The organism is Candidatus Blastococcus massiliensis AP3, assembly GCF_000582785.1.
Taxonomy (GTDB): Bacteria; Actinomycetota; Actinomycetes; order Mycobacteriales; family Geodermatophilaceae; genus Blastococcus; species Blastococcus massiliensis.
In genome coordinates, this window is the sequence record NZ_HG931174.1 from 701,903 (window position 1) to 759,573 (window position 57,671).

Consider the following 57,671-nt stretch of genomic DNA (forward strand, 5'->3'; position numbering starts at 1 on the left):
GCCCTGCGGTCCGGCGGCACCCTGGCCGGGCGCGCCCTCGGCGACGCCGGGGACGCCGCCGCCCAGCAGGCGATCGGCGCCGTGCTCGCCGCCGAGCGCCCCGACGACGCCGTCCTGAGCGAGGAGGCCGCCGACGACCACCGCCGGCTCTCCGCCCGGCGGGTGTGGATCGTCGACCCGCTCGACGGCACCCGCGAGTACGGCGAGGACGGCCGGTCCGACTGGGCGGTGCACGTGGCGCTCTGGGTCGACGGCGACCTGGCGACGGCCGCGGTGGCGCTGCCGGCGCTGGACGAGGTGCTGCTCACCGAGCCCGCGCCGATGGTCCCGGCGGCCCACGGCGGTCCGGTGCGGATCGCGGTCAGCCGCACCCGGCCACCGGCCGCCGCGGAGGCCGTCGCGGCGGCGCTCGGCGGCGAGCTCGTGCCGATGGGCTCGGCCGGCTACAAGGCGCTGGCCGTGGTGCGCGGCGAGGTCGACGCCTACGTGCACGCCGGCGGGATGTACCAGTGGGACTCCGCGGCGCCGGTCGCGGTCGCCCGTGCCGCCGGCCTGGCCACCAGCCGGCTGGACGGCGCGCCGCTGGTCTACAACGCCGAGGCCCTCGCCCTGCCCGACCTGGTCGTCTGCCGGCCGGAGCTGGCCCCGCGGATCCTGGCCGCGGTGCGCGCCGCCGGATAGCGGACACTGGAGGGAATCCGCACCGATCCGATCGGGTTGGTGCTGGCGACGCACTGTGCCCCCGACCCCCGGAGCCCCGCCTCGTGACCACGCCCGACTACCGGCTGAGCCAGCTGGAGACGCTGGAGGCCGAGTCCATCCACGTGATCCGCGAGGTCGTCGCGGAACTCGAGCGGCCGGTGCTGCTCTTCTCCGGCGGCAAGGACTCCATCGTGATGCTGGAGCTGGCGCGCAAGGCGTTCGCGCCCGCCCGCATCCCCTTCCCGGTCATGCACGTGGACACCGGGCTGAACTTCCCCGACGTGCTCGAGTTCCGCGACAAGCGGGTCGCCGAGCTGGGCGTGGAACTCGTCGTCGCCTCCGTGCCCGACGCGATCACCGCGGGCACGGTGAAGGAGGAGCCCAACGGCTCCCGCAACCGCATCCAGACCCCCGTGCTGCTCGACGCCGTCGAGGAGCACGGCTTCACCGCCCTGTTCGGCGGCGCGCGGCGGGACGAGGACAAGGCGCGGGCCAAGGAGCGGATGTTCTCCTTCCGCGACGAGTTCGGTCAGTGGGACCCGAAGAACCAGCGCCCCGAGCTCTGGGACCTCTACAACGGCCGCATCCACCTGGGCGAGTCGATCCGCGTCTTCCCGCTGTCGAACTGGACCGAGCTCGACATCTGGCAGTACATCCTCAGCGAGGAGATCGCGATCCCGCCGCTGTACCTCGCCCAGGAGCGGGAGGTCGTCGAGCGCCAGGGGATGCTGTACGCGGTCAACGAGTTCATCCGGCCGCGCGACGGCGAGCAGGTGCGCCGGGAGACCGTCCGCTACCGCACCGTCGGGGACGCCAACCTCACCGCCGCGGTGCCCTCGACCGCGACGACGGTCGAGGAGGTCATCGCCGAGATCGCCGTGACCCGGATGACCGAGCGCGGCGCCACCCGCGGCGACGACAAGGTCAGCGACGCCGCCATGGAGGACCGCAAGAAGGAGGGCTACTTCTGATGGCCCTCCCGACGACCGCGCCGGCGCCACAGCAGCAGCGCCACGCGCACGACGACGGCCAGCAGCAGCAGTCCGGTGGTCCAGCCGACGCGTTCGGCCACGACCGGGGACGACGTGCCGAGCACGCCGGTCACCCAGGCGCCGGCCGCGTAGCCCACGACGTAGCCGAGGACGACGACCAGCAGCGCCGGCGTCGCCACCGCGAACACGAACATGCGCCTGCCTCCCGGGATCTGCGCCCCAGGGTGCGCCGCTCCGCCGTCCGCTGCCAGGAGACCGACCGATGACCGCCACCGAGCAGACTCCCCCCGCCCAGCCCGGCGTCGAGCCGCCCGTGGACGTCCACTCGGCCGCCGCCGAGCAGGCTGCGGAGATCGCCCTCGCCCGCAAGGACATCCTGCGGATCGCGACCGCCGGCTCGGTCGACGACGGCAAGAGCACGCTGATCGGCCGGTTGCTGTACGACAGCAAGGCCGTCTTCGAGGACCAGTACGAGGCGGTCGAGCGGGCCAGCAAGGGCGACTACGTCGACCTCGCGCTGCTCACCGACGGCCTGCGCGCCGAGCGCGAGCAGGGCATCACCATCGACGTCGCCTACCGGTACTTCAGCACGCCGCGGCGCACGTTCATCCTGGCCGACACCCCGGGCCACGTGCAGTACACCCGGAACATGGTCACCGGCGCCTCGACGGCGGACCTGGCGATCGTCCTGGTGGACGCGCGCAAGGGCATGCTCGAGCAGAGCCGGCGACACGCCTTCCTCGCCTCGCTGCTGCGCGTGCCGCACCTGGTGGTGGCGGTCAACAAGATGGACCTCGTCGACTGGTCGGAGGCCGCCTACGAGGCGATCCGCGACGAGTTCACCGCCTTCGCCGCGAAGCTGAACATCCCGGACCTGACCGTCGTCCCCATCTCGGCGCTGAACGGCGACAACGTCGTGACGCGCTCGGAGCGCACGCCCTGGTACCAGGGGCCCTCGCTGCTGCACCACCTCGAGCACGTGCACGTGGCCAGCGACCGCAACCTCGTCGACGCCCGCTTCCCCGTGCAGTACGTGATCCGGCCTCAATCCGACGCCCACCACGACTACCGCGGCTACGCCGGGACCGTCGCCAGCGGAGTCCTGCGCACCGGCGACGAGGTGCAGGTGCTGCCCAGCGGCCTGACGTCCACGATCGCCGGGATCGACGGGCCGCGGGGCCCGGTGGACGAGGCGTTCGCGCCGATGGCGGTCACCCTGCGGCTGGCCGACGACCTCGACGTCTCCCGCGGGGACCTGGTCTGCCGGCCGTCCAACGCCCCGCACGCCACGCAGGACCTCGACGCACTGGTCTGCTGGATGACCGACGAGCCGCTGCGCCCGCGCCAGCGGATCGCGGTGAAGCACACCACCCGGACCGTCCGCGGCATGGTCAAGGAGCTGCAGTACCGGCTCGACGTCAACACGCTGCACCGCGACCCGGAAGCCGGCGAGCTCGGGCTCAACGACATCGGCCGGGTGAAGCTGCGGACGACGCAGCCGCTGTTCGTCGACGACTACGCCCGCAACCGCGTCACCGGCCGGTTCATCCTGGTGGACGAGGCGACCAACGCCACCGTGGGCGCCGGGATGCTCGTCGCCCCCTAGACGCAGCCGGTCCCGGCCACCCGCACGGGGTGGCCGGGACCGGTCAGCTCGTCCTCAGGCCTTGTCGGTTGGCGCCGGGGCCGAACCCGGGTCGCCGTCCCAGTCCTTGCCCGCCACGTCGGCGTGCTCGGAGGCGCTGTCGGTCTGCCCGGCGACCGTCTCGACCATCTCCTCGTCGGAGACGCCCTCGCCCGCGGCCTGCGTGTTGTCCGGCTCGCTCATCGCCGTCCTCCCTCTCGATCGTCTTCCCCCGGCCCGTCCCCGATCGAGAGCCCCGGCAAACCAGCTGCTGCCTCACACGGCGGGCGACAGGTCGAACCAGACCCGCTTCCCGCCCTGGCGTTCCTCGCATCCCCAGCGGTCCGCGATCGCCTGCACCATCTGGAGGCCCCGTCCCCGGGTCCGGTCGCGCGACAGCTCCTGGACGACCGGCACGACCGACGAGCCGTCGACGACGGCGATCCGCAGCCAGGAGCCGGCCAGCGTCACCTCCAGGGTGAACGACGCGTCCCCACCCACGTGGTCGACGACGTTCGCCACGAGCTCGGTCACCAGCAGCGCGGCGTCCGCCACGTCGTGCGGAGCGCACCAGGCCCGCATCAGGTCGGTCACCACGTGCCGCGCCACGCGCACGGAGGCCGCGTTCGGCGGGAGGTCGACGCAGGCGCTGAGGCTGGACATGGGGAGTGCCCGATCTGCCGAGACGAGTCGTGGCCGGCCGGCCGACGGCGGCGGGGCTCGAAGGCCTCGCACCATTCCGTTGCGAGCGACTATTCCTCACCCGAACGGTTGACGCAACCCCCGTTGCATGTCATACCCGTTGCGTGTCACACCCGTTGCATGCAATAGGGGTTTCAGAAGAGTAGGGTGCAACTCAGCAAAGGTCCGAGGGCTGGAGGGTCGTCGTGGCAGACCGTGCCGCTCAGGCGCTGGAGCACCTCGTCACCGCCATCGACGAGTCCGTCGCCGAACTGCAGCGCGCCCGCGCGCGGGCGGTCACCCTGCTGGACGAGCGGGCCACCGGACGCGCCTGGTACGACGTGGTGAACGGGGAGGCGCGCCCGCTGGTGGTGGAGAGCGTGTCGAGCGTGCTCTCCACGCTGGCCGGTGCCGGCCACGAGTGGCGACGGGAGCAGGCACTGGCCCTGCAGGCGGAGTCGGTGAGCATCAACCGCATCGCCGCGATGTTCGGCGTCACCCGGCAGCGCATCTCGGCCCTGCTGCGGGACGGCGACGACCCGACCGAGCGCGAGGCCTGAGCCGCGCGATCGGACGACCGTGATCAGCTGAGCGCGTCGATGGCCTTGTAGACCCGCTGCTCGGAGACCGGCCGGGGGGTTCCGACCGTCTGGGCGAACAGGCTGACCCGCAGCTCCTCGATCATCCAGCGCACGCGGGCGACCGGGTCGTCCGGTCCCCCGGTCGACGGGACCTGGGTGCGCAACTGCTCGTACTCCGCGGTGACCGCGGCCACCTGGGCCGTCCAGAGCTCGTCGCGGACGGCGTTGGCGGGCAGCTTCTCCAGCCGGTGGGCCATCGCGCGGAGGTACCGCACCAGGTCGGGCAGCCGCCGCCGGCCGGCCGTGGCGACGAACCCGCGGTGCAGGAGACCGGTCATCTGCCGGCGCAGGTCGGCGATCGCGGCCTCGGGCACCCGCCGCCCCGGCGCGGCCCCGATGGCCACGGCCACCTCGCGCGCCTGCGTGAGGACCGCCTCCACCTTCTGGACGGCGTCGACGGTGAGGGGGTGCAGCTCCCGCTTCGCCGTCGCCACCAGCGCGTCGAAGGACGCCTCGTCCCGCGGCGGCCCGCCCGCGGCGGCGATCAGCTCGTCGGCGGCGGCATCGACGCAGTCGTCGACCAGGGCCGGGATCTCGCCGTCGGGGTTGAACTGCAGCGCCAGCCGGGTCCGCGGTGAGAGCCCCTTGACCACCTGCCTGGCCGGCGAGCCGGCGACGAGCACCAGCAGCCGCCGCGCCCCCCGCCGGCTCAGCCGGGCGGCCTCCGTCTCGGTGGGGACGACGCGGACTCCGACCGTCCCGCCCTCGTCGACCAGCGCCGGGTACGCCGTCACGAGGTGCTCGCCGCGGCGGACCTCCACCGTGCGCGGCAGCGTGCCGACGTCCCAGCTGGTCAGCCGGGTGCGCTCGACGTCGGCCGCCGCGGCGGCCAGGGTCGCCCGCGCCTGCGGGGCGACCGTGGCCTTGAGCGCCACGAGGTCCTTGCCGGTGGCCAGGGGGCGCTGCTGGTCGTCCACCACCCGGAAGGTGGCCCGCAGGTGGTCGGGCACCTGGGCGGGCTGCCAGGCGTCCGGCGGGACGACGACGCCGGCGGCCCTGCGCAGCTCCCGCTCCAGCGCCGGCAGCAGGGCCTCCCCCGGATCGATCCGCGGCAGCACCTCGCGCACCCGGTCCGGGATCGGGACCAGCGCCCGGCGCACCTGCTTGGGCAGGGTGCGCAGCAGCGCCGTCACCAGTTCCTCGCGCAGGCCCGGGACGGTGAAGGCGAGCGATTCCCCCGAGGTCCGCTCGACGACCGTGTCCAGCACCCCGAGCGGGACGTCGACGGTCACCCCGTCCTCCGCCGCCCCAGGAGCGAAGGCGTAGGACAGCGGCAGGGTCAGGCCCTGGGTGAGGCTCACCTCGTCCGGGTAGTCCTCCACCCGCACCTGCCCCGCCGCCCGGGCGTTGGTGAGCATCTCGGGCGTGAAGGTGAGCAGGTCGGGCTGGTCGTGCCGGGCGCCCTTCCACCAGCGGTCGAAGTGCCGGGTGGAGACGACGTCGGCGGGGATCCGGGCGTCGTAGAGCTCGAACAACGTCTCGTCGTCGACGGCGATGTCCCGCCGCCGGGCCCGCTCCTCGAGTGCGGCCACCTGCTCGATGGCCCGCTGGTTGTCCGCCCAGAACCGGTGGTGCGTCGTCCACTCCCCCTGCACGAGCGCGTGCCGGATGAACAGCTCGCGGGAGATCTCCGGGTCGATCGATCCGTACTGCACCCGGCGGCCGACGACGATGGGCAGCCCGTAGAGGGTGACCCGCTCGGTGGCGACGACGGAGCCGCGCTTGGCGTCCCAGCGCGGCTCGGAGTACTGCCGCTTCACCAGGTGGTCGGCCAGCTTCTCGACCGTCTCGGGGTCGATGCGGGCGACCGTGCGGGCGAACAGCCGGCTGGTCTCGACGAGCTCGGCGGCCACCACCCAGCGCGGGGGCTTCTTCGCCAGCGGCGTCCCCGGCGCGATGACGAACGACGTGCCCCGCGTCCCCTGGTACTCCCGTGACGGCCGTCCCCGCGCGGGGACTTTCGGCGCCGAAAGTCCCCGCGGGGGCTCTTTCTGGAGGCCGACGTGGGAGAGGAGGCCGGCCAGGAGCGCGGTGTGGATGCCGCGCTCGTCGGGCTCGGGCGCCGGGTCGTTCAGGGTCATGCCCAGGCGCCGGACCGTGCCGCGCAGCTGGCCGTGCAGGTCCTGCCACTCGCGGATCCGCAGGTAGTGCAGGAACTCCCGCTTGACCGTCCGCCGGAACTGGTTGCCGCTGAGCGCGTCGGCCTGCTCGCCGAGGTAGCGCCAGAGGTTGAGCAGCGCGAGGAAGTCGGAGTTCTCGTCGGCGAACCGGCGGTGCATCTCGTCGGCGGCCTGCTGGTGCTCGGTCGGCCGCTCGCGGGGGTCCTGGATGGTCAGGCCGGCGGCGATGACGAGGACCTCCTCCAGCACGCCGCGGCGGTCGGCCTCGACCACCATCCGCGCCATGCGGGGGTCCAGCGGCAGCGCGGCCAGCGAGCGGCCGGTCGGTGTCAGCGCACCCTTCTCGTCGAGGGCGTGCAGCTCCTCGAGCAGGGCCAGGCCGTCGGCGACGGCGCGGCGGTCCGGCGGGTCGACGAACGGGAACTCCTCGACGTCGCCCAGGTCCAGCGCGGCCATCTGCAGCAGCACCGAGGCCAGGTTCGTGCGCAGGATCTCGGGGTCGGTGAACTCCGGCCGGCTCTCGAAGTCGGCCTCGGTGTACAGCCGGATCGCGATGCCGGGGCCCAGCCGCCCGCAGCGCCCCGACCGCTGGCGCGCCGAGGCCTGGCTGACCGGCTCGATCGGCAGCCGCTGCACCTTGGTGCGATGGCTGTACCGCGAGATGCGGGCGGTCCCCGGGTCGATCACGTACCGGATGCCGGGCACCGTCAGCGACGTCTCGGCGACGTTGGTGGCCAGCACGATCCGCCGCCCGGTGTGCGGCGAAAAGACCTTGTGCTGGTCGGCGGCCGAGAGTCGCGAGTAGAGCGGCACGACCTCGGTGTTCGGCAGGGCCCGCTCCGCCAGCGCGTCCTGGGTGTCCCGGATCTCCCGCTCGCCGGCGAGGAACACCAGGATGTCCCCGGGCCCTTCGGCGACCAGCTCGTCGACGGCGTCGAGGACCGCGCTGACCTGGTCGCGATCGGGATCGGCGTCCTCGTCGTCCGGGTCGACGACGGGCCGGTAGCGCACCTCCACCGGGTACGTCCGGCCGCTGACCTCCACCACCGGCGCGCCGGAGAAGTGGGCCGCCACCCGCTCGACGTCGATGGTCGCCGAGGTGATGACCAGCTTGAGGTCCGGCCGCCGCGGCAGGATCTGGGCCAGGTAGCCCAGCAGGAAGTCGATGTTGAGGCTCCGCTCGTGGGCCTCGTCGAGGATGATCGTGTCGTACTGGCGCAGCAGCCGGTCGCGCTGGATCTCGGCCAGCAGGACGCCGTCGGTCATGAGCTTGACCAGCGTGGAGTCGCTCACCTGGTCGTTGAAGCGCATCTTGTAGCCGACGGCCTCGCCCAGCGGTGTGCCGAGTTCCTCCGCGATCCTCTCGGCCACGCTGCGCGCGGCGATCCGGCGTGGCTGGGTGTGCCCGATCCGCCCGCGCACGCCCCGGCCGAGCTCGAGCGCGATCTTCGGCAGCTGCGTCGTCTTGCCCGAGCCGGTCTCGCCGGCCACGACGACGACCTGGGCGTCGCGCAGGGCCGCGGCGATGTCGTCGCGGCGCCCGCTCACCGGGAGGTCCTCGGGATAGGAGATCGCCGGCACGGCGGCTCGGCGGCGGGCGATCCGCTCCTCCGCGGCGACGACGTCGGCCACAACGCGCTCCCGCTGGCGCTCCCGCGCGGCGGGGTCCTGCGTCTTCCGCAGCCCGTCGAGCCGGCGCCGCAGCCGGTGCTCGTCCTCGAGCGTGAGGCCGGCGAGGCGCGCGCGGAGGTCGTCCTGGGGAGAACTCACCGGCTGCTCGCGTTCCTCTCGGCCTGGTCGGGGTACCGGCGGCTCCGCGCCGGCCGTCCCAGGATCCCACTGCCGGCCGCGAGCGACCGCGACGTCGCCGACATCACTGTCGGTGCGGGCCGACACCATGTGCTTGCACTTACCAACCGGTCGTACGCTTTCTCGATCCGGAGCAGCTGGCCCCCGCCGCCTCCGCGCCTTCCCCAGGAGATCTCCGATGAGCTCGACCAGCGCGCCCGGCCGTGCAGCCCGCCGCCGCGACGCCGCGGCACCCGATGCCGACGGCACGTTCACCCACCGGCAGATCGTCACGATCCTCGTCGGCCTGATGGTCGCGATGTTCCTGGCCGCGCTGGACCAGACCGTGGTGTCCACCGCGATCCGCACCATCGCCGACGACCTGCAGGGCTACGACCTGCAGGCCTGGGCGACGACGGCGTTCCTCATCACCTCGACGATCGCCACCCCGCTGTACGGGAAGCTCTCCGACATCTACGGCCGGCGGCCCTTCTACCTGTTCGCGATCGGCGTCTTCGTCGTCGGCTCGATCCTGTGCGGCATGGCCGACACGATGTACCAGCTCGCCGCCTTCCGCGCGGTGCAGGGCGTCGGCGCCGGCGGGCTGATGTCGCTGGCCCTGGCGATCATCGGTGACATCGTGCCGCCGCGGGAGCGCTCGCGGTACCAGGGCTACTTCATGGCCGTCTTCGGCTCCTCCAGCGTGCTCGGGCCGGTCGTCGGCGGCTTCTTCGCGGGCCAGGGCTCGATCCTCGGCATCGAGGGCTGGCGCTGGATCTTCTACATCAACGTGCCGCTGGGCGCGCTGGCCTTCGCCGCCGTCTGGCGGGTGCTGCACCTCCCTCACGAGCGCCGCGAGCACCGCATCGACTGGCCGGGCGCGGTGACCCTGGTCGCCTTCCTGGTCCCGCTGCTCGTCGTGGCCGAGCAGGGCCGTGTCTGGGGCTGGTCCTCCGGCCGGGCGGTGCTCTGCTACGCCATCGGGGCGGCGGGCTTCGTGCTGTTCGTCGCGGCCGAGCGGGCCTACCGGGACGACGCCCTGCTGCCCCTGCGGCTGTTCCGCAACCGGACCTTCACCGTCAGCGGCATCGGTTCGATCGTCATGGGCGCCGGCATGTTCGGCGGTCTGCTGCTGCTGCCGCAGTACCTGCAGATCGTGCACGGCTCCAGCGCCACCGTCGCCGGCCTGCAGATGATCCCGCTGGTCCTGGGCATCATGACCGGCGGCATCTTCTCGGGCATCGCGATCTCCCGGACCGGCCGGTACAAGCTGTTCCCGCTCGTCGGCGTCGCACTGATGGTCGTGGCGCTGCTCTCGCTGTCGGTCGTCGTCGAGGCCGACACGTCGGTGTGGGCGCTGGCGCCCTTCATGGTCATGCTCGGCCTGGGCCTGGGCTTCAACTTCCAGCCGGTCATCGTCGCCGTCCAGAACGCCGTCTCCCCGCGGGAGATGGGAGTGGCGACCTCGTCGGTGACCTTCTTCCGCCAGATGGGCGGCACCATCGGGACGGCGGCGTTCCTGTCGTTGCTGTTCACCCGCATGCCGCAGGAGATCGGGGACCGGATCGGCGAGGCCGCCGCAGGGAACCCCGAGGCCGCGGCGCAGGCGCAGCAGCTGGGCCGGGCCGGCCTGGACGAGATCACCTCCGACACGACCCGGATTCTCGACTTCCCGCTGCTGGTCGACCCGTTCCGCGAGGGCTTCACCGCCTCGATCGACCTGGTGTTCCTCATCGCGGCAGGGGTCGTCGCGATCGGGTTCTTCGTGTTCCTGTTCCTGCCGCAGCTACCCCTGAGCAACAAGTCGGGCATCCAGGCACGTCAGGACGACGCGGCGGGCCTGGGGCCCGGCGATCCGGAGGACGCCGGCGAGCAGGCGACCCAGGCCGCGGGTGCCGCCGCGCCGACGTCGGTCGCCCCGCCGGTGGGCCGCCCCGGCGACTCGCCCTCCTGAGCCCGGCCCGCCCTCCGCCCGGACCGGGGCCGCCGTCACGTCAGCGGTTCGTCGTCCCCCTGGGCATCGTCGACGGCGGAGCCGGCCTCCAGCGCCGCGGCGACGGCCTCGAACTCGACGAGGGCGGCGGTGAGGTCCTCGACGATCTCGCGGGCGATGACCTCGGGCGACGGCAGGTCGTCGAGGTCCTCGAGCGAGGAGTCGCGCAGCCACGTGATGTCGAGGTTCGCCTTGTCCCGTGCGATGAGCTCGTCGTAGGAGAACGAGCGAAACCGCTCGGCCTCCTTCCGCTCGGAGCGCGGCTGGCCAGGCTTGTACGCCGCCACGAAGTCATCGAGGTGGGCGCGGCGAAGCGGGTTCTGCTTGAGCGTGAAGTGCGAGTTGGTCCGCAGGTCGTAGACCCACAGGCGCTCGGTCCATGGCCGCTCACCAGCGGGCTTCTTGTCGAAGAAGAGCACGTTCGCCTTGACACCCTGTGCGTAGAAGATGCCGGTCGGCAGCCGAAGCATGGTGTGCAGGTCGAAGTCCTGGAGGAGGCGGCGGCGCAGCTTCTCTCCGGCCCCTCCTTCGAAGAGCACGTTGTCGGGCAGGACGACTGCGGCGCGGCCGTTGATGTCCATGATCGACGCGATGTGCTGCAGGAAGTTCAACTGCTTGTTGGACGTCGTGACGACGAAGTCCTGCCGCTCGATCTCCCGGTCCTCGCGTGCCTCACGTCCGTCGGCACCGACCATGGTGAGCGAGGACTTGCGCCCGAACGGCGGGTTGGAGAGCACGACGGACCACCGCCGCGCGGGCAGGTGGATCAGCGCGTCGCGCACGTCGATCGGGCTGTCGCCGGTGGGCCTGCCCATTCCGTGCAGGATCAGGTTCATCGCGGCCAGGCGGGCGGTTCCGTCGTGGATCTCCACACCGTGCGCGAACCGGTCCCGCAGGTGCTCCCGCTGGGTAGGGGTGAGTTGCTCGGCGTGCTCGGCGGCATGCCGGTGCGCTTCGAGCAGGAAGCCGCCGGTGCCGGACGCTGGGTCGATGACGGTGTCGTCGACGGTGGGCTGGACGCAGTCGACCATCGCGGCGATGAGTGGCCGTGGGGTGAAGTACTGGCCCGCGCCGGACTTGATGTCCTCGGCGCCCTTGGAGAGCAGCTCCTCGTAGGCGTCGCCCTTGACGTCGGTGCCCATCGCCGACCAGCTCTCGCGGTCGATGAGGTCGACGACGAGCCGCTTGAGCTTGGCGGGGTCCTGGATGCGGTTCTGCGCCTTCCGGAAGATCGTGCCGAGGACGCCGGGACGCCGGCCGAGCTCCTCGAGGATGTGGCGGTAGGTGATCTCGAGCTCGTCGCCGTCGGCGTCGAGCAGTCGTTGCCACGAGAGGTGCGAGGGCACGATCCGCTCGGGGTTGAGCGGCCGGTTCTCGCGCTCGTGAGCCATCTTGAGGAAGAGCAGGTAGGTGAGCTGCTCGGTGTACTCGATGGTGCCGACGCCGTCGTCGCGGAGCACGTTGCAGTACGACCACAGCTTGTCGACCAGCCGCCGGGTGTCCGTCACCGTCGCATCATCCCTCGTCCGTCCGCAACGCCGAGGGAGGCAGCCCTCGTGCAGATCCGTGCGAAGGCGTGCCGCGCCGGCGGCGCGGCCGCGAGGCCGCGCCGAGGCGCGTCGTGGGGTGGATCAGAGTCGGTGTGAATCAGAACGGTGGTGGATCACTCGCTGAGTCGTAGGGCGGTGGTTCAGGGTCGGGTTGTCGCAGGCCCGGCGGCCGGGTGGTACGGGTGATCCCGGACGGGCTGGTGACATGCAGGGTGCCGTCCTGGTCCATGCGGAAGGTCCAGCCGCGGGCGAAGGTCTTCAACCGATGGTGGGACCGGCACAGGCAGCAGAGGTTCGAGCAAGTCGTGCCGCCGCCCTGGCCGTGCGGTGCCACATGGTCCAGGTCGGACCAGCCGACCCGTTGCCCGCAGTTGGGGGTCCGGCACCGCCGGTCGCGGGTCTTGACGAACCGCTGCTGAGCGACGGTGGGCTCGTAGCCGTCGGTGGCCGGCGGCGGCTCAAGCACCGGGCACCCGCACCCGGTTTCGGTGTCTGAACCGTCATCCGGGTGGTCGGGACAGCCCCGCTTCGCCAGACGCGCCAGCTCGGCAGCGGTCACGGTGGCCAGCAGTCGCCCGTGGTCGTCGGTGAGCGCGAACGTCAGCGACCCGCCTTCCGGCGTGGTCAGACCCAGCGCGGCGACCCGGCGGAGCAGCCGCCGAAGGTGCGCGGCGGTGATCGCGAACCCGTTGACCTCCCCGCCCCCGGCCGAGGAGCCCTCCAGCCCCTCCAGCGCGGCGGTGACGGCCAGCTTCACCGTCACCCCCGACAGACCGGAATCGGCTGGCCGCAGAATGAGCATCGCGTGAATCGCGGTGCGGATCTGCCCGATCGGCCGCGGATCACCGTCGGCCTTGGCCATCTGCGCCAGTTGGTTGATCACGTCGACACAAGCCGCAGCGTCCTCGGCGGTCATGTCCGCGGCCAGGGTGGCCATGCCGTCCCCGGCGTCGTGCACCCGCACGTCAGCGGACTGCTTCGCCTCCTCGTGGCGCTGGTCGATCGCGGTGGCGTCCAGCTCGGCCAGCACCTCCAACGCCCGCCTGCGCAGCGCGGACGGCGACAGATCGACTGCTTCGGGCAGCACCACCGACTCCACTCCTCGGGCGAGGTCCGAGGAGACGTACTGCAGCGCGTCGGCCAGCACCCCCGCCCGGCGGTCGTCGATCTCCCCGCGCCGCAGCGCGGCGAACGTGGCCGGCAGGTTGTCCCGCCAGGTGTAGGCCCGCCGGGCCCGGAACGCCGCTGTGCCTCGGCCCAGGTTGATCGCATGCGCCAACTCGTCCGGGAAGAACTCACTCACCCCGGCGAACTCCGGGTCGGTCTTCCGCCAGGTGCGGCTGCGGGTACCCGGAGTGCCCGGCTGCGGATCATCGACGTCGGGCCGCAGCTCGGCCAGTCGCAGGATCAGCTCCGCCTCCCGGGCGGTCTCCCGCGCCCGGTGGCGCTGGATCCGCCCCAGCTCGGCTGCGACCTCCTCATCGTCCAACCACGACACGGGCAGCCGCGGATCCGGCTCCGGCTGGGTCCGCACCCAGTCGAACAGGAAGCCCTCCACCATGGAGGTGCCCGCCATCCGCTGCATGGACCGAACGTACGTTTGGGGTCTGACACTTTTCGGGCTGCTGACCTGGAGGTCTCTCCTCGATCACGTCCGTGGCATGTCTGTCGAACGTCGCACCTTTGAAGGGCGGCGCTTTCAAAGCGACTCGAAGAAGTCCTCATCGAGTTGGTGCAGGGTCACCGTGGTCTCGGCCTGGACGCCGACGCCGTGCCGCAGCATCAACTCCGCCAGACGGAGCCCGTCGATGAGCTCGATGCGCGCATTGACCCGCTCGGCCTCGGCTCGCGCTCCGGAGGAGAAGCTGCTGGTGGTGATGAACACGCCGCGGTCGCCCTGCGCACCCATGAGGGCCCCGACGAAGCCCTGGATCGCAGGACGCTGGACGGACTGGTCCGGCGCATACCGCTTTGCCTGCACGTAGATGCGGTCCAGACCCAACGGGTCCTGGCTGATGATCCCGTCGATACCGGCATCACCGCTGCGGCCGGAGTGGACGACGCCGCCAGACCGGCCGTAGCCCATCCGCTCCAGCAGCCGGACGACGAGCCGCTCGAACTCCGAGGGCGACAATGCGAGGGCCCGCTTCAGCAGCTCCCCTTCTACGGCCGCCCGGTTCTCGGTGACCGCCTGCGCCAGCAGGTCTTCGGGAGAAGCCGCCTCGGCATCGGGCTCCGCTTCCAGCGGCCGACCGCCGGATGTGTCCCGACGAGTGCTCCGCGACCTGAACTCGCGGTAGGACTCGAAGCCGTTGAGCACCTTCATGTCGACGCGGTCAGGGTGAGCTGCGAGGACTTCGCGTCCCACGTCCGTGATGGCCACAAGCCCACGAGCCGGCCGCGAGAGAAGCCCTGCCTGGAACAAGTGGGTGATCGACCAGCCGATCCGATTGACCACCTGGCGCTGCCGCCCACTCGGCAGCATGGCTTGCTGCTCCTCGACGGTCAGCTCGAAGCGATCGCTCAACGACTCCACCAGGTCGCGGGTCCGGCGGGTGGCTCCGTCGCTCAGTTCCTCCAGGAGAGGCCGCATCAGTGTCTGGAAGTCTGGGATCACGAAACCGAACCCGCCATCGCCAACTTCTCGACCTGGTCCGAGTCGCTGTCCCGCCGGGTCAGACGTCCCGCGAACGCAGCGGTCAAGAGCGCGCGGCGAAGAGCGGATGACCGGGTCTCCTGCGCCTGCACCGTGTCTGCCAGACGAGCGGCCGCGTCGAGCGTGGTCTGAATGGACTCGACCAGCTGAAGCTGGATCTCACGCGGGGGCAGCGGAACCGGCATCTGCCGAATCTTGCTCAAACTAATGGACGCCAGATTTACGCTCTGCTTGCCGTTCCGTTCAGCCCACTTGCCGCCGATTGTGTTGGCAACCCAGGAGAGCAGTCGAGGGTCGATCGCGTCGTCTCTGACGCGAGCCCGGAAAACGTGGTTCTGGTGGATGCAGTCCTCGATCTGGCCCTCCCAGACCCAGCCCCGCGCGAGCTTGTCGCGGTCACCGCCCTCGTTCATCAGGACGTCGCCCGGCTGGAGGCGGAGAGCATCCGCCTTCGCTTGCGAGACGCGAATACCCGTCACGGTGGACAGGTCGAGCCGCCCACGCTGCACGTTGGCAACCCGCAGGTAGGGCACCTCGACGAAGGTCGGGTCGGCTTGCCGCTTGGCATCTTTCGTCACGCCACCCACGACGTCGGCCAGTTCCCCGAGCCGCCGCCATGACCATCCGCGGGGAAGCTCGGCCAGGTGGCCATCCTGCGGTGTGTAGTCAGCGATGGGTTCGCCACCGAGCTCGGAGTCGGCGCCCGAGCGGCCCAGCAGCGCCTGGGCGATGCTCTGCTCGCCCAAAGTTGTCGCTCTGCGCCGGCATGCGGACAAGTAGTCGTTGGCCGCGTCAAGGCGGGACAGGTGATCTTCGAGGATGTCGACGATTCGTCGCTGCTCGTCAAGACTCGGCAGCGGGATCGGCGTCTGCCGAATCATCGCCAGCCCAAGGCGTGGTCGCCCCATGCCATGCCGATGACGATCAGCCCAGCGGCGCGCCTCCGGTCGCTGAAGCGCGTACAGGGCCCACCGGGGATCCACCTTCTCCGACAAGCGCACGCGGATACAGTCCGCCTTAACGATTGCACGACCAAGGGAAGCGGGCGCTAGGCAAGCCCGAGGCAGCGTTTCTCCCAACGAGGCCATCAACAGGTCGCCGGCCCGCACCTCATGCGTGCGTAGGGACTCGAAGTGCTCCTCGGAGATATGCGCCGGCGCATCTACGAAACGGCCGTCGCCGATGTTCTGAAGCCGGACGACCCTGGGGCCTGAGGCCGTGTAGTGCGCACGAGTCAGATTTGAGCCGAATGGACCGTCAGTAATGGACCGTGGCTCCGGTGCCGCGATCTCGTCGATCGTCGCCATCCGCCAGCCGTCGGGCAGGACCGTCACGCGGTGAGCTCCTGGTTGAGCTGCTCGATCAAGGCCGCTGCGCGGGGGCCGAGGTCGCGAACTGCGCCGTCGGCCCCTCCGCGCTCGGTGAACGGGGCCGCATCCAGATCATCTACGCCGATACCGGCGGATGCCGCGATCACCTCGACCATCTTGTCGAGCCACCACCTCTCCGCATCCGTGAACGTCCCTCCCGCCTGCTCCTGCTGGGCCAGCCAGCCGGCGTACCGCTCGCGCACGCGCTCGGCGTACGGCACCAGCTCGTCGTCCGTGCCGAGGGCGAAGCGCAGCAGCGACACCAGGTCCGTCACCGTATGCCGGTCGCTGTGCCGCACCTTGTCCGACACCACGACCTCGTACGCCTGCCACAGCAGATCCGGCGTCCAACTGCGTGGCGGGCGGGCGATCCGGTCGGCCAGCTCAGCGATGTCCGCGAAGGCCACCCGCCGGTCCTTCGCCTCCTGCACCAGCTGGATCGCCGTGATCTCGTCGCGGTGCTCGGCCAGATACTCCGACCACGACTCGACGATCGACCTCGCCCGGCTGGTGTCCACTACGCCGTGCGCGTCGATGAGCCGGTCGCGGCTCACCTCGTCGATCACGCGGTCGTGCGCCGTCCGCAGCTCCAAGATGCGCTCGCGCAGCTTCGGGTTTCCCGCGAGCGGCTCGACCGCCTTCTCCAGCAACTCCGCGACCGCCGCTGTCGGATCGGCGGCACCTTCCGCCGCCCGCGCCTGCGTGTCCGGATCCACGGCGTCGACCAGCACGCGCACGATTGCGCGGACCGACTCGCCGGCCACCCCGTCCAGCTCAGCCCGCTCGGCGGGCGTCAGCTGCAGCTCCAACGCGGCGAGCCGGGAGGCGAGCGTCGCCGTCTCGTCCTCCGTGAGCGTCAGCGCCGCCGCCTTGCCGAGCAGTTGCTTCAGCGACACCCCCTTCTCCCGGTTGAGCGGCGGGTCGACGAAGTCGTGCTCGGTCACGCCGACCGCGTCCACGATCACGAACCGGGTCTTTCCGTCCGCGTCGGGCGTGACGGCCGCGAAGTCGGCCGGTGCGATCGTCCGCGCTCCACGGCCCTTCATCTGCTCGAAGTACTGAGCGCTGCGCACGTCGCGCATGAAGAAGACGCACTCCAGCGGCTTCACGTCCGTACCTGTCGCGATCATGTCGACGGTGACGGCGATCCGCAGTGACGCCGACGTACGGAAGCGCTGAAGCTGCCCCTTCGGGTCCGACGCGTTGTAGGTGATCTTCGCGGCGAAGTCGTTGCCCTTGCCGAACACTTCGCGGACCGTCGTCACCACCTCTTCGGCGTGCGCGTCGTCCTTGCAGAAGATCAGCGTCTTCGGCACCACCGAACGCCCCGGGAAGATCTCGGTGAACAGGCGGTCGCGGAAGGTCTCCAGCACCAGCCGGATCTGCGACGTCGACGTCACGGCCCGGTCCAGCTGCTTGCCGGTGTACTCCAGCTCCTCGTCGAGCTCTTCCAGGCGCTGCACCCGCGTCCGCCGGTCGACTTTCGGCACCACCGTGCCCGCCTCGATACGAGATCCCTTCTGAGAAATCTCCGTCGAGATCCGGTACAGGTCGAAGTCGACGTTCACGCCGTCGGCGACGGACTGCGGATACGTGTACTCGCTGACCAGGTTCTGCCGGAAGAAGCCGAACGTCTGCTTGCCCGGGGTCGCCGTCAGCCCCACCACATGGGCGTCGAAGTACTCCAGGACACCGCGCCACAGCCCGTAGATCGAGCGATGCGCCTCGTCGACGATCACCAGGTCGAACGCTTCGGGCGGGAGCGCCGCGCTGTACCGGACGGTGACCGGTTCCGCCGGCGTCGCGTCGTCCAGAGTCGGGTCGTCGTCCTCCGGCACCGGTTTGCCTTCCAGCACCCGATAGACGCGCTGGATCGTGGAGATGGCGACGTGCGTGCTGGTCAGCATGCCGGCGCCGGTGAGCTTGTCGACGTTGTAGATCTCGGTGAACCGGCGGCCGTCGTCAGGGGTTCGGTAGTTGCCGAACTCGGCCAGCGTCTGGTCCGCGAGGTTGTTGCGGTCGACCAGGAACAGCACCCGGTGGAACCCGCCGTGCTTGAGCAGCCGGTAGGCCGTGGTGACGGCGGTGAAGGTCTTGCCGGCGCCGGTGGCCATCTGGACCAGCGACCGGTCGAAGCGCTGCTCCGCCAGTGATCGTTCGATCCCCGTGATCGCACGGATCTGCGCCGGTCGGAGTCCGGCGACGTCCAGCGGCGGCAGGCTGGCCACCTTGGCGCGCCAGGTCGGGCGCTCCGGGTCCGCCTGGGCGTCGCGCACGATGCGCGCCATCGTCGCGGGGGTCGGGAACGCGAAGATCCGTCGTGCCCGCGGCACGGGGTCGTAGCCGTTGGTCATGTGCGTCTCGCTGCCGCTGGCCTCGAACACGAACGGCAGGCGACCGTCGAGCGTCAGCGCCTTCAGCCGCGCTTCGGCGCGCAGCCCCTCGGCGTACATGGACGACTGCCACTCCACGCCCGACAACGGAGTGCCCACCGGTTTCGCCTCGATGACCCCCACGGCCTGCCGGTTCACGTAGAGCAGGTAATCCGCGCGACCGTGCCCCGGCGCCATGATCACTTCCCGGACAGCGACGCCCGTGTGGTGGATCAGGTCCCGGTCTTTCCCGTCCTGCACCGACCAGCCGGCGGCCTCGAGCTGGCCGTCGATGAGCACGCGCGCCCGCTGCTCGGCGGCGAGCCTGCTCTGCACCTGATCCATGGCCGCGCCAGCCTAGAACTCTGCGTACTCGTTTCACAGACTCCACCACGCACGGTCACCCGACGGACGCACGAGGCCGACAGCGGGTCGGCCTACCCTGGCGCTCGTGGCGTCCGTCGCTGATCCTGTCCCGCCGCGACCTGGAGTTCCTGCTCCACGAGTGGCTCGACGTCGAGTCGCTGACGAAGCGGCCGCGGTTCACCGAGCACTCCCGCGAGACGTTCGCCGCGGCACTCGAGCTGGCGGAGCAGGTGGCCACCGAGCACTTCGCCCCGCACAACCGCACGGCCGACGAGAACGAGCCGCGGATGGTGGACGGCCGGGTCGAGATGATCCCGGAGGTCGCCGCGGCTCTGCGGATCTTCGCCGGGGCCGGGCTGATGGCCGGTTCCTTCGACGAGGAGCACGGCGGCATGCAACTGCCCTACACCGTCGGCCAGGCCGTGCTCGCCTGGTTCCAGGCGGCCAACATCGGCACCTCGGCGTATCCGTTCCTCACCATGGCCAACGCGCGGCTGCTCATCGCCCACGGCAGCCGGCAGCAGGTGGACACCTTCGTCGCGCCGATGGTGGAGGGCCGCTGGTTCGGCACCATGGCCCTCTCCGAGCCGCAGGCGGGCTCCTCGCTCGCCGACATCACGACGAGGGCAGTGCCCCAGGACGACGGCAGCTACCGGCTGACCGGCAACAAGATGTGGATCTCCGGCGGCGACCACGAGCTGACCGAGAACATCGTCCACCTGGTGCTGGCCAAGGTGCCCGGCGGTCCGCCCGGCGTGAAGGGCATCTCGCTGTTCGTCGTCCCCAAGTTCCTCGTGGCCGACGACGGCTCCCTCGGCGAGCGCAACGACGTCGTCCTCGCCGGGCTCAACCACAAGATGGGCTACCGCGGGACGACGAACACCCTGCTCAACTTCGGCGAGGGGGTGCACACCCCGGGCGGGCGGGCCGGCGCGGTCGGCTACCTGGTCGGCGAGGAGAACCGCGGCCTCACCTACATGTTCCACATGATGAACGAGGCCCGGATCGGCGTCGGGATGGGCGCCACGGCGCTGGGCTACACCGGCTACCTGCACGCGCTCGAGTACGCCCGCACCCGCGCCCAGGGCCGCCCCGCGGCGGGCAAGGACCCGGCCTCGCCCATGGTGCCGATCATCGAGCACCCCGACGTCCGCCGGATGCTCCTGGCCGCCAAGTCCTACGCCGAGGGCGGGCTCGCCCTGGGCCTGTACTGCGCCCGACTGGTGGACGAGGAGCAGACGGCCGGGTCGGACGCCGACCGGCAGCGCGCACATCTGCTGCTCGACGTGCTCACGCCGATCGCCAAGGCGTGGCCGTCGCAGTGGGGCCCGGTCGCGAACGACCTGGCCATCCAGGTCCACGGCGGGTACGGCTACACCCGCGACTACCCGGTCGAGCAGTTCTACCGCGACAACCGGCTGAACCCGATCCACGAGGGCACGCAGGGCATCCAGTCCCTCGACCTGCTCGGCCGCAAGGTCGTGATGCAGGGCGGCGCGGGACTGGCGCTGCTGGTGGAGACGATCGCGGCGACCACCGCGCGGGCGGCCGGCACCGAGTGGGCCGGCTTCGCTGCCGACGTCGACGCCGCGGCCGCGCGGCTCGTGACGGTGACCGCCACCCTGTGGGGCACGGGCGATCCGGAGCTCGCGTTGGCCAACTCGCACGTCTACCTGGAGGCCGCCGGGCACGTCGTCGTCGCCTGGCTGTGGCTGGAGCAGGCGCTCGCGACGGGCGGGAGCACGGGGAGCTTCTACGACGGCAAGCGGGCGGCGGCGCGGTACTTCTGGCGCTGGGAGCTGCCGGCGACCGGCGCGCGGTTCGACCTGCTGGAGTCCCTGGACCGGACGGTGCTCGACGTGGACCCCGCCGTCCTCTGAGCCCGGGCACGACGACGCCCCGCCGTCCCTGGGGGACGACGGGGCGTCGGAGCGTCGCGGTTCAGGCTGCCCGGGGCGCACCCACCGGCTCGGGCGTCGCGTGCCGGGCACCAGAGGTGCGCTCGGCCCGCTCACGCTCGTAGCGGGCGGTGGACTGCGTACCCATCGCGATCACCAGCGCCGTCAGCACCAGGAACCCGATCAGGGTCACGGCCGGCCACATCACCATTCTTGTGTCTCCCCCAAGCGTCGGGTGCCGCCGCGGGGTCGGGGCGGCGGCACGTCGTCGAAGGGCTCTGTCCCCCGTCCGCACCGTTCTCAATCGTCACTTCGTGCACTTCCCCTGACAGTGTGTGACGGAGATCATGGACGGGTCGGTGCAGGAGCCCGCACGGGGTGCCCCTCCGGGCCGTGGTCTCATCGGGAGGTGACCGACCGCGCCGCTCCTCCCGCCCGGCGCGGCGCGGCCGGCTCCGTCCTGCTCGTGCTGGCCCTCTCGCTGGTCGTCACGACCCTCTCGCTGCTGCAGAGCCTGGTCGTGCCCATCCTCGATCGGATCTCCGAGCAGCTCGACGTCTCCCCCTCCGCGGCCGGCTGGGTGCTGACGGCCAACCTGCTCGCCGCGGCGGTGCTCACGCCGGTGCTCGGCCGGCTGGGCGACCTGAAGGGCGAGCGGCCGGTGATCCTCGGGATCCTGGTCGTCGTCGCGCTCGGAACGCTCCTGGCGATCGTCACCGAGTCGTTCCCGCTGCTGCTGGTGGCGCGGGTCCTGCAGGGCGCGTCGTACGGGTTGTTCCCGTTGTCGATCAGCGTGCTCCGCCGCGAACTGCCCGAACGCCGGCTCGGGATCGCCATGTCCGTCGTCAGCAGCACCCTGGGCGTCGGGGGCGTGGCCGGGCTGGTGGCGACCGGGCTGCTCGCCGGTGAGGACGCCGACTACCGCAGGCCGTTCTGGATCGGGCTGGCCATCACCGTCGTGGCGTTCGGGCTGTGCCTGCGCCTGCTCCCCCGCCGCGCGGCGACCGGTTCGGGCGGGGTGGACTGGGTGGGCGCCGCCGTCCTCGGCCTCGGCCTGAGCCTCCTGCTGCTGTTCGTGTCCCAGGGCAACACCTGGGGCTGGTCCTCGCCGGCGACCCTCGGCTGCCTGGCCGGATCGGTCGCGGTCCTGAGCGGGTGGATGGTGCAGCAGCGGCGGAGCACCCAGCCGCTGATCCGGCCCGCGATGCTCGCCGACCGGCGCACGATCATCCCCAACGTGGTCGGCCTGCTGGCCGGGGTGGCGATGTTCGCCTCCTTCCTCGCCGTCCTGCAGTACGTGCAGAGCCCGTCGGAGGTCACCGGCTACGGGTTCGGGGCGTCGGTGCTCGTTGCGACCGTCGTGTACCTGCTCCCCGGCGGGGTCGTCGGCATCATCCTGGCCCCCTTCGCCGGCTCCGTGGTCACCCGCTTCGGGGGGCTGCCGACCCTGCTCGTGGGGTGGACGGCCGGCCTGGCCGGGTTCGCCCTCCTGACCTGGCTGCGCAGCGAGCCGTGGGCGGTGATCGGCGCCGGGCTCCTGACCCAGGTGGCCGTCACCATCACCTACGCCGCGCTGCCCTCCCTCATCGTGCAGGCGGTGCACGAGGACGAGACGGGGGTGGCCAACGCTGTCAACTCCATCGCCCGCTCCGTCGGCCAGGCCCTCGGCAGCGCGCTGGCTGTGATGCTGCTGGCCGCCTACCTGGACCCCGACACCGGCCTGCCGCGGAACATCGCGTTCACGCTGGTCGGGCTCATCGGGGTGGGCGTCTCGGCGGCCGTCCTGGCCGTCGCGCTGATCGGGCTCCGGGGCGACCGGCGGGCCGCCCGGCTGCGGCGTCCGGACCCGCCGGTCGAGGTGGAAGAGGCCACTGCCGGTGCGGGCGAGTGGTCGCCGGTCTCCGGGGTCCGCTGAGCCCCGCCCCGCACGGGATCCGGTGTCCGTTTCGCAACGGCACGCCGGAGTCCGGCATGGAACGGGACCGTCCGGGGAACCGGGAGCACTGATCGAGGCCCCTCGCGCCTTCCCCGACCCGGAGGACTCCATGACCCGACCCACCGGCTCGTCCAGCCGAGCGAGCAGCTCCACCAGCGAGGCTCGCTTCCACGGCAACCACGCCTCGGACGACCCCGCGCCGGACGACGACAACGTCAGCGGCACCCGTTCCGACTACGCCCCCGTGGGCGCCGACACGAAGCCCACGACCGTCGGCACGCTCAAGCGCACGGTCAAGGAGTTCAGCGAGGACAACCTCACCGACTGGGCCGCGGCGCTCACCTACTACGGCATCCTGGCGCTGTTCCCCGCGCTCATCGCCCTGGCCTCCATCGTCGGCCTGTTCACCACCCCGCAGCAGCTCAGCGACGCCCTGACCGAGGTGGTCCCCGCCAGCGCCGCGGACACCCTCAACCCGGTCATCGAGCAGATCGCCGGGAACCAGAGCGCCGCCGGCCTGGGCCTGATCATCGGTCTCGCCGCCGCCATCTGGTCGGCGTCGGGGTACGTCGGCGCCTTCACCCGCGCGGCCAACGTCGTCTACGAGACGCCGGAGGGCCGCAAGGTCTGGAAGCTCAAGCCGCTGCAGCTGCTCATCACGCTGATCGGCGTCCTGTTCGCCGCCGTCATCGTGGCGCTGCTGGTGCTCAGCGGCCCGGTGGTCGACGCGATCGGCGAGGCGATCGGCGTCGGCGAGACCGGCCAGACGATCTGGGCCGTCGTCAAGTGGCCGGTCATCCTGGTCGTCCTGGCCCTGATGATCGCCGTCCTCTACTACTCGACGCCGAACGTGAAGCTGCGGGGCTTCAAGTGGGTCAGCCCCGGAGCCGGAGTGGCGATCCTCGTGGCGATCATCGCCTCGGCGGCCTTCGCGTTCTACGTGGCCAACTTCAGCAGCTACAACGCCACCTACGGTGCGCTGGCCGGCGTGGTGATCTTCCTGATCTGGTTCTGGCTGATCAACGTGTCGCTGCTGTTCGGCATCGAGCTGGATGCCGAGATGGAACGGACCAAGGAGCTGAAGGCAGGCGTGCCGCGGGCGGACAAGGAGATCCAGCTCGACGCCCGCGCCGAGCCCAAGGACAAGCAGACGACGTAAGGGCAGCACGAACGCCCGTTGAAGGCCCCCTCCCAGCCCGGGAGGGGGCCTTCAGCATGTTCTCGTCGGGTCAGCGGCTGGTCGGAGGCCCGTCGCCACTGCGGAACAGCGGGATCCGCTCGATGAGCCCGGCCACCCCGGCCAGGCCCTGGCTGAGCGCGCGGCCGGCCGGGGCGATCCGTTCCGGCGCGCGGCGGACTCCGGCGTCGACGAGGTCGCGGGTGCGGTCGACGAGCGACAGCGGCAGGCCCGAGAGCGCGTTGCCCGGCGGGCGCCGTGACACCGTCGGGTGCGGGCGGGTCGGCGAGATCCGCCGCATGAGCTCCCAGCGGCGACCCAGGGCGCGGAGCTCCTCGGGGCCGAGCACCACCTGCAGCCGCGGGAACAGGACGTCCTCCTCGTCGCGGACGTCCTCGCGCAGGACCTCGACCAGCCGCCGCAGCCGCGCGGAGCGCTCCGGGGAGTCCAGGCCGTCGCGCTCGAGAGCGGTGACGAGCTCGTTGACCTCCTGGTGCTCCTCCTCCACCTGCAGGGTCAGCGCGTCCCCGTCGGGGAGGACCCGCCGGATCACCGGCCAGAGAACCGTCTCCTCGGCGAAGGCATGACTGAAGACGAGCCGGTCGATGCGGCCCAGTACCTCCTCCTGCGCAGTGCCGGTGGTGCGCTCGAGCTCGTGCAGCAGGCGGTCGAGCTCGACGTGGTCGCGGCGCTGGCGGACCAGCACGCTGCCGGGGCCGCCGAGCTCGTCGTCGGTCTGGTCGGCGATGGATCTCACGGGGCACTCCTCTGCGGACGTCGGGTCGTCCGACGGTGCCCGTTCGGGTGGTCACGCACTCGTCACGTTGCCCGCAGCGCCGCACGGGTACGGGACGACGACCATCGACCTGCATCGGAGACACGACCCCCATGAGCGACGCCCCGCCGGTGACCTCGGACTTCTACGACCTCGAGGCACTCCTGTCCGACGACGAGCGGGCGATCCTGCACCGGGTGCGGGCCTTCATGGACGAGCGGGTCGAGCCGATCATCAACGAGTACTGGACCCGCGGGGAGTTCCCGCACGAGCTGGTCCCGGGCCTGGCCGAGCTCGGCATCGCCGGGAACCCGTACTCCGGCTACGGCTGCCCCGGCCGCTCGTCGCTGTTCGACGGGATGGTGGCCATGGAGCTCTCCCGCGGGGACGCCTCCATCTCCACGTTCATGGGCGTGCACGGCGGCCTGGCCATGGGCTCGATCTACCTCTGCGGCTCCGAGGAGCAGAAGCAGCGCTGGCTGCCGGCGATGGCCCGCATGGAGCTGCTCGGCGCCTTCGGCCTCACCGAGCCCGAGGCCGGGTCCGACATCGCCCGCGGCGCGCAGACCACCTGCCGCCGCGAGGGTGACACCTGGGTCCTCAACGGCGAGAAGAAGTGGATCGGCAACGCCAGCTTCGCCGACCTGATCATCATCTGGGCCAAGGACGAGGAGACCGACGACGTTCTCGGCTTCGTCGTCGAGAAGGGGACGCCGGGGTTCTCGACCGTCGACCTCGAGGACAAGATCGCGCTGCGCGTCGTGCAGAACGCGCTGATCACCCTCGAGGACGTGCGCGTGCCCGAGGAGAACCGGCTGCAGGAGGCGCGCAGCTTCCGGGACACCGCCAAGGTCCTGAAGATGACCCGGGCCGGGGTCGCGTGGTCCTCGGTCGGCTGCTCGCGCGGCGCGTACGAGCACGCGCTGCGCTACGCCACCGAGCGGGAGCAGTTCGGCCAGCCGATCGCGGAGTTCCAGCTGGTGCAGGACCTGCTGGTGCGGATGCTGGGCAACATCACCGCCTCGGCCGCCATGTGCGCGCGGCTCTCCCAGCTCCAGGACGCGGACACGATGACCGACGAGCAGGCGTCGCTGGCCAAGGCCTTCTGCACGATGCGCATGCGCGAGACGGTCGGGTACGCCCGCGAGCTGATGGGCGGCAACGGCATCCTGCTGGAGAACCACGTGGGCCGGTTCGCCGCCGACGCCGAGGCGATCTACTCCTACGAGGGCACCCGCGAGGTGAACACGCTGATCGTCGGTCGGGCGGTGACGGGCACCAGCGCGATCGTCTGACGACAGCCCCGGGAGCATCGCAGCGAGGAACGAGCGAGGAGCGGACCGGGGCGCGGAGTCGGACCGGAGCAATCGTCTGACGACAGCCCCGGGAGCATCGCAGCGAGGAACGAGCGTCGGTGGCCCCGCTGCAGGGTCCCACTGCGAGCGTGCGAGCGGTGGGGGGCAGCGGGGTCCTTCTACGGCGCGCGGAGTCGGACCGGAGCGATCGTCTGACCAGGGCCGTTCCGCGTCCCCTGCCGGACCGCCCCGGGTGTGTTTCAGTGGCTTGAGTCACACCTGAGCCCGAGGAGACATTCATGGCCACGACGGCACCCCAGCCCGACGTCCCCGAAGCTGCCGCCGAGGGCGCGCTCGGCCTGGACATGGTGCTGGTCGATGCCGCCAGAGGGCCGTTGCGCCGGCTGGTGCCACCGGCCGGGACCGCGCTGCGGTTCGGCGCCGCGCTCGCGCAGCAGCCGGGCACCGTGGCGCGGCGGACCGGTGAGCTGGCCCAGGAGCTGGCCCGGATCGCCGTTGGCCGCTCGGAGCTTGCGCCCGGGCGCAAGGACAAGCGGTTCGCCGACCCGGCGTGGTCGGGCAACCCCGTGCTGCGCCGGGCGATGCAGACCCACCTGGCCACCGCTCGCACCGCCTGGGAGCTGATCGAGGACGCCGACCTCGGCTGGCAGGACGACGAGCGGATCCGGTTCACCGCGACCAACCTGGTCGACGCCCTGGCGCCGTCCAACGTGCCGGTCCTCAACCCGCTCGGCTGGAAGGCGCTGATCGACACCGGCGGCGGGAACGTCGTGCAGGGGCTGCGGCGGATGGCGGCCGACCTGGCCGCGCCACCGCGGGTGCCGTCGATGGTCGAGCCGGACGCCTTCACCGTCGGGGAGGACCTCGCGGTGACGCCGGGCGTGGTGGTGTTCCGCACCGACGTGTTCGAGCTGATCCGCTACCGGCCCGCGACGGAGACCGTCCGCGAGGTGCCGCTGCTGATGATCCCGCCGACGATCAACAAGTACTACATCGCCGACCTCGCCCCGGGCCGCAGCATCGTGGAGCACTACCTCGCCGCGGGGCAGCAGGTCTTCATGATCTCCTGGCGCAACCCCGACGAGCGGCACGCGGAGTGGGGCCTGGACACCTACGGGCAGGCGCTGCTGGACGCGATGGACGCCGTCGAGAAGGCATCGGGCAGCAGCCGGGTGGCGCTCCAGGCCTTCTGCTCCGGCGGGATCATCACCGCGATGGTCCTGGCCCACCTGGCGGCCGAGGGCCGGCAGGACCGCGTCAGCGCGGCGAGCTTCGCCGTCACCGTCCTGGACTGGTCGCGGGCCGGCACCGTCTCGGCGCTGATGGACGAGGAGTCGGTGCGGGCCGCGACGGAGCGCTCCCGGAAGAAGGGCTACCTGGACGGCGCCCAGCTGGCCGAGGTGTTCGCCTGGCTGCGCCCGAACGACCTGATCTGGAACTACTGGGTCAACAACTACCTGCAGGGCAAGCCGCCCCCGAACTTCGACATCCTCTTCTGGAACGCCGACACGACGCGGATGAGCGCCGGGCTGCACCGCGACTTCATCGACGTGGCCCTGGGCAACGCGCTCACCGAGCCCGGCGAGGCGACGATGCTCGGCACGCCCGTGGACCTGTCCACGGTCACCGTCGACACCTACGTCACGGCGGGAATCGCCGACCACCTCTGCCCGTGGCAGGCCTGCTACCGCAGCACCCAGCTGCTCGGCGGCGAGAGCAGGTTCATCCTGTCGACCAGCGGCCACATCGCCTCGCTGGTGAACCCGCCCGGCAACCCGAAGTCCACGTTCCAGGTCGCCGACTCGACCCCGCCCGAGCCGGACGAGTGGCTGGCCGCCGCCCGCACCGAGAAGGGCTCCTGGTGGCCGGACTTCACCGCGTGGCTCGAGGAGCGGTGCGGCGAGCAGGTGCCGGCGCCCACCGACCTCGGTGGTGCGCTGGAGGTCCTGGGTGACGCCCCGGGCTCCTATGTCTTCGACAAGTAGCGGCGAGCGGATCCGGACGGTCACCGCCGGCGGGCGCACGCTGCGCACGTCGGTCCGCCCCGGGACGGACGACTCCGTCCCACCGCTGCTCCTGATGAACGGGATCGGCGCGAGCCTGGAGGTCCTCCAGCCCTTCGTGGACGCGCTCGACCGGCGGCGCACGGTCGTCCGGTTCGACGTCCCCGGGGTGGGCGGTTCCCCGCCGCCCGTCGTCCCGTACAACCTGGCCACGTTCGGTCCGGTCGTCACCGGGATGCTCGACCGGCTCGGGTTCCCCGGTCCCGTGGACGTCCTCGGGCTGTCCTGGGGCGGCGGCCTCGCCCAGCACTTCGCCGTGCAGCACCGCCGTCGCTGCCGCCGGCTGGTCCTCGCCGCGACCGGCACGGGCGCGCTGATGGTGCCGGCGCACCCCCGGGTGCTCGCCCGGATGCTCACCCCGCGCCGGCACCGCGACCCCGAGTACGCCCGGCGCATCGCCGGTGAGATCTACGGCGGGACCATGCGCAGCGAGCCCGAGCGGGCGGCAAGAGCGCTGCACGCCGAGACGCGGCTGGGCCCGCGGCGCGGCTACTACTACCAACTGGCCGCCAGCACCGGCTGGAGCAGCCTGCCGTTCCTGCGGCTGATCCGGCAGCCGACGCTGGTCGTGGCCGGCGACGACGACCCGATCGTGCCCGTGGTGAACGCGCGCCTCATGGCCCGCCTGCTGCCCGACGCCCGGTTGCACGTCTACCCGGGCGGGCACATCGCGCTGGTCACCGAGGCGCGACAGCTCGCCCCGGTCGTGGACGACTTCCTCGACGGCTGACGCGTCTGCCCGCCGGCTCAGTCGCCGGCGTCCCACCAGCCGGCCGCCGCCTCCGCGGGCGACCGCCCCTCCAGTTCGACCGCCCGGTTGAGCTCCACGAGGTCGGCGGTGGTCAACCGGGCGCTGGTCTCGTCCAGCGCGCGGCGGAGGTCCTCGCCCCACCGGTCCAGCACCGCGGCCCGCACCATCGGGACCACGTTCTCCCGGGGCTGCAGCCCCCGGTCGTCGGCCAGCAGCACCACCGGCGCCACGGCGAGCCGGGCGTCGGTGGTCTCGAGCATCCCGACGTGGATCTGCCCGGACAGCAGCGCCTCGAGCGTCGCCGCCCGCGTCGGCATGCTGATCACCTTGCCGAACGCCAGGCCGTAGACCTCCTCCAGTCCGCGCAGGCAGAACGGGCGGTCAGGGCACTCGGGCGGGCCGCCGAAGACGAGCTCGGGCGCCACCGGCGCCAGATCGGAGAGCGACCGCAGGCGGTGCTCGCGCGCGACGGCCTCGAGGACGACGAAGCCGTTCTGGTCCTCGGCCGCCGACGGCGTCAGGACGTCGACGCCGCGTCCGCCCATCGTGCGGGTGAGCACCGCGTGCATACCCTCGGGCGCGGCCGGCGGGCGGGCGAACTGCGGCCGGGCGAACGCCAGCGCCGTCCCCAGGTAGTCGACGACGACGTCCACCACGCCCTGCTGGAGCGCCGGCGACACGACCTCCCGGGTGCCGATGCCGTGCTGCACGGTGACGGGCAGCCCCTGACGGCGGGCGGCCTCGGCGTACACCTCGACCAGGATCTGGTTCTCCGGGAAGTCGTAGGACGCGAACCGGATGGTCTCCGGCCCGACGGGCGGCGCACCGGCCGGCTCCCCGCACGCGGCCAGCACGAGGAGCGCCACGGCGAGGGCCGCGCGCAGAACACCCACGGCAGCACCTCCCCGCCGGATGCGGACGCGCCACCGTAGAACGGGAACGGCACGAAAGGGGATGGTCCGCGCGCCGCTCGAAGGGCACCATTCCCCGACATGGCATCGGTGCCGCAGGCACTGCCCACCCCGGGCACGACGGGGCCGGCCGTACGACCCGGCCCGCCGGCCATCGCGCGCGTCCGCCGCCGCCGTCGCCCGTCGGGGGAACCCCCCGCGCTGCCGCGCCAGCTGCGCACGTCCGGCAAGTGGTGGCTGGCGCTCAGCGGGCTGGTGCTGGTCGCCTGGGCCGTCGTCGTCGCCACCGGCACGATCCGCTACTTCGACGTCGCAGACACCCGGGTCCTGCAGGCGTTCGCCGAGCTGCGCTCGCCGGTCGGCATCGACGTCGCCCGGGTGGCCGGGGCGCTGGCCACCGAGCGGGCGCTGCACGTCGTGTGGCTGGCCAACCTGGTGCTGCTCGTGGCCTTCCGGCGCTGGCGCCACCTGTTCGTCTGGTTCGGCGTCGTCCTCGTCGTCGTCAACGTGGCCGCCCTGATGGCGACGACGCTGCAGCGACCGCGTCCGTTCGAGGTCGAGCTCCTGGGATCCTGGTCCGGGTTCTCCATGCCGTCGCTGCCGATGACCGTGCTGGCGGCGTTCCTCGTGAGCACGGTCTACTCGCTGATCCCGCCCGGGTCGAAGCGCACGATCGGCAAGTGGGTGGTCTGCGGGCTGCTCGTCGTCACCGCGCTCTCGCGCCTGTACCTGGCGCAGGACCACCCCTCGGGGATCGTCGCGGGCGTGGTGCTCGGCGTGGCCGCGCCGCTGGCCGCGTTCCGGCTGCTCACCCCGAACTCCGTCTACCCCGTGCGCTACAGCCGTGGCCGGCCGGCGCACCTCGACGTCTCCGGCGAGCGCGGCGACGCGATCGTCCGCGCGCTGCAGGACCAGCTGGGCCTGCTCGCCACCGACGTCACGCCGTTCGGCCTGGCCGGCTCCGGCGGCTCCACGCCGCTGAAGATCACCGTGAAGGCCCATCCCTCCTCCGGTGACGAGGAGAGCTGCGTGTTCGGCAAGCTCTACGCGATCACGCACGTGCGTTCCGACCGCTGGTACAAGCTCGGCCGCACCCTGCTCTACGGCCGGCTCGAGGACGAGAAGCCGTTCCACAGCGTCCGCCGGCTGGTGCAGTACGAGGACTACATCCTGCGGCTGTTCTGGGAGGCCTCGCTGCCGGTGCCCCATCCGCTGGGCATCGTGGAGATCACCCCGGAGCGCGAGTACCTGCTGGTCACGGAGTTCATCGCCGGCGCGAAGGAGGCGGGCGACGCCGAGATCGACGACTCGATCATCGACCAGGGGCTGGCGGCGGTCCGGCGGATGTGGGACATCGGCATGGCTCACCGCGACATCAAGCCGGCCAACCTGCTGGTGCGCGACGGCGAGCTGTTCCTCATCGACTCGGCCTTCGCGGAGGTGCGGCCGAGCCCGTGGCGGCAGGCCGTCGACCTGGCCAACATGATGCTGGTGCTGGCACTGCGCACGGATGCGGCGCAGGTCTACGCGCGGGCACGACGGCAGTTCACCGACGAGGAGATCGCCGAGGCGTTCGCCGCCACCCGCGGGCTCACGATGCCGACCGAGCTGCGACGGATGCTGCGCCAGCAGGGCAGGGACCTGCACGCCGACTTCCTGCGGTTGCTGCCCTTCCAGCTGCCGCCGGTGCACATCCAGCGGTGGACCTGGCGGCGGTTCGGGCTGACCGCGGTCACCGTCGTCGTGGCCGGTGTCGCCGCCGTCGTCACCGTCGGTCTGCTCGGGTCACCGCTGTGAGGGGCCGGCCGGGACTCGCGGTCCTCCTCCTGCTGACGCTCACGGGCTGCGTGCGCCCCGTGGTGCTGGACTCGGAGGTGCTCGCCTGCCGCGAGGGCGACGAGGGCACCCCGGCCAACGGCGTCGTCCTGCTGGCCCAGTCGGTGCCCACGGCGAGCTGGGTGCCCTGCCTGGAGACCATCCCCCTGGGCTGGGACGTCTCCGGCCTCGAGGCGACCGACGAGAACGCACGGTTCTGGCTGGACTCCGACCGCGACGGGCGGCACGCGGTCGAGATCCGTCTCGACGAGCACTGCGACCTCACCGGCGCGACCAGGATCCCCAGCGACCGCGAGGCGATGGAGCGCTGGGAGCGCGTCACCCAGGTGACGCCCCAGTACGTGGGCACCCGCTCGTACGTGTTCGAGGGCGGGTGCATCAGCGTGCTGTTCCGCCTCTCCGGCGAGAACCGCGCCGAGCCGCTCGGCTTCGCCACCCAGGGCGTGGGCGCCGTCCCCAGGGACGCCGTCCGCGAGGCCGTCCACGAGCAGACCGAGGGCCGGCTGGAGCTCGACCCGTGACCGCCGTCGGACGCCCCGCGCGATCGCGCGGGCGCCGGTGGGCCGGCGCGGTGCTCTCCTGCGCCCTGGTGGCCGGCGTCTTCGTGTGGTTCCTCCCCCAGTTCACCAGCCTCGCCGACGTCTGGGCGTCGGTGCGCACGATGACCTGGGTCGAGCTGACCGTGCTGGCGCTGGCCGCGGCCTGGAACCTGGCCAGCTACCAGTTCGTCATGGTCTCGGCGACGCCCGGCCTGACCCTGCGGCAGGCCTTCGTCTCCACCGAGACGACGACGGCGGTCTCCAACACCGTGCTCGGCGGCGCCGCGATCGCACTGGGGCTCACCTACGCGATGAACTCGTCCTGGGGCTTCTCCCGTTCGCGCACCTCGGTGGCGCTGCTCATCTCGGGACTGTGGAACAACTTCGCGAAGCTCGGCCTGCCGGTGCTCGCCCTCGCGCTGCTGGCGCTGAGCGCGCCCCCGACCGCCGGGCGGCTCACGGCGGGCCTCGTCGGGCTCGCGGTGCTGGTCACCGCCATGGTCCTGCTGGGCACTCTGCTGCGCAGCCGGGAGGGCGCCGAGCGGATCGGCGCGGCGGCCGGCCGGATGGCGACGGCGTTGCGCCGTCCGTTCGGGCGCGGTCCGGTGAGCGGCTGGGAGCGGGCGACGACGAAGTTCCGCGACCGGACGGCGCTGCTGCTCCGGGCCCGCTGGCACTGGATCACCCTGGCCACGGTGGTCAGCCACCTGTCGCTGTTCCTCGTGCTCCTCCTGGCGTTGCGCTTCGTCGGGGTGGACGGCGACCAGGTGAGCGTGGTCGAGGCGCTGGCGGTGTTCGCGTTCGCCCGGCTGCTGACCGCCGTCCCCTTCACCCCCGGCGGCCTCGGGGTGATCGAGCTGGCGCTGATCACCGGCCTGGCCGCGGCGGGCGGGCCGCGGGCCCTCGTCGCCGCCGCCGTCCTGGTCTTCCGGGGGATGACCTACGTGCTGCCCATCCCGATCGGGCTCGGCACCTACGTGTTCTGGCGGCACAATCGGTCCTGGCGGCGCGAGCCCAACACCGCACCCCGCACCGCGCTCGTGCCCGAGACCGTGTGAGTGCCTGATGCTCGTGGACGCGCGGCGAGGTCTGGTGGTCAGCGGCTGCCTGCTGGCCGGCGCCGCCGCCGTGACCACCCTCGTGGTCCTGCCGGCGACCCGGCCCGCGGTGCAGGCGGTCGACGACGCCGTGTGGCGGTGGGCCGGCGAGGTCCAGAACGACCCGGCGACGGCGGTCGCCGAGGCGCTCTCGGTGCTGGGCAGCGCGCACGTCAACTGGCCGTTGCGCATCGCGGCGCTGCTGCTCATCGCCTGGCGACGGCACTGGCTGCGGCTGGCCGCCTTCGCTCTCGCCGTCGTCACCAGCGAGCTGTTCATCGGGCCCGTGAAGGCCGCCGTCGACCGGGCCCGCCCACCCGGCGCGCTGATCGAGACGACGGCGGCGTCGTTCCCGTCCGGGCACGCCATCGCCGGCACGGTCACCGCCGTCGGACTGGTGCTGGTGCTCGCCTCCCCGGGCCCGTCGCGCTGGCGCTGGGAGGTGCGCGCGGTGGTGTTCGGCGCCGTGATGGCGCTGTCCCGGGTCTACCTGCGCGCGCACTGGCTGTCGGACACCGTGGCGGGGGCGTTGCTCGGAGCGGGCCTCGCCCTGGGCTGGCCCGCCCTGCTCATCGCCGTGCGCGAGCGGGTCCAGCGGGTGCCGCCGCTCCCCTGACCCGCCCGCTCAGCCGCCCTGCCGGACGACGACGGCCGCGCCCCAGGCGGCCGGCTCGAAGCCGCGCGCGGCGAGCACCTCGGACAGGGCCCGGTTCATCGCCTGCTGGACGGCGGCGTCCGCGGCGGCGCCGTGCACCTGGTCGACGCTCATCCGGTCGTGCTGGCGCCAGGCGACGACCACGCCGTCGAGGTCGGGCGTCGGGGTCAGGCACGCGCCGCCGAGCGCGCCGTCGCCACCGGTGGCGTCGTGCAGGGGCAGCCCGGCCTCGCTGATCGCCGCGGTCACCTCGACCAGCAGCGTCGTCAGGGGGTCCTCCTCGGACAGCAGCGGGCTCCACTCGTCGGGCACCCGGTCGAGCTGCTCGGTGAGGTGCGCCAGCCACGCCCACTCCTGCGGCGACGGGCGGCGGCGGAGCGACCCGTCGGGCCGGCGGCTGCCGTAGACGGGGCGGACGGCCTCGCCGTCGGCGAGAGCGGCGGCCGACCAGCCGGCCTCGGCCCGATCCGGGAAGGGCCCGGCGACCACGTGCCCGGCGGAGTCCTCCTCGCTGCCGACGAGCCACCACCCCTCGACGCCCGTGCCGAGGACCATCTCGCTGCCAGGCAACCCACCCATTGCACTCACCGCTGCCCATCCATCCATGGAGAACCCGCCCCGGGGGAAGAGGAGCAGGCATCGCATCGCCGGCCGTGGCGGCGCGATGGGAGGAACGGTAGGTGCCGAGAGGGCCTGCGGACGCGCGCGTCGGCACGCCGGTGGTGCCGTGTGTCCGGATCGTTGCGCGGGCTTCCGCCCGGACCGGTGACCGGCCGTTCTGCGCGACCACATGTCGACAGGAACAGGCGTTCGCGAGCGTGCGGCAGGCCGCACCGCCGATGGTCACCCGGATCGCGACCTCCCGGTGGCGTGTCCGCTCAGACGGAGTCCGCGGGCTCCTCGTTGCGCAGCAGCGCTCCGGCCTCGAGGGCAGGCATCGGGCGGTAGAGCAGGTAGCCCTGCGCCTGGTCGCACGCCTGCGCCTTGAGCCGTGCCAGCTGCGCGGGCTCCTCGACGCCCTCGGCGACGACGGTCAGGCCGAAGGTGTGCGCGGCGCGGATCATCAGCGCGACGAGCTCGCGGTGCGCGGGCTCGGTGGACGCCACGAAGCTCCGATCGATCTTCAGCGTGTCGACGGGCATGTTCCGGAGCTGGCCGATCGAGGTGTACCCGGTCCCGAAGTCGTCGATGGCGATGCTGACGCCCATCTCGCGCAGCTCGGTCAGGTGGTCGTAGGCGACGGGGTCGTCGACGAGCACCGTCTCGGTGACCTCGAGGATGAGCAGCTCGGCAGGCAGCCCGGAGGCGGCCAGCGCGTCGGCCACGTCGGTGATCACGCGGTGGTCGGCCAGGTGCCGGCCGGAGATGTTCACCGCGATGGTCGGCTCCCGCAGGCCGGGGGCCGCGGGGCTCTCGGCGCGCCACTCGGCGAGCTGGCGGGTGGCCTCGTGGAGCACCCAGCGGTCGACGTCCCCGATGAGGCGGGAGCCCTCGGCGACCGGGATGAACTGGTCGGGCGGCACCATGCCGTGGCCGGGCCGGTCCCAGCGGATGAGTGCCTCGTAGCCGGTGACCCGGTCGCTGGCGACGTCGATGACGGGCTGGTAGGCCACGTGCATCTCGCCGTCGGCGAGGGCGTGCGCGATCGCGGCCTCGAACTCGGCGCGCTCGTCGAGCTGGCGGCGCAGCGTCTCGTCGAAGATCTCCGCCCGGCCCCGGCCGTGGGCCTTGGCGCGGTAGGCGGCGGTGTCGGCCTCGGCGAACAGCAGGTCGGCGTCGGTGCCGCCGTCCCGGCTGACCGCCACCCCGACGCTGGCGCCGATGCGGACGTGGCCGTGCTCGAGGGAGATCGGGGCGCTGATCGTCTCGATCAGGCGGTGGGCCAGCTCCAGCAGGTCCTGCTCGGAGTGCACCGGCTCCACGAGCACGACGAACTCGTCCCCGCCGAGCCGGCAGACGACGTCACCCGGGCGCACGGCCGCGCGCAGGCGCCGGGAGACCTCGCGCAGCACGTCGTCGCCCGCGGCGTGGCCGTGCCCGTCGTTGACGGCCTTGAAGCCGTCGAGGTCGACGAAGAGCAGGCCGGTCATCTCGCCGGAGCGCCGGCCGCGGTGCAGGGCCGACGTCACCAGCGTGACGGCCTGGGCGCGGTTGGGGAGTTCGGTGAGCGCGTCGTGCGTGGCCTGGTGGGCGAGGGCGAACTGCAGCTCCTCGCGCTGCCGGACCGAGTGCACGATCTCCTTGACCGAGGCGTGCACGACCTCGCCCAGCGGCCCGGGCAGCGGCTGGTCGAGCAGCGCGTTGTCCAGATCCCCGCGGGCCACGGCCTGGGCCTGGTCCTGGATCCGGCGCAATCCGGCGACGGCCGAGCCGAGCGCAGCCGAGACGGTGCGCACCTCACGGGGACCGGCAACTTCTACCTCGATCAGCGATCCTTCGCTGATCTGGGTCGCCTGGCCCGCCAGGAGACCGAGGGCCCGCGCGACCCGGCGGCCGAGGACGAGCGCACCGACGAGGGAGACGGCGAGCAGGCAGGCGCCGAGGGCGAGAACGGTGTGGAGGTCGGTGACCGCGCGCTGGCGGTCCTGCGCCACCATCGCCTGCGCCTCGTCGACGGCGGTGTCCACGAGCCCGGTGAGCAGGTCGCTGCGCTCCTGGCTCGTGACCAGCAGGGTGACCATCTGGTCGATGAGGACCTGCGTGTCGCCGGAACCGGCGGCACCGTCCGCGAGCAGCTGGTCGAGCTGCACGACGGCGTCGGAGGTGCGCACGTCCCCCCACGCGGCACGCAGCTGCGACTGCGAGAGCCCGCCCATCCGGTTCTGGGCCTGCATGTAGTCCAGCCAGGTGGTCTGCCAGGCGGTGTGCGAGCCGATGACGCTCCCGTCGTCGGACACGAACAGGGAGCCCATGTAGAGCGGCATCTGCCGGCTCGCGACGTGGGCGAGTTGTGCGATGGTCTGCACGTCGCGGATGGCGCCCAGCGTGGCGGCCGGTACGCCCTCGGAGGTGGCGACCGCCGCCGCCTCCTCCTGCGCGGTCATGAGATCGGTGGAGATGGCGAGGAAGCGCAGGTAGATGTCGTCGATGTCGAGCCCGTCACCGGCGCGGCCGCTACGCAGCTCCGCGAGGTCGGCGGCCGCGCGAGCGGCCGCCGCGCCACCGACGGAGTCCGCCGGGATCCGCGCGAGCGCGTCGTCGGTCCGCTGGCGGGCGCGCGTGGCCTCCTCGTCCGCAACCTGCCGCTGCATGTCGAGGAGCGTCTGCGGAATACCCAGAGCCGACGCCACGGTCGGGTCCTCGATGACCCGGAGGGACAGGATGGGGATGAGTTCCTGCTCCGCGCCGCTGCGCGCCTCGTCCAGCAACCCCAGGAGGCGGACCGAATCCTCGGCGTGCTCGGCGCTGACCGCCTCGTCGGCCCGGGCCTGCGCCACGGCGGCGGCGAGGACGACCACGCCGACCATCGGAAGCAGCACCAGGGCAGTCAGGTAGCGCCACAGCGGCGCACCGCGCCGTCGGCTGTGGTCGGTTCCCCGGAAGATTCGCACGATTCCGTATCGGCACAACCGGCGACGTCTTGAGAAGCGGTTCCACCCCCTCCGTGGGGGATGCGAGCCGCGAACGGACAGGTAACTCCCAGTCTCTGCGACGGGAACTGTCAGACCCGGCCGCGATCCTCGGACCACACCGCAGTCCCGAGGAGAGCCGTGAACGCCATGCCCGCCCGTCCCGTCCGCTCGGGCGCCGTCCGCCCGCCGTCGGCCGGCCCACGCCTGCCGGCACGGCTGCGCGGCCGCCGGCCGCTCTCCCTGCCCCCGGTCCCCGGGAGGCTCGCCGACCGTTCGTGACCGGGTGGCGTGCTCCCGGTCAGTCCGGGACCCGGGCGGTCGCACCCATACCCGCGTCCGCGACGACCGTGGTGACGTCGACGAAGCCGTGGCCGCGCAGGCCGGCGGCGACGGGGCCCAGGACGCGTTCGGCGCCGGCGGGGCTGGTCGCGCCGTAGAGGACGAGCAGCCGGCCGCCGGGCCGCAGCAGGCGGCGGAGCACCTCGAGCTCCGGCGTCGCGTCCCGCACCCAGAACAGGTTGACGTCGAGCGCCAGGGCCCGGTCGAAGGTCGCGGGCGGTTCGGCCAGGGCATCGAGCGCGCACTGGCAGACGGCCAGCCGGCCGGATGCCAGGTGCGGCTGGTTGCGCCGCAGCGTGCGCTCGATGGCGACGGCGGAACGGTCGACGGCCAGCAGCCGGCCGGTGGTGAGCCGGTCGCAGATGAGTGCGGCCGAGACTCCGGGCCCGCCACCGATCTCCAGGATCTCCTCGGTGGGGGCAGGGTCCAGCAGCTCGACAGCCCATCGCACCCGGTCCGGCACGACCGTTCTCATCCACCCGCCTCCGGTCTGGCGACGCGACGCGACGCTGTGCGCTGATGCGCCGTTCCTGCGGCTCGAACGGCGCATCGCTGACCCCGTACACCACCTGGTGCCGCTGTGGGCCCCGTGGGGATCGAACCCACAACCCGCGGATTAAAAGTCCGCTGCTCTGCCAGTTGAGCTAGAGGCCCTGGCGCGAGCGAGTCTCCCAGACGTGTCCGTGACCCTCGGTCTCACAGGACGTCGAGCGCCAGCAGCAGGACGAGGGTGAGCAGCGCGGAGAGGGCCAGCGAACCGAGGCAGCCCAGGCGATTGGAGAAGAGGAGGAACACTCCCGACCGTTGCCCCGCCCGGGTGTGGACCAACCGTGGGCGGTAGCGCTCCGTCGTGATGCGGGCCGCTCACACCACCCGTTCAGGGGATGCCGGACCGGGCGGTCGGTTACGTACCGTTATGACCGCTCCGCCCTGCCTCGCGCACGGGCGGCCCCGTGCCCCGGCCCGGCCGACCCGTTCCCCCCGGGCCGGCCGGGCCGGCTTCTCTCCCGGCTCAGCGGTGCCGGCTCGGCGGCCCCGGCTCAGCGGTGCCGGCTCGGCACGCGCGCCATCACGCGCCCGGCCTCCATGCGCACCTCGAGCTTCTCCTGCGGGTTGGCCGCCGGCCCACGCCGCGGCTCGCCGCTGTCGAGGTCGAAGGCGGACCCGTGCCACGGGCATACCAGGCATTCGGAGCCGCGCACCTCCTCCACCGACCCCTCCTGCAGGGGGCCCGACAGGTGCGAGCAGGCGCCGACGAAGACGTCGACCTTCGTCCCGCGCCGCACGACGGCGAGCGGGACGTCCGCCGCTCCACCCGCCCCCGTGCGCAGCGCCGGCCGACCCTCGGGGAGGTCGTCCAGCGGCCCCAGATCCAGCCAGTCCGAGCTCAGCGCGCGCACCGCGGTCGCCGCGTGCGAGGCGCCCGAGGACTGCGCGTAGGACATGTGCCCGCCGACGGCCGCCGAGCCGCCGGCGACTGCGAGGCCGCTGTAGGACAGCACCCGTCCGAGCGTGCCCCTGTCGTTCCTTCGAGCAGCCAGCGAACCGACGTAGAGGCCCAGCGCCACGGTGTTGGCGACGGCGTGCAGCGCGCCCAGCCGGCGCACCCCGGTCTCCTGCTCCGCCCAGTCGGCGGCCCCCGATGCCGCCGCGGGCAGCGCGGCGGCCACGCCTGCCCCGATCAGCACGGTGGCGGCCGGACGCAGCCGGGGGACGGCGTCCAGCAGGCCGGCGGACACCCAACTGCCCACCGGCACCTGCACCAGGACCGGGTGGAGGGGGTGGCCCAGCCAGGTCCCGTGGAGGAAGTCCTTCACCGCCGTCGGCTTCAGCGCTCCGAGCACGGCGCGGCGAGCCGGCTCGATCACCTTGTCGAACGTCTCGACGTTCGCGATCCGGTCCAGCATCCCCATGAGGCTCATGGCCGCCCCCTACCCGCCTGCTCCGGCGGCGACTCCCCCGGTCACGGCGAGGTCACGTACGAGTGGTTCCGCGGAGAAAGGCGCTGCCTCCCCAGCGCGGTAGGGGCATGCTGACCTGTGACAACGGGCTCCGCGAGGAGGAGTCTGGACCGAGTCGGCCCCGATGCCGCCCCCGAAGGAGCTCCGTGACCCGCCCGTCCCTGCTGCGACGCCGCCCTCCGGCGAGCGACGCCGCAGACGACCCGGTCACCGGGACGACTCCCCCGGCGCCGCTGGGCGAACGGCTGGCCACGCGGCTGCGGCAGGACGACGTGCTGGCCCAGTTCGCCCGGTTCGTCCTGGTCGGCGGCTCCACCACCGTCGTCTACGCCCTGCTGTTCGTGTCCCTCGAGAGCATGGGGTACCTGGGGGCGCACCTGATCGCCACGGCGGCCTCGACCGTGCTGGCCAACGAGATGCACCGTCGCCTGACCTTCCACGCCGAGGACCGCGTGGGCTGGTTCACCGCCCAGTGGGAGGCCGGGGGAGTCACCGTGATCGGTCTCGTCGCGACCAGCGTCACGCTCGGCTGGCTGGACACGACCGCCGCCGGGGAGCACGTGGAGCTGCAGATCACCTCCGTCGTCGTCGTGACGGCGATCATCGGCCTGCTCCGCTTCGTGGCGCTGCGCTGGATCTTCCGGGGTCCGGCCGTCCACGAGGCCTGAGTTCGCCACGACCCGCTCGCTCGACGCGTCGTTTCCTCTCCGCCGTCGCTAGCGTGAGCGAGGTGACCGAGCCGACGGAGCAGGTGCCCACCCCCTGGCTCCGCCGCGGCCGCGTCGCCGGCACCTGGGCGATGCGCGTCGGACTGGCCCTGATCGGCGCGCTGATCGCCGTCCTGCTCTTCGCCCGGATCTCCGCGCCGATCGGTCCGTTCGACGCCTCGCTCGCCATCCGCCCGGGCAGTGGGGGCGCGGAGGTCGCCGTCCCTCCCCTGGGTTCCCTGGCGGTCGACGCCTTCGACGGCCCCCTGCGGCTGGACATCCGGCTGGAGAGCGTCGACCAGGTCCGCGCCGAGGCGCTGGCCAACGATCCGGTGCGGCTGGCCGGCGTGGTCGACCGGGTGACCGAGGACCTGCAGGACGCCGTCGTGAAACTCGTCGTCATCACCGTGCTCGTGGCGCTGGCCGGTGCGGCCCTGGTGACGTGGGTGGTCCTGCGGCGGCGCCGCGAGCCGCTGATCGCCGCCGGCCTGACCGGCGCCCTGCTGCTGGGCGTGGCGGGGGTGGGCGTGGGCACCTGGCGGCCCGAAGCGCTCGCGACGCCGACCTACACCGGCCTGCTGGTGAACGCCAACAGCCTCATCGGCAGCGCGCAGGACATCGCCGCCCGCTTCGACGCCTACCGAGCGTCGCTGGAGGACCTCGTCGCCAACGTCGGTTCCCTCTACAGCACGCTCTCGGCGCTACCGCCTCCCGGCTCCGCCGACCAGACCGTGGCGCTGCTGCACGTCTCCGACCTGCACCTCAACCCCTCGGGATTCGACCTGGTGCGACAGGTCGCGACCCAGTTCCGGGTCGACGGGGTGCTCGACACCGGGGACATCACCGACTGGGGGAGCCCGCCGGAGAACCGGCTGATCGCCTCCGTCGGCACCCTGGGCGTGCCTTACGTGTACGTCCGGGGCAACCACGACTCCGCCGCCACCGCCGCCCTGATCGCCGCTCAGCCCAACGCCACCGTCCTCGACGACTCCGCGGTGGAGATCGCCGGCATCTCGGTCGTGGGCGCACGGGATCCCAGATTCACCCCGGACAAGTCGACCGGCGACGACGACGCCGGCCCCGAGGTCCTGGTCCGGTCGGGCGAGCGGCTGGCGGACGTCGTCGCGGACATGGACGAGACCCCGGACGTCGCCCTCGTCCACGATCCGAACCAGGCGCCACCGCTGGACGGCGAGGTGCCGCTGATCCTGGCCGGGCACACCCACGACCGCGCGGTGTCCGAGCTCGACGGCGGCACGCTGCTCATGGTCCAGGGATCGACCGGCGGCGCCGGGCTCCGGGCGCTGCAGGGCGAGTTCCCCGAGCCGCTGACCTGCACGGTCCTCTACTTCGCCGCGGACACCGGACGGCTACAGGCCTACGACGAGATCACCCTCGGCGGGCTCGGGGAGTCCGAGGTGACCATCGAGCGGATCGTCGTCCCGCCCGCGGAGGACGAGGAGGACGGGGAGGACGACGAGGACGGCGCGGCGGAGGAGGACGGCGCAGCGGAGGAGGAGGGCGAGGACGGCGCCACGGAGGACGACGACGAGGGCTCCTAGCGGCTCGGCGCTCCTGCCGCGGCGACCGGGCAGCCCTAGTCTCGGGGCATGTCCGCGACGACGACGTCCCGCGCCCGCCTGGCCGCCGGCCTGCTCGCCGGCGGGCTGGCGCTCAGCCCCCTGGTCGGCTGCTCCGTGGGCTCCGAGAACGTGCGCTGCTCGACCAGTTCCTGCACGGTGACGCTGACGGGCAACGGCGCCGAGGCCGAGATCCTGGGCACCACGCTCTCCTTCTCGGGCGTCGAGGACGGCCGCGCCTCGCTGAGCGTCGGCTCGGCCGACGTGTCCTGCACCGAGGGCGAGAGCGTGAGCGCCGGCCAGCTGGACCTGGAGTGCTCGAGCGTCACGGGGGACGCGGTGGAGCTCACCGCGTCACTGGGCTGAGGGCGGATCCGGGCGGTAGCCGAGAGGCGCCCCTCTGCAGAGGGGCCTCCGGCGCCATGTATTGTTTCGTCTGCCCCCGGCAGAACGAGCCCTCATCGTCTAGTGGTCCAGGACGCCGCCCTTTCAAGGCGGTAGCACGGGTTCGAACCCCGTTGGGGGCACATCACCACAGCAAGGCCCTGTAGCGCAGTTGGTTAGCGCGCCGCCCTGTCACGGCGGAGGTCGCGGGTTCGAGTCCCGTCAGGGTCGCCGCCCGGTGTTCTGCACCGGGAGGGGCAGGTAGCTCAGTCGGTACGAGCGCTCGCCTGAAAAGTGAGAGGTCGGCGGTTCGACCCCGCCCCTGCCCACCCTCTTCTCTTCCCCCGCGGCCGGATTCGGCAGCGGGTCTAGACCCAGCTGCGGTCCGCCGCCACCTGGGCGTACACCTCGGCGTGCACCCGCTGGACCGCGGCGCGCTGCTCCTCCCGCCAGGCACGGTCCGCCGGTCGCGGCATCGGCCGGGTGAGCGCCGCCGACACCGCCGCGGTGAGCGACACGGGATCGAGCCCGTCTCGCTCGTCGTTGCCGTAGGTCACCACCTCCGACCACTGGTCGGCGAAGAACCCGCAGCTCGGGGCCACGACGCGAGTGCCGACGTCCCGGCACACCTCCAGGTCGCGCGAGTGCGTCCCGCACCGCTCCGGCAGGACGGCGACGTGGAGCTGCTGCAGCTGGGCCGCCAGGTCCGGCCGCGTGTACTCCACCAGCTCCAGCTCCCCGCTCTCCGCCATCGCCCGGATGTCGGGGTGCGCGTCTCCGCCGGCCTCGACGAGCACCCGCAACCGGCCGCCGCCGGAGACCGCACCGGAGGCCGCCGCGCGGGCCACGGCCACGGGGTCGGGCACGGCCGAGGACGGGACGCCGAGCTGCACGCCCACCAGTCCGCGCTCTGCCCCGAGCTCGGGGTCGGGCACGGCGAGCGACGGGTGCGCCAGGACGATGGGCGTGCGCCCGTAGCGGTCGACGATCTCGTCGGCGGCCGAGGGCGTCAGGGTCAGCACGACCTCCGCCGTCGCGAGCACGGTGCGCAGGTGGCCGTCGTGGCGGCTCCGCGAGGACTGAGCCGGATCCCTCAGCTGGTGCACCGTCACGACCAGCGGCACGCCCAGTCGCCGCACCGTCTCGGTCCAGCTCTCCAGTTCGCGGAGGCCCAGGTGGCCGTAGCCGGAGTGCAGGTGCAGCACGTCGACCTGGTCGGCGTGCGCGGCCAGGTAGGCCTCGTCCAGCCACCGGCTGGGCTCCCCGGGCGCGCCCACGGGCACGGCCTCCTCCGGCAGCACGGCGTCGACGTACGGGTCGCTGAACGGGACGCTCGCCACGCGGAGCCGGCCGGGCCCGGCGACGGACACCTCGCCCGGTCGGTGAACAGGGTCCATCACTGGCAGGTTCGGCTCCTCGGGCGGTCGAGCAGCGCGCCGGAACGGCGCCCTCGTCGACGGGATCAGCCCCGGGCCACGGAGTTCGAGCGGGGACGGCCCCTGCCTACCCCGACCGCACCGCCGCCAACCTGGAACGACTCCATCGGGTGACCGGGGCGATCCAGCGCGTCAGCCGATGCCGATGACCGAGCCGGCCTGCGACCCGCTCCGGGCCCGCTGGGAGACCGCGTAGGCCGGTGCCCGGAAGCGCGCGAGCGGACCGTCGGGCACGAGTCCCGGCGGCGGCCGGCGTACCGCGTCGAACCTCAGGTCGGGGTCCAGCGGCTCGGCCGGCTCCCCGATCGTGAGCCGCCCGAACGGACGCCACGCCTCGCGTCCGCGCGCGGCAGCGAGCTCGAACACCAGGGGCCGCGTCCGTGCCGCCCCGGCGAGCGGGCCCGGATCGGAGGGGACGTCGTCGGTGAGCGGCAGGGCAGCCAGCCGCAGCGGTCCGGCGGCCGAGCTGTAGGCCATGATCGAGGAGTAGACCGTCGCGGCGTCGTTGCGCAGGACCGGCAGCAGGCGGGTGAGAGCGCCCCGACCGGTGGACGACAGCAGCAGGTCCACCGGCGCCGCGGAGTCCGCGCCCAGGCGGACGGCGATGCCCAGCAGGTCCGGGAGCGGCGCGGGCAGGCCGGCGCCGCGGGACAGGCGGACGACGACCGGCTCGCGCGCCGCCGCGTCGAGGAAGGGCACCCCCCACGTCCCGCCGTGCCGCTCCAGGACGGCGTCGAACACCGCGCCGCGCGGATGCATGGGCTTGCCGCTCCGCCAGCGGGCCAGCGCGCCGAGCGGCACCGCCACCAGGCGGCCCGCCTCCCGCGACAGATCGGCCACGTCGTGCTCCCCTCGTCGCGGCGTCCCCTACCCGGTCGCGGCCGGGCCGACGCGAGCGCGCCCCGATGCCTGTCGCCGAGCCGTCCGCGGCGCTACGGTGACGGTGCGGTCCGGCGTGGTCGTTGTGCAGCGTTGCGTCCTGAACGTGATGAACGCCGAGGTCAGCCATCGAGTTCTGCGCAGGTCGTGCGCCATCTTCGGCGGAATCTGCCCGCCGTGCCGTGCTGACACGGACCGGTCCGCACAACTACGTTCTGTGCATGCTCTCGACGCTCCTGGTCATCGGCGGTGTCCTCGTGGGGCTGCTCGTGCTGCTCACCATCATCGTGAGCCTCAGCGCCCGTCCCGCGACCATCGTCCGCGGTTCCGACACCGGTACCGGGCGGACCGAGACCTGGGTCAACCAGGTGGGCCGGCCGCACCCGGATGCCTGGTCGCCGCTGAGCACTCCGTCGACGAACGAGATGCCCGCCGTTCGCTGACCCCTGTACTCCGGGGTCCCGGCGGCTGCGGCTGCGCGCCGCCGGGACGCCGGCCGTTCCGGCCCCGCTGCAGGGTCCCGCCGCGAGCGTGCGAGTGGGGGCAGCGGGGTCCTTCTCCTACCGTTCGAAGTAGCGCCGCGGGTTGGTCACCAGCATCGTCTCGATCTGGTCCTCGGTGACCCCGTGCTCCCGCAGGTACGGCAGCACCTCCTGGTGGATGTGCGTGTAGCGCCACTGGGTCAGCAGCGCCATGACCCCGGGATCGATCCAGTCGATGTAGCACGACGCGTCCTGGGACAGGACCATCCGCTCGGCATAGCCGCGCCGGCACATCTCCACCACGACGTCGGCCCGCGCCTCGAACGTCGTCTCGAGGTTGATGCCGAACCGGTCCATGCCGAGGACGAAGCCGGCGTCGGCCAGCTCGGACAGGTGGTCGGCGTCGGTGGAGTCACCACTGTGCCCGAGGACGACGGCGCGCGGGTCGACGCCCTCCTCCCCGAACACCCGCTGCACGTCGAGTCCCGTGCGGTGGCCCGGGTGCGTGTGCACGGTGATGGGCACGCCGGTGCGGTGGTGGGCCCGGGCGACCGCGCGCATCACCCGCTCCACCCCCGCGGTCAGCCCCTGCGCGTCGATGGCGCACTTCAGGAACGCCGCCTTCACGCCGGTGCCGGCGATGCCGTCCTCGATGTCGCCCACGAACATGTCCACCATCGGGTCGGGCACCTCGGTGCCGAGCGCCGCGTTGAGCGCCGGACCGCGGTGGTGGAAGAAGAACGGCACGTCGTCGTAGGTGTAGCAACCGGTGGCGACCACGATGTTGAGGTCGACCTGCTCGGCGATCCGCTGGATCCGGGGGATGTAGCGGCCCAGGCCGATCACGGTCGGGTCGACGATCGTCCGCACGCCGACGGCCTCGAGCTCCTTCAGCTTTCCGACGGCGTCGGCGACCCGCTGGTCCTCGCTGCCCCACTCCTCCGGATAGTTCTGCTGGACGTCGGGATCCAGCACGAAGACGTGCTCGTGCATCAGCGTCTGGCCGAGCTCGGCGGTGTCGACGGGACCCTGCACGGTCTGGACCTGCGGCACTGTTCCTCCTGAGGGACGGCTGGGGCGGTGACCGCCCTCACACACCCGAGATGATGCCGCCCGTCCCGGCGCTCCCGTCAGCGGGTCCGGCTCAGTCCTCGGCCATGAGCTCGGCGGCCCGCTCGCCGAGCAGCACCGCGGTCGCCGCCGTCCCCCGGCTGGGCACCCGTGGCAGCACCGAGGTGTCGACGACGCGCAGCCCCTCGACGCCCCGGACGCGCAGGCGCTGGTCGACCACCGCGTCCGGATCGGCGTCCGGGCCCATCGGCGCGGTCCCGGAGAGGTGCACCGCCGTGGTGATCCGTGCGGCGATCCAGCCGTCGAGAGCCGCGTCGTCGTCCAGGACGGCATCCGGCAGCCCCGCCGACCGGCTCGCCAGTCCGGAGAAGGCGGCGGCGCCGAGCAGCGTGGCCGCCGTCCGCACGCCCTCGCGCAGTCCGCGCCGGTCGGTCTCCTCGTCGAGGTAGCGGTACTCGATCCGGGGCGGCCCTGCCGGATCGCCACCGTCCAGGCGCAGCCGGCCGCGGCTGTCCGGGTGCTGGAGCCCGACGCCGATCATCGGCTCCGCGTCGTCGTCGAAGGCTCGCAGCCAGGGCATGACCTCGACCTCGCGGAGAGGTCCGTGGCCGGCCACGGGGGCGTGCAGGAGGCCGTGCAGGGGCAGCGCAGACCCAGGCACCCCGGGCGCCGGGCGGTAGGGGACGTAGACCATCGGGTGGTCGGAGAACGCGGCGCCCACCCCGGGCAGGTCCGCGACCACGGCGACACCGGCCGCCGACAGCTCGCCGGCCGGCCCGACGCCCGACCGCAGCAGCAGGTGCGCCGAGCCGACCGCGCCGGCGCTGAGCACCACCTCGCCGGCCCGCACGGGGCCCTCGTCGGTGAGCACGCCCACGGCCCGGCCCCGCTCGACCAGGACGGCGCTGACGACCACTCCGCCCCGCACGGTGAGCAGCGGCGCCCCCTGCCGGGGCGCGAGGTAGGCCATCGCGGCATTGATCCGGACCCCGCCGTCGACGTTGAACGGGATCGGGCCGTAGCCGGGGGCGGTGTCGCCGTTCTTGTCCGGCTCGGCCGGGAAGCCGAGCTCGGCGCACGCCGCGGCGAAGGCGTCGGCCAGCGGGGAGGGGCTCGGCAGCCGCCGGACGGGCACCGGACCGTCGGACCCGTGCCCCGGGTCGGCGCCGAAGTCGGCGTCGGACTCCAGGCGGCGGAGGGCCGGGAGCACCTGCTCGTGCGACCACAGCGGGTTGCCGGCCGCCCAGCCGTCGAAGTCGGCCCGCCGTCCGCGCACGAAGACCGCGGCGTTGAGCGCGCTGGATCCGCCGGCGATGCGCCCGCGGGGGATGCGGACGGTGCGGCCGGGCAGCACCTCGGCCGGCAGGTCCCAGTTCGCCGGGTGCCCGCTCGCGGTGGCTGCGAGGCTGGCCGGGTCGAGCAGCTCCGGCGGCCAGTCCGCGGGGCTGGCCGGGACCGGCCCGGCCTCCAGCAGCAGGACGCGCCGGCCGGTGTCGGCCAGCCGGGCGGCCAGGGCGCACCCGGAGGTGCCGGCCCCCACGACGACGACGTCGACCGGCTCAGTCACCGTCGAGCCCGAGGACTCCGGGCAGGTCGAGCCGGCGCACCTTGCCGGTGGAGGTGCGCGGGAGGTCGGGGAGCCGGTGCAGCGCCTTGGGCCGCTTGGCCGCGCCGAGCCGCTCCCGCGCCCACTCGGTGAGGTCCCCGGGGTCGGCCCCGCCGACGTAGGCGCCCACCACCCGCTGCCCCCACTCGGGATCCGCGACGCCGAACACCGCGCTCTCCACGACGCCGGGGTGGGCGTCGAGCACCGCCTCCACCTCGGCGGGGTACACGTTCACGCCGCCGGAGATGACCAGGTCCTCGCGGCGGCCGTCGAGCCAGACGATGCCGTCGTCGTCCACCCGGCCGAGGTCGCCGACGGTCACGCGGTCCCCGCGCCAGGCGGCGGCGGTCTTCTCCGGTGCCCGCCAGTACTCGAAGCGCGCCCACGGGGGGACCGCGCACCACAGCTGCCCGCGCTCATCGGTCTCCAGGCGTCGTCCGGGACGGGCCCGCCCGACGCTGCCGGGATGCGCGAGCCAGTCCTCGGGCGAGCAGACGGTGAACTGGGCCTCCGTGGAGCCGTAGAACTCCCAGACGCTGCCCTCCGGGAGGGCCTCGAGCACCGCACGCTTCAGCGGCTCGGGGCACGGCGCCCCGGCGTGCACCAGCCGCCGGAAGGACGACCAGTCGACGGGGTGGGCGGAGGACGACACGGCGAGCAGCCGCTGCAGGTGGGTGGGCACGCAGAAGGTCGTGGTCGGCCGGAGTTCCGTGATCGCCTCCGCCGCCCGCGCCACGTCGAACGGGCCCGGCAGCAGCACCTCTCCCCCGGCGAGGAGGGTGTGGATCGCGAACCGCAGCGGCGCGCTGTGGTGCAGCGGTGAGAGCACGAGGTGTCGGTCCTGGGGCCTGAAGTCCCACAGCCCGATTTCCTCGGCCGCCAGGGCCCGGGCGTCGTCGTCGGTCAGCACGCCGGACCACACGCCCTTGCGCCGCCCCGTCGTCCCTGACGTGTAGTGCATCGGGCGGGCCAGGGGCACGTCGGCCAGGTCGGCCTCCGCCGACCCGGTCAGGAGCGTCTCCGGCCGGTCGGCCACGTCCAGCGCCGGATCGGCGTCCTCGGCCAGCGCCGCCCGTTCGGCGGCCGGGAGGCCGGGATCGAGGACGACGGGGACGACGCCGGTCCGCAGCGCACCGAGGACGACGGCGAGCAGCGCGGGCGAGGCCGCGGCGGAGACCAGCAGCCGGTCGCCCCGCCGCGCACCGGCGGCCGCCAGCGCCGCGGCCGCCCGGCGCTGGTCCCGCTCGCTGTCCGCGCTGCGCACCACGGGCACGGTCACGCCGGGCCCACCGTTCCGTCCGCGGCCTGCTCGACCTTCCCTTCGGCCCGCAGCTTGTCCAGCGTCGCCCGGGTCGACTGGGCCGCCGCGAACCACACCGCCCGCGGCACCTCCGCGTAGATGCCGGCCACCAGCTCGTCGACGGTCGTCGCGCCGGCCTGCAGCGCGGCCAGCACCTGGCCCTCGCGGTAGGCACGGTGGGCCAGGTAGTAGTCGAGGACCGCCTCGGGGTTCTCGGTGAGCTCGGGGCCGTGCCCGCAGTAGAGGGCGCTGGGGCCCAGGTCGCGCACCCGGCGCAGCGACTCGAGGTAGGCCACCACGTCGCCCTCGGGATGGGTGACCACCGAGGTCCCCCGGCCGAGCACGTGGTCGCCGACGAGGACGGCGCCGGACTCGACCCGGAAGGCCAGGTGGTCGTCGCAGTGCCCCGGCGTCGGGACGACGTCGACCGTGGTGCCGGCCAGTCGCAGCCGGTCGCCCCCGGAGAGGACGCGCCCGTCCGGTCCGGCGACGTCACCGCTGCCGGCCATCACCTGCGCGCCGAAGCGGGCCGACCAGGGCAGCGCCGCATCGGCGTGGTCCCCGTGGTGGTGGGTGACCAGCACCGCCGTGCACCGGGCGCCGCGCGCCACGAGGGCCGTCTCCACCGCCGCGAGGTGGGCCGGGTCGTCGGGGCCGGGGTCGACCAGCACCGCCTGGCCGCTGCCCGGCGCGCCGACCAGATAGGTGTTCGTGCCGTCGAGGGTCATGCCCGAGGGGTTGGGTGCCAGCACCCGGGTGACCAGCGGCTCCAGCTCCGCGGTGCGCGGCATGCCGCCGGGCGCGGGGAGCTGCCAGGTGGCGCGCGGATCGACGGGTGCGTTCACGTCCGGCACGCTAGCCGCGCCGGCGGGGGGATGCCCAGGCGCGTCCGGAGTACTGCGGCCCGCCACCGATCCCCGAGGTGGCGGACCGCAGTCGTCTCCATGCCGGCGTCAGCACCGGTTCCCGAGGTCGACGCCGCGTGCCCTGAGCCAGCCGACGGGATCGATCTGCCCGCCGTGCAGCACGCCGTTGGGGTGGGCCTCGAAGTGCAGGTGCGGTCCGGTGGAGTTCCCGCGGTTGCCGACCTCGGCGATCACCTCGCCGGCCCGCACCCGCTCCCCGGCGCGGACGAAGTACCGGTTCACGTGCCCGTAGACCGTCACGTAGCCGTCGTCGCCCAGGATGTAGACGGCGTACCCGAAGCCGCTCGCCGTCCCGGCGCGCTGCACGACACCGGAGTGCGCCGCGTAGACCGGTGTTCCGATGGGCGCCGCGATGTCCACGCCGCCGTGCAGCACTCCCCAGCGCATGCCGAAGCAGCTCGACACCCAGCCCGACGTCGGCCTCACGTAGGTGCCCCCCGAGGAGGACCCCCCACCGCCGGACGACCCACCGGAGGAACCTCCGGAGGAGCCGCCGGAGCTGCCGGAGGAGTTACGGGCCGCCGCCGCGGCGGCCGCGGCCTCGGCCGCGGCGCGCTCGGCCGCCGCCCGTTCCGCCGCCTCCTCTGCGGCCTTCTGCTGCTGCCACGCCTGGTGGGCGTCGCGCGCACCCTGCAGCTGGAGCAGCTGGATCTGCGCGGCCTGGAGCTGGGTCTCGTAGGTGGCCTTCTGTGCCTCGATCTCGGCGTAGGCCCCCTGCTGGACGGCCAGCTGGGCGTCGGCCCTCGCCTTCGCGGACGCCGCCGACTCCTCCGCCACCGCCATCTCGTCGCGCGCGGAGCGCGCGACGCTCTCGGCGTTGGCCTGGGCCACCCGCGCGACCTCCATCTCGGCCAGCACGTCGACCTTGTTCGCCCCGACGTAGTCCAGCATCGCGGCGCGCTGGATCAGGTCAGCGGGGCCCTCGGCGGACAGTAGCGCGGCCGACTGCGTCAGCGACCCACCGTTCATGTAGCTGTCGCGGGAGAAGAGAGCGATGCGGGACTGGGCGGCGGCGACTGCCTGGGCGGCCTGCTCGAGCTGCGCGGCGGCCTCGTCGGCCTTGCCCTGCGCGACCTGCAGGGCCTCCTCCGCGACGAGATAGGCCGTGCCGGCAGCCTCGGCCTGGACGCCGACCCGCTCGAGGTCGGCCTCGGCGGCGGCGACGAGGCCGGCGATGCGGCCGACCTCGGCCGACACGGCGGCCTGCTGGGCCTTGGCGGCGTCGAGCTGACCGTCGGTCGGGTTCGGCGGCGGCGGGGGGAGGGCGATGGCGGGCGTGGCCGTGGCCATCAGCGCCGTGCCGGCCATGACCGCGACCAGCACGGAGCGCAGGGGGCGGGTCCGCGCGCGGCGGACACCGGGGCGCGCGGTCGCCGGTCCGGAAGGACGGCGCTGGAACATGACTGGCTCCCGGGGAAGGGGAATGGGTCGCGATGCCCAGCGAGAGTCGCACCGTCACCCGTCGTCACAAAGGCAACACGCGCAACAGTTGACGCGCCGCAATCAGAACGGTAAGTCACCGCATCGGCACAGTCGGTATGTCGACACCGGGGACGACGTCACCGTTCCGCGGACGTGGGGGCGCTCTACTCTCGGCGCCGTGGACATCCTCGGCTCGGGCCACGAACAGGTCGTCTTCTGCAGCGATCCGGAGTCCGGACTCCGCGCGGTCATCGCCGTCCACTCCACGGCGCTGGGGCCGGCCCTGGGCGGGACCCGCTTCTACCCGTACCCCTCCGAGGAGGACGCCGTCGCCGACGCCCTGCGGCTGTCGACGGCGATGTCGTACAAGAACAGCCTCGCCGGCCTGGACCTCGGCGGCGGCAAGGCGGTGATCATCGGCGACCCGCGGACCGACAAGACCGAGGCGCTGCTGCGCGCCTACGGCCGGTTCGTGGAGGCCCTGGGCGGGCGGTACCTCACCGCCTGCGACGTCGGCACCTACAACGCCGACCTCGACGTCGTCGCCCGGGAGACCCGGTTCGCGCACGGCCGCTCCCTGGCCTACGGCGGCTGCGGCGACTCCTCCGTGCTGACCGCCTACGGCGTGTTCCAGGGCATGCGCGCCGCCGCCCGGCACTGCTGGGGCTCGTCCACGCTGGCCGGGCGCACCGTCGCGGTCGCCGGCGTCGGCAAGGTGGGCTCCGAGCTCGTCGACCTGCTGGTCGCCGACGGGGCCGACCTGGTGGTCACTGACGTCGACGACGCGGCGGTCGAGCGGGTGCGCGCCCGCCACCCGCAGGTGCGCGCGGTCGCCGACACCGCCGCGCTGGTCACCACGCCCCACGACGTGTACGCCCCCTGCGCCCTGGGCGGCGCGCTGGACGAGGCGACGGTGGCCGCACTTCCGGCCAGGATCGTCTGCGGCGGAGCCAACAACCAGCTCGCCGCTCCCGGGATCGCCGATCGGCTGACGTCCCGCGGCATCCTCTACGCCCCCGATTACCTGGTGAACGCAGGCGGCGTGATCCAGGTCGAGGACGAGCGGCACGGCTTCTCCTTCGAGCGCGCCCGGGCCCGGGCCTCGGGCATCTACGACGTCGCGCTGCGGGTCTTCGGGCTGGCCGACGCCGAGGGCATCTCCCCCGCGGCGGCCGCCGACCGGCTGGCCGAGGAGCGGATCCGCTCGGTGGGCCGGCTGGCCGCGATCCGCCTGCCCCGCTGAGGAAATCCCCGTCCGCGGCGGGCACGCCGCCCGCTCGGGGGAGGGACGTATGCCCCGTGCTGATCCGTGTCGTAAGGTTGCTCAAGACATAGTCACTCAGTCGGGGTCGCCACGCGGGCCGTTCCAGCCCGGGGGCTGGACCTCCGCACTCCGTAGCGAGGGGGTCGAGCCGATGGGGCGCGGCCGAGCGAAGGCCAAGCAGACACGCGTGGCCCGTGAGCTCAAGTACAGCTCACCCAACACCGACCTGTCTGCTCTGCAGAAGGAGCTCGCCGGGTCAACGCCGTCCTACTCCGCGCCTGCGCGCGCGACGGACGACGCTGATGACGACGACGACGAGTACAGCGACCGCTGGAGCGACGACGACGCGGACGACGACTGGGCAGCCAGCCGCTGATCCGCTGATCCGCAGCGTCTGATCGTCGGCACCGTGGCGCCTCGGCGTCACGGTGCCGACGCATGCCCGAGGGACTTTCGGCCCCGAAAGTCCGGGGACTTCCGGGGCCGGAAGTCCGCTCAGCGGTAGGTGTTCTCCAGGCGGGCGGTGGCGCCCTCGCCCTCGGCCGGGCGGATCTCGCCGGCCACCCACGAGGGGACACCAGCAGCGTTGAGCTGGGCGACGACGGCGTCGGCGACCTCGGGGGCCACGGCTGCGACCATGCCGACGCCGCAGTTGAAGGCCCGCTCGGACTCCTCGCGCGGCACGCCGTGCTCCTCCATCAGCCGCACCGCGGCGGGCAGCGCCCACGTGCTCCGGTCGAGCACCGCCTCGAGACCGGCCGGGACGACGCGGGCGGTGTTGCCGGCCAGTCCGCCGCCGGTGATGTGCGCGAACGCGTGCACCTGCTCGACCCCGTGCCGGTCGACCAGCGCCAGGCAGTCGAGGGCGTAGATCCGCGTCGGCTCGAGCAGCTCCTCGCCCAGGGGGCGGGAGAGGCCGGCCGGGGTGGCGTGCAGGTCCAGACCGGCGGCCGCCACGACGCGGCGCACCAGCGAGTACCCGTTGGAGTGGAAGCCGCTCGAGGGCATCGCGACGACGGCGTCCCCGGCCCGCACCCGTTCCGGCCCCAGGACGGCGTCGGCCTCGACCACCCCCACGGCGGTCGCGGCGAGGTCGTACTCGTCGGCGTCCATCAGATCGCCGTGCTCCGCGGTCTCCCCGCCGACCAGGGCCGCACCGGCCAGCGTGCAGCCCGCGGCGATGCCGGTCACGATCGCGGCGATCCGCTCGGGGACCACCTTTCCGCAGGCGACGTAGTCCTGGAGGAACAGCGGCTCGGCCCCGCAGGCGACGAGGTCGTCCACGACCATCGCGACCAGGTCGATGCCGACGGTGTCGTGCCGGTCGAGCTGGCGGGCCAGCGCGATCTTGGTGCCGACGCCGTCGGTGGAGGAGGCGAGCAGGGGCTTGCGGTACTTCTGGACGTCGAGGGCGAACAGTCCGGCGAACCCGCCGAGGCCACCGACCACCTCGGGCCGGTTGGTCTTCTCGACCGCGGCCTTCATCAGGGTGACCGCTCGCTCTCCGGCGTCGATGTCGACGCCGGAGGCGGCGTAGGTGAACTGCTGCTCGGTCACGGGCGCAGCAGGGCGTCCTCGGCGCCGCCGGGGACGGTGGCGCTGCCGGCCTGCTGACCGGTCCACCCGGTCAGCGCGCGGCTCCCGATGCCTTCGAGCACATGCTTGCCGAGCACCTCGGGCTGCTCCAGCGGTATCGGGTACTTCCCCGTGAAGCAGGCGGTGCACAGCCGGTTGGCCGGCTGCTCGGTCGCGGCGATCAGCCCCTGCTCGGAGACGTAGCCCAGCGAGTCGGCGTTGATCGACGCCCGCACGCCGTCGATGTCCAGCCCGTTGGCGATGAGCTCGGCCGGGCTGGCGAAGTCGATGCCGTAGAAGCACGGCCACTTCACCGGCGGGGAGGCGATGCGGACGTGCACCTCGACGGCGCCCGCCTCGCGCAGCATCCGCACCAGCGCCCGCTGGGTGTTGCCGCGGACGATGGAGTCGTCGACGACGACCAGCCGCTTGCCGCGGATGACGTCGCGCAGCGGGTTCAGCTTGAGCCGGATGCCCAGCTGGCGGATCGTCTGCGAGGGCTGGATGAACGTGCGCCCGACGTAGGAGTTCTTGACCAGGCCCAGGCCGTACGGGATGCCCGAGGCCTGGGCGTACCCGACCGCCGCCGGGGTGCCCGACTCGGGCACGGGGATGACCAGGTCGGCCTCGACCGGGTGCTCCTTGGCCAGCCGCCGGCCGATCTCCACACGGGCGGCGTGGACGCCGCGGCCGGAGATCGTGGTGTCGGGGCGGGCCAGGTACACGTACTCGAAGACGCAGCCCTTGGGCTGGGCCGGCGCGAAGTGCTGGCTGCGCAGCCCGTTCTCGTCGATGGCGATGAGCTCACCGGGCTCGACCTCGCGCACCACGGAGGCTCCGACGATGTCCAGCGCCGCGGTCTCGCTGGCCACCACCCAGCCACGCTCCAGCCGGCCGAGCACGAGCGGGCGGACGCCCTGCGGGTCACGCGCCGCGTAGAGCGTGTCCTCGTCCATGAACGTGAGGCTGAAGGCGCCGCGGAGCTGCGGCAGGATCTCCATCGCCGCGGTCTCGACCGGGACGTCGGGACGGGCGGCGATCAGCGCGGTGATCAGGTCCGAGTCGTTGGTCGCCACGAAGGCGCCCGGCACGCCGGCGTCGGCCGCCTTGACGGCGAGCTCGGCGGTGTTCACCAGGTTCCCGTTGTGGCACAGCGCCAGGCCGGCACCGGCCCCGGTCGTGCGGAAGGTGGGCTGGGCGTTCTCCCACGTCGAGGCACCGGTGGTCGAGTACCGGGTGTGGCCGACGGCGATGTGCCCGCGGAGGCTGCCCAGGGTCGCCTCGTCGAAGACCTGGCTGACCAGCCCGAGGTCCTTGTAGACCACGACGGAGGAGCCGTCGGAGACGGCGATCCCGGCCGCCTCCTGACCGCGGTGCTGGAGCGCGTACAGGCCGAAGTAGGTCAGCTTGGCGACCTCTTCCCCTGGCGCCCACACACCGAAGACGCCGCAGGCGTCCTGGGGTCCGGGGGACTGGGGGTCGAGGTCGTGCGTGAGCCGACCATCACCGCGAGGCACGTGGTCGAGCGTACCGGCGTGCGCGGCCCTGCCCAGCCCCGAGCGGGTGTCCCGCATCACCCCCCGGGGGCGTCGTCGCAGGTCGTCGGGCCGCCCAGCGGGAACCGGACGGCCGGGAAACGCGTTGTCGAACGGTCCCCACCGGCCACGGAGGTCCGCCTGTGCCCACGCCCACCGCACCCGCCCCCCCTCCTGCCACCGTCCCGCTGCCGCCCGCCCCGGCCCAGGCCGAGCGGCTCGTGGCCCTCGGCGTGCACGAGATCGCCGGGCTGACCTCCACCGAGCTCCGCGCCACCGCCGCGCTCCTCGCTCCGGGCGCCCTCCTGGTCGTCCACCCCGACCGTGCGCCGGCGTCCGCCCTGGCCCCGCTGCTCGAGCTCGAGGGCAGGCCCGGGTTCGTCGTCGCCGACATGACCGATGTCGACGCGTTCGCGCCGATCGAGTCGGTGCACCTGCCCGACGCCGCCGTCTACGCCGTGAGCGGGGTCGGGCGGGGTGACGAGATGCTGAACCGGAGCCCGGACGAGGCGCTCCCGGCCATCACCGGCGCGGGCCGGACGCCGCTCACCCTCCCCGAGGGGATCCACTGGCTGCTCCAGTGCCCGGACGTCCTCGAGCGCAACGTCTGCTTCATGACCATCGGCTCGCGGCTGCGCAAGCCGAACGGCCGCCTCGACTCCCGTACCCCGGCGCTGTGGATCAGCAACGGCACCGGCCGGGACGGCCGCGAGCGGCGGGGCGCGCCGAAGGTCGGCTGGTGCTGGGCCGGCAACCGGCACACCTGGCTCGGCTTCGCCTCCGGACAGCGGCGCGCCGCCGTCTGACGGATCCTGGACGGTGTCGGCCACGTTCTACCGAGGTCACGTCCTCACCACAGGAGGCGAGCGATGCCGAACGATCGGCCCGATCCGGGTGAGTTCTTCGAGATGGCGCAGCGCATGCTGCGCGAACTGCTCGGCGATGCGCGACGCGACGAACCAGGTGGCGGCGAGGATCCCTGGGCCGACGTGACGCGCCGGTTCCGCGAGTCCTTCGCCGGCGGGCGTCCGTCCCGGAGCGACCAGCGTTTCCACGAGCCGAGCCCCGAGGAACAGCGGGAGAACCTCACGTTCGCCCTGGCGACGCGCGCCGTCGAGGCCCTCGAGGACCTGGCGCTCAACGTCGCGGCGATCCGCCAGCGCCTCGAGCGCACGGAGCCGCCGTCCAGCACGGGGTCGGGCGGGCCTCCGGACTCGGAGGACGCGACCGGCGGGTTGACCTCGGTCAGCCGAGGTTGCGCAGCTCGGCGGCGATCGTCGTGTCGTCGCCGTGCCCGGTCCTCACCACCGTGTCGCCGTGCAGGCTGAACAGCTGTGACCGGATCGAGTCCAGGATCGTCGGGTGGTCGCTGAACGACCGGCCGGTGGCTCCGGGACCGCCGTGGAACAGCGTGTCGCCGGTGAACACGGTGTTCAGGTCGGGGGCGTGCAGGCAGGTGCTGCCCGGCGAGTGACCCGGCGTGTGCAGCGCGGTGAGCGTGGTGCGCGCCACGGTGAAGCGCGTCCCGGGGGCCAGGTCCTGGTCCGGCTCGGCGCCCGCATGCGTCATGTCCCAGAGCATCCGGTCCTGACCGCTGAACCAGATCGGCGCACCGGTCGCCTCCCGCAGCGCCGGGGCGGCGGTGATGTGGTCGTTGTGTCCGTGGGTCAGCACGATCGCGGTCACCCTGCGCCCGCCGATCGCCTCGACGATCGGGCCGGCGTCGTGCGGCGCGTCGATGACGAGCACCTCGTCGTCGTCCCCGACCAGCCAGACGTTGTTCTCGACGTCGAAGTCCTGCCCGTCGAGGGAGAAGACACCGG

At 72.9% G+C, this 57,671-nt stretch carries 50 protein-coding genes and 4 tRNA genes (1 of these 54 cut by a window edge); 25 read left to right on the forward strand and 29 right to left on the reverse strand.

What is annotated here, in order from left to right:
* Positions 1-681, forward strand: a 681-nt coding sequence (locus BN344_RS11885) for an inositol monophosphatase family protein (protein WP_166518226.1), incomplete at its 5' end; no start/stop codon positions are given.
* Positions 682-764: 83 nt separating this feature from the next.
* The gene (cysD, locus tag BN344_RS11890; protein ID WP_040338656.1) at positions 765-1,673 is read left to right on the forward strand and encodes a sulfate adenylyltransferase subunit CysD; all 909 of its coding nucleotides are present in this window, start codon (positions 765-767) and stop codon (positions 1,671-1,673) included.
* On the opposite strand, the gene BN344_RS11895 is transcribed toward cysD, so the two are convergent.
* On the reverse strand, positions 1,664-1,888 hold the full coding sequence (locus tag BN344_RS11895; RefSeq protein WP_040338657.1) for a hypothetical protein: 225 nt from the start codon (positions 1,886-1,888) through the stop codon (positions 1,664-1,666). The genes cysD and BN344_RS11895 overlap by 10 nt on opposite strands.
* A 68-nt stretch (positions 1,889-1,956) precedes the next feature.
* On the opposite strand from BN344_RS11895, the gene BN344_RS11900 reads away from it, so the two are divergent.
* Complete coding sequence (locus BN344_RS11900) at positions 1,957-3,300, forward strand: sulfate adenylyltransferase subunit 1 (RefSeq protein WP_081788568.1); 1,344 nt, start codon at positions 1,957-1,959, stop codon at positions 3,298-3,300.
* 54 nt (positions 3,301-3,354) lie between these two features.
* Here the strand turns inward: BN344_RS11900 and BN344_RS20290 are convergent, their stop codons facing one another.
* Together BN344_RS20290 and BN344_RS11905 are read right to left on the reverse strand one after the other, a co-directional pair.
* A complete protein-coding gene (locus tag BN344_RS20290) occupies positions 3,355-3,522 on the reverse strand; it encodes a hypothetical protein (protein ID WP_166518227.1) in 168 nt (55 codons plus the stop codon).
* Between the two features lie 72 nt (positions 3,523-3,594).
* Positions 3,595-3,981, reverse strand: coding sequence for an ATP-binding protein (locus tag BN344_RS11905; protein WP_040338658.1), 387 nt, complete (start codon positions 3,979-3,981; stop codon positions 3,595-3,597).
* A 224-nt stretch (positions 3,982-4,205) separates the two neighbouring features.
* Here BN344_RS11905 and BN344_RS11910 point away from each other — a divergent pair, with 224 nt between their 5' ends.
* Complete coding sequence (locus BN344_RS11910; protein ID WP_040338659.1) at positions 4,206-4,559, forward strand: hypothetical protein; 354 nt, start codon at positions 4,206-4,208, stop codon at positions 4,557-4,559.
* A gap of 23 nt (positions 4,560-4,582) precedes the next feature.
* On the opposite strand, the gene hrpA is transcribed toward BN344_RS11910, so the two are convergent.
* Positions 4,583-8,530, reverse strand: a complete 3,948-nt coding sequence (hrpA, locus tag BN344_RS11915; protein WP_040338660.1) for an ATP-dependent RNA helicase HrpA — start codon at positions 8,528-8,530, stop codon at positions 4,583-4,585.
* Positions 8,531-8,747: 217 nt separating this feature from the next.
* Between hrpA and BN344_RS11920 the strand changes: the two genes are divergently transcribed.
* Positions 8,748-10,502, forward strand: a complete 1,755-nt coding sequence (locus BN344_RS11920; RefSeq protein WP_040338661.1) for an MDR family MFS transporter — start codon at positions 8,748-8,750, stop codon at positions 10,500-10,502.
* A gap of 35 nt (positions 10,503-10,537) precedes the next feature.
* Here the strand turns inward: BN344_RS11920 and BN344_RS11925 are convergent, their stop codons facing one another.
* The 5 genes from BN344_RS11925 to BN344_RS11945 form a co-directional block, all read right to left on the reverse strand.
* Positions 10,538-12,049 carry a class I SAM-dependent DNA methyltransferase gene (locus BN344_RS11925; protein WP_040338662.1) on the reverse strand — a complete coding sequence of 504 codons (1,512 nt, stop codon included), beginning with the start codon at positions 12,047-12,049 and terminating at the stop codon, positions 10,538-10,540.
* A gap of 139 nt (positions 12,050-12,188) precedes the next feature.
* A complete protein-coding gene (locus BN344_RS11930; RefSeq protein ID WP_040338663.1) occupies positions 12,189-13,676 on the reverse strand; it encodes an HNH endonuclease signature motif containing protein in 1,488 nt (495 codons plus the stop codon).
* Positions 13,677-13,790: 114 nt separating this feature from the next.
* A complete protein-coding gene (locus BN344_RS11935; protein WP_155858852.1) occupies positions 13,791-14,708 on the reverse strand; it encodes a restriction endonuclease in 918 nt (305 codons plus the stop codon).
* A complete protein-coding gene (locus tag BN344_RS11940) occupies positions 14,705-16,081 on the reverse strand; it encodes a restriction endonuclease subunit S (protein ID WP_051515830.1) in 1,377 nt (458 codons plus the stop codon). Before BN344_RS11940 ends, BN344_RS11935 begins: the two co-directional genes overlap by 4 nt.
* A complete protein-coding gene (locus BN344_RS11945) occupies positions 16,078-18,834 on the reverse strand; it encodes a type I restriction endonuclease subunit R (protein WP_040338664.1) in 2,757 nt (918 codons plus the stop codon). The genes BN344_RS11940 and BN344_RS11945 overlap by 4 nt, the downstream gene beginning before the upstream one ends.
* A gap of 149 nt (positions 18,835-18,983) precedes the next feature.
* Between BN344_RS11945 and BN344_RS11950 the strand changes: the two genes are divergently transcribed.
* Positions 18,984-20,735, forward strand: a complete 1,752-nt coding sequence (locus BN344_RS11950) for an acyl-CoA dehydrogenase (protein WP_231486848.1) — start codon at positions 18,984-18,986, stop codon at positions 20,733-20,735.
* A gap of 61 nt (positions 20,736-20,796) precedes the next feature.
* On the opposite strand, the gene BN344_RS20295 is transcribed toward BN344_RS11950, so the two are convergent.
* Positions 20,797-20,946: a hypothetical protein gene (locus BN344_RS20295; RefSeq protein WP_166518213.1), complete on the reverse strand. Its 150-nt coding sequence runs from the start codon at positions 20,944-20,946 to the stop codon at positions 20,797-20,799.
* 216 nt (positions 20,947-21,162) lie between these two features.
* Here BN344_RS20295 and BN344_RS11955 point away from each other — a divergent pair, with 216 nt between their 5' ends.
* Positions 21,163-22,668: an MFS transporter gene (locus BN344_RS11955; RefSeq protein WP_081788570.1), complete on the forward strand. Its 1,506-nt coding sequence runs from the start codon at positions 21,163-21,165 to the stop codon at positions 22,666-22,668.
* Between the two features lie 130 nt (positions 22,669-22,798).
* Positions 22,799-23,848 carry a YihY/virulence factor BrkB family protein gene (locus BN344_RS11960; RefSeq protein WP_040338666.1) on the forward strand — a complete coding sequence of 350 codons (1,050 nt, stop codon included), beginning with the start codon at positions 22,799-22,801 and terminating at the stop codon, positions 23,846-23,848.
* A 70-nt stretch (positions 23,849-23,918) separates the two neighbouring features.
* Here the strand turns inward: BN344_RS11960 and BN344_RS11965 are convergent, their stop codons facing one another.
* Complete coding sequence (locus tag BN344_RS11965; protein WP_040338667.1) at positions 23,919-24,623, reverse strand: hemerythrin domain-containing protein; 705 nt, start codon at positions 24,621-24,623, stop codon at positions 23,919-23,921.
* A gap of 131 nt (positions 24,624-24,754) precedes the next feature.
* Here BN344_RS11965 and BN344_RS11970 point away from each other — a divergent pair, with 131 nt between their 5' ends.
* The 3 genes from BN344_RS11970 (at position 24,755) to phaZ (ending at position 28,750) form a co-directional block, all read left to right on the forward strand.
* A complete protein-coding gene (locus tag BN344_RS11970) occupies positions 24,755-25,936 on the forward strand; it encodes an acyl-CoA dehydrogenase family protein (RefSeq protein ID WP_040338668.1) in 1,182 nt (393 codons plus the stop codon).
* A gap of 299 nt (positions 25,937-26,235) precedes the next feature.
* On the forward strand, positions 26,236-27,942 hold the full coding sequence (locus BN344_RS11975) for a PHA/PHB synthase family protein (protein ID WP_040338669.1): 1,707 nt from the start codon (positions 26,236-26,238) through the stop codon (positions 27,940-27,942).
* Positions 27,926-28,750, forward strand: coding sequence for a poly(3-hydroxyalkanoate) depolymerase (gene phaZ, locus BN344_RS11980; RefSeq protein WP_040338670.1), 825 nt, complete (start codon positions 27,926-27,928; stop codon positions 28,748-28,750). The genes BN344_RS11975 and phaZ overlap by 17 nt, the downstream gene beginning before the upstream one ends.
* A 17-nt stretch (positions 28,751-28,767) precedes the next feature.
* On the opposite strand, the gene BN344_RS11985 is transcribed toward phaZ, so the two are convergent.
* Positions 28,768-29,664 (reverse strand): ABC transporter substrate-binding protein, encoded by an 897-nt coding sequence (locus BN344_RS11985; protein ID WP_040338671.1) that lies wholly within the window; start codon positions 29,662-29,664, stop codon positions 28,768-28,770.
* A 99-nt stretch (positions 29,665-29,763) separates the two neighbouring features.
* On the opposite strand from BN344_RS11985, the gene BN344_RS11990 reads away from it, so the two are divergent.
* Genes BN344_RS11990 through BN344_RS12005 form a run of 4 tightly spaced genes read left to right on the forward strand, consistent with a single transcriptional unit; the run spans position 29,764 to position 33,770 of the window.
* Complete coding sequence (locus BN344_RS11990) at positions 29,764-31,479, forward strand: phosphatase PAP2 family protein (RefSeq protein WP_040338672.1); 1,716 nt, start codon at positions 29,764-29,766, stop codon at positions 31,477-31,479.
* A gap of 50 nt (positions 31,480-31,529) precedes the next feature.
* Positions 31,530-32,039 (forward strand): hypothetical protein, encoded by a 510-nt coding sequence (locus tag BN344_RS11995; protein ID WP_231486748.1) that lies wholly within the window; start codon positions 31,530-31,532, stop codon positions 32,037-32,039.
* Positions 32,036-33,115 carry a lysylphosphatidylglycerol synthase transmembrane domain-containing protein gene (locus tag BN344_RS12000; protein ID WP_040338673.1) on the forward strand — a complete coding sequence of 360 codons (1,080 nt, stop codon included), beginning with the start codon at positions 32,036-32,038 and terminating at the stop codon, positions 33,113-33,115. The genes BN344_RS11995 and BN344_RS12000 overlap by 4 nt, the downstream gene beginning before the upstream one ends.
* Positions 33,116-33,122: 7 nt before the next feature.
* Entirely contained in the window at positions 33,123-33,770 is a 648-nt protein-coding gene (locus BN344_RS12005) for a phosphatase PAP2 family protein (RefSeq protein ID WP_040338674.1), read from the forward strand.
* Between the two features lie 9 nt (positions 33,771-33,779).
* Here BN344_RS12005 and BN344_RS12010 read toward each other — a convergent pair whose 3' ends face one another.
* The 6 genes from BN344_RS12010 to BN344_RS12030 form a co-directional block, all read right to left on the reverse strand.
* Complete coding sequence (locus tag BN344_RS12010) at positions 33,780-34,397, reverse strand: hypothetical protein (protein WP_155858853.1); 618 nt, start codon at positions 34,395-34,397, stop codon at positions 33,780-33,782.
* Positions 34,398-34,687: 290 nt separating this feature from the next.
* The gene (locus tag BN344_RS19095; RefSeq protein ID WP_155858854.1) at positions 34,688-37,288 is read right to left on the reverse strand and encodes a putative bifunctional diguanylate cyclase/phosphodiesterase; all 2,601 of its coding nucleotides are present in this window, start codon (positions 37,286-37,288) and stop codon (positions 34,688-34,690) included.
* 391 nt (positions 37,289-37,679) lie between these two features.
* A complete protein-coding gene (locus tag BN344_RS12020; RefSeq protein WP_166518229.1) occupies positions 37,680-38,195 on the reverse strand; it encodes a class I SAM-dependent methyltransferase in 516 nt (171 codons plus the stop codon).
* A 106-nt stretch (positions 38,196-38,301) separates the two neighbouring features.
* Positions 38,302-38,374, reverse strand: a tRNA-Lys gene (locus BN344_RS12025).
* A gap of 42 nt (positions 38,375-38,416) precedes the next feature.
* On the reverse strand, positions 38,417-38,548 hold the full coding sequence (locus BN344_RS21040) for a hypothetical protein (RefSeq protein ID WP_269319902.1): 132 nt from the start codon (positions 38,546-38,548) through the stop codon (positions 38,417-38,419).
* A 212-nt stretch (positions 38,549-38,760) separates the two neighbouring features.
* Positions 38,761-39,642 carry a Rieske (2Fe-2S) protein gene (locus tag BN344_RS12030; protein WP_051515833.1) on the reverse strand — a complete coding sequence of 294 codons (882 nt, stop codon included), beginning with the start codon at positions 39,640-39,642 and terminating at the stop codon, positions 38,761-38,763.
* 185 nt (positions 39,643-39,827) lie between these two features.
* Between BN344_RS12030 and BN344_RS12035 the strand changes: the two genes are divergently transcribed.
* The 6 genes from BN344_RS12035 (at position 39,828) to BN344_RS12060 (ending at position 42,681) form a co-directional block, all read left to right on the forward strand.
* Positions 39,828-40,349, forward strand: coding sequence for a GtrA family protein (locus BN344_RS12035; RefSeq protein WP_040338676.1), 522 nt, complete (start codon positions 39,828-39,830; stop codon positions 40,347-40,349).
* A gap of 62 nt (positions 40,350-40,411) precedes the next feature.
* Positions 40,412-41,950: a metallophosphoesterase gene (locus BN344_RS12040; RefSeq protein ID WP_081788635.1), complete on the forward strand. Its 1,539-nt coding sequence runs from the start codon at positions 40,412-40,414 to the stop codon at positions 41,948-41,950.
* A gap of 48 nt (positions 41,951-41,998) precedes the next feature.
* A complete protein-coding gene (locus tag BN344_RS12045) occupies positions 41,999-42,334 on the forward strand; it encodes a hypothetical protein (protein WP_040338677.1) in 336 nt (111 codons plus the stop codon).
* Positions 42,335-42,422: 88 nt separating this feature from the next.
* Positions 42,423-42,495, forward strand: a tRNA-Glu gene (locus BN344_RS12050).
* A 14-nt stretch (positions 42,496-42,509) separates the two neighbouring features.
* A tRNA-Asp gene (locus BN344_RS12055) sits at positions 42,510-42,583 on the forward strand.
* Positions 42,584-42,607: 24 nt separating this feature from the next.
* A tRNA-Phe gene (locus BN344_RS12060) sits at positions 42,608-42,681 on the forward strand.
* 39 nt (positions 42,682-42,720) lie between these two features.
* Here BN344_RS12060 and BN344_RS12065 read toward each other — a convergent pair.
* Together BN344_RS12065 and BN344_RS12070 are read right to left on the reverse strand one after the other, a co-directional pair.
* On the reverse strand, positions 42,721-43,749 hold the full coding sequence (locus BN344_RS12065) for a glycosyltransferase (RefSeq protein ID WP_051515834.1): 1,029 nt from the start codon (positions 43,747-43,749) through the stop codon (positions 42,721-42,723).
* A 171-nt stretch (positions 43,750-43,920) separates the two neighbouring features.
* Complete coding sequence (locus BN344_RS12070) at positions 43,921-44,628, reverse strand: hypothetical protein (protein WP_051515835.1); 708 nt, start codon at positions 44,626-44,628, stop codon at positions 43,921-43,923.
* Between the two features lie 260 nt (positions 44,629-44,888).
* Between BN344_RS12070 and BN344_RS12075 the strand changes: the two genes are divergently transcribed.
* Complete coding sequence (locus BN344_RS12075; protein WP_040339175.1) at positions 44,889-45,110, forward strand: hypothetical protein; 222 nt, start codon at positions 44,889-44,891, stop codon at positions 45,108-45,110.
* Between the two features lie 117 nt (positions 45,111-45,227).
* Here the strand turns inward: BN344_RS12075 and BN344_RS12080 are convergent, their stop codons facing one another.
* The 5 genes from BN344_RS12080 to BN344_RS12100 form a co-directional block, all read right to left on the reverse strand.
* Complete coding sequence (locus BN344_RS12080; protein ID WP_040338679.1) at positions 45,228-46,202, reverse strand: phosphotriesterase family protein; 975 nt, start codon at positions 46,200-46,202, stop codon at positions 45,228-45,230.
* Positions 46,203-46,293: 91 nt separating this feature from the next.
* Positions 46,294-47,787, reverse strand: coding sequence for a mycofactocin dehydrogenase MftG (gene mftG / locus BN344_RS12085; protein WP_040338680.1), 1,494 nt, complete (start codon positions 47,785-47,787; stop codon positions 46,294-46,296).
* Positions 47,780-49,105, reverse strand: a complete 1,326-nt coding sequence (locus BN344_RS12090) for a class I adenylate-forming enzyme family protein (RefSeq protein WP_040338681.1) — start codon at positions 49,103-49,105, stop codon at positions 47,780-47,782. Before BN344_RS12090 ends, mftG begins: the two co-directional genes overlap by 8 nt.
* Complete coding sequence (locus tag BN344_RS12095; protein ID WP_155858855.1) at positions 49,102-49,971, reverse strand: MBL fold metallo-hydrolase; 870 nt, start codon at positions 49,969-49,971, stop codon at positions 49,102-49,104. Before BN344_RS12095 ends, BN344_RS12090 begins: the two co-directional genes overlap by 4 nt.
* Positions 49,972-50,079: 108 nt before the next feature.
* Positions 50,080-51,375 (reverse strand): M23 family metallopeptidase, encoded by a 1,296-nt coding sequence (locus BN344_RS12100; RefSeq protein WP_231486750.1) that lies wholly within the window; start codon positions 51,373-51,375, stop codon positions 50,080-50,082.
* A gap of 277 nt (positions 51,376-51,652) precedes the next feature.
* On the opposite strand from BN344_RS12100, the gene BN344_RS12105 reads away from it, so the two are divergent.
* The gene (locus BN344_RS12105; RefSeq protein WP_040338683.1) at positions 51,653-52,717 is read left to right on the forward strand and encodes a Glu/Leu/Phe/Val family dehydrogenase; all 1,065 of its coding nucleotides are present in this window, start codon (positions 51,653-51,655) and stop codon (positions 52,715-52,717) included.
* Positions 52,718-52,889: 172 nt separating this feature from the next.
* Positions 52,890-53,114 (forward strand): DUF3073 domain-containing protein, encoded by a 225-nt coding sequence (locus BN344_RS12110; protein ID WP_040338684.1) that lies wholly within the window; start codon positions 52,890-52,892, stop codon positions 53,112-53,114.
* Between the two features lie 119 nt (positions 53,115-53,233).
* Here BN344_RS12110 and purM read toward each other — a convergent pair whose 3' ends face one another.
* A complete protein-coding gene (gene purM / locus BN344_RS12115) occupies positions 53,234-54,295 on the reverse strand; it encodes a phosphoribosylformylglycinamidine cyclo-ligase (protein ID WP_040338685.1) in 1,062 nt (353 codons plus the stop codon).
* Positions 54,292-55,830, reverse strand: coding sequence for an amidophosphoribosyltransferase (gene purF, locus BN344_RS12120; protein WP_040339177.1), 1,539 nt, complete (start codon positions 55,828-55,830; stop codon positions 54,292-54,294). The genes purM and purF overlap by 4 nt, the downstream gene beginning before the upstream one ends.
* A gap of 161 nt (positions 55,831-55,991) precedes the next feature.
* Here purF and BN344_RS12125 point away from each other — a divergent pair, with 161 nt between their 5' ends.
* Positions 55,992-56,654: a DUF5701 family protein gene (locus BN344_RS12125; RefSeq protein WP_040338686.1), complete on the forward strand. Its 663-nt coding sequence runs from the start codon at positions 55,992-55,994 to the stop codon at positions 56,652-56,654.
* Positions 56,655-56,690: 36 nt separating this feature from the next.
* On the opposite strand, the gene BN344_RS19910 is transcribed toward BN344_RS12125, so the two are convergent.
* Together BN344_RS19910 and BN344_RS12135 are read right to left on the reverse strand one after the other, a co-directional pair.
* Positions 56,691-56,903, reverse strand: a complete 213-nt coding sequence (locus tag BN344_RS19910; RefSeq protein WP_155858856.1) for a hypothetical protein — start codon at positions 56,901-56,903, stop codon at positions 56,691-56,693.
* 190 nt (positions 56,904-57,093) lie between these two features.
* On the reverse strand, positions 57,094-57,671 hold the 3' portion of the coding sequence (locus tag BN344_RS12135; protein ID WP_040338688.1) for an MBL fold metallo-hydrolase. It continues 34 nt past the right edge of the window; 578 of the gene's 612 nt are visible here — the last part of the coding sequence; the start codon falls outside the window, past its right edge; the stop codon is at positions 57,094-57,096.

What these genes read in the sequence shown, in the direction of transcription:
- BN344_RS11895 (WP_040338657.1), bottom strand. Translation starts at nt 1,888, where the DNA reads ATGTTCGTGTTCGCGGTGGCGACGCCGGCGCTGCTGGTCGTCGTCCTC.
- BN344_RS11900 (WP_081788568.1), top strand. Translation starts at nt 1,957, where the DNA reads ATGACCGCCACCGAGCAGACTCCCCCCGCCCAGCCCGGCGTCGAGCCG.
- BN344_RS20290 (WP_166518227.1), bottom strand. Translation starts at nt 3,522, where the DNA reads ATGAGCGAGCCGGACAACACGCAGGCCGCGGGCGAGGGCGTCTCCGAC.
- BN344_RS11905 (WP_040338658.1), bottom strand. Translation starts at nt 3,981, where the DNA reads ATGTCCAGCCTCAGCGCCTGCGTCGACCTCCCGCCGAACGCGGCCTCC.
- BN344_RS11920 (WP_040338661.1), top strand. Translation starts at nt 8,748, where the DNA reads ATGAGCTCGACCAGCGCGCCCGGCCGTGCAGCCCGCCGCCGCGACGCC.
- BN344_RS11930 (WP_040338663.1), bottom strand. Translation starts at nt 13,676, where the DNA reads ATGCAGCGGATGGCGGGCACCTCCATGGTGGAGGGCTTCCTGTTCGAC.
- BN344_RS11945 (WP_040338664.1), bottom strand. Translation starts at nt 18,834, where the DNA reads ATGGATCAGGTGCAGAGCAGGCTCGCCGCCGAGCAGCGGGCGCGCGTG.
- BN344_RS11960 (WP_040338666.1), top strand. Translation starts at nt 22,799, where the DNA reads ATGACCCGACCCACCGGCTCGTCCAGCCGAGCGAGCAGCTCCACCAGC.
- BN344_RS11970 (WP_040338668.1), top strand. Translation starts at nt 24,755, where the DNA reads ATGAGCGACGCCCCGCCGGTGACCTCGGACTTCTACGACCTCGAGGCA.
- BN344_RS11975 (WP_040338669.1), top strand. Translation starts at nt 26,236, where the DNA reads ATGGCCACGACGGCACCCCAGCCCGACGTCCCCGAAGCTGCCGCCGAG.
- phaZ (WP_040338670.1), top strand. Translation starts at nt 27,926, where the DNA reads ATGTCTTCGACAAGTAGCGGCGAGCGGATCCGGACGGTCACCGCCGGC.
- BN344_RS11990 (WP_040338672.1), top strand. Translation starts at nt 29,764, where the DNA reads ATGGCATCGGTGCCGCAGGCACTGCCCACCCCGGGCACGACGGGGCCG.
- BN344_RS12005 (WP_040338674.1), top strand. Translation starts at nt 33,123, where the DNA reads ATGCTCGTGGACGCGCGGCGAGGTCTGGTGGTCAGCGGCTGCCTGCTG.
- BN344_RS12020 (WP_166518229.1), bottom strand. Translation starts at nt 38,195, where the DNA reads ATGAGAACGGTCGTGCCGGACCGGGTGCGATGGGCTGTCGAGCTGCTG.
- BN344_RS12030 (WP_051515833.1), bottom strand. Translation starts at nt 39,642, where the DNA reads ATGAGCCTCATGGGGATGCTGGACCGGATCGCGAACGTCGAGACGTTC.
- BN344_RS12045 (WP_040338677.1), top strand. Translation starts at nt 41,999, where the DNA reads ATGTCCGCGACGACGACGTCCCGCGCCCGCCTGGCCGCCGGCCTGCTC.
- BN344_RS12065 (WP_051515834.1), bottom strand. Translation starts at nt 43,749, where the DNA reads ATGGACCCTGTTCACCGACCGGGCGAGGTGTCCGTCGCCGGGCCCGGC.
- BN344_RS12075 (WP_040339175.1), top strand. Translation starts at nt 44,889, where the DNA reads ATGCTCTCGACGCTCCTGGTCATCGGCGGTGTCCTCGTGGGGCTGCTC.
- BN344_RS12110 (WP_040338684.1), top strand. Translation starts at nt 52,890, where the DNA reads ATGGGGCGCGGCCGAGCGAAGGCCAAGCAGACACGCGTGGCCCGTGAG.